The sequence below is a fragment of the Roseburia amylophila genome, assembly GCF_025567465.1.
In the GTDB taxonomy this organism is placed as follows: domain Bacteria; phylum Bacillota; class Clostridia; order Lachnospirales; family Lachnospiraceae; genus Roseburia_C; species Roseburia_C amylophila.
In genome coordinates, this window is the sequence record NZ_JAOQKI010000006.1 from 57,672 (window position 1) to 115,342 (window position 57,671).

Annotated in this window: 54 protein-coding genes (2 of these 54 cut by a window edge); 1 reads left to right on the top strand and 53 read right to left on the bottom strand. The window is 41.2% G+C overall.

Annotated features, from left to right (window positions below; all coding sequences use genetic code 11):
* From OCV43_RS05085 to nifJ, 41 genes are all read right to left on the bottom strand, one after another.
* Positions 1–2,067 carry the beginning of an alpha-amylase family glycosyl hydrolase gene (locus OCV43_RS05085; protein WP_262623572.1) on the bottom strand. Its footprint begins 2,508 nt before the window's first position, so 2,067 of the gene's 4,575 nt are visible here — the first part of the coding sequence; its start codon is at positions 2,065–2,067; its stop codon lies beyond the left edge, outside the window.
* A gap of 307 nt (positions 2,068–2,374) precedes the next feature.
* Positions 2,375–3,445, bottom strand: coding sequence for a PucR family transcriptional regulator (locus OCV43_RS05090; protein WP_022242473.1), 1,071 nt, complete (start codon positions 3,443–3,445; stop codon positions 2,375–2,377).
* Positions 3,446–3,683: 238 nt separating this feature from the next.
* A complete protein-coding gene (locus OCV43_RS05095; protein ID WP_022242472.1) occupies positions 3,684–4,796 on the bottom strand; it encodes an ABC transporter ATP-binding protein in 1,113 nt (370 codons plus the stop codon).
* 229 nt (positions 4,797–5,025) lie between these two features.
* On the bottom strand, positions 5,026–5,667 hold the full coding sequence (locus OCV43_RS05100) for a phosphoribosyltransferase (protein WP_262623573.1): 642 nt from the start codon (positions 5,665–5,667) through the stop codon (positions 5,026–5,028).
* 24 nt (positions 5,668–5,691) lie between these two features.
* On the bottom strand, positions 5,692–6,126 hold the full coding sequence (locus tag OCV43_RS05105; protein WP_022242470.1) for a dUTP diphosphatase: 435 nt from the start codon (positions 6,124–6,126) through the stop codon (positions 5,692–5,694).
* 22 nt (positions 6,127–6,148) lie between these two features.
* Complete coding sequence (locus tag OCV43_RS05110; RefSeq protein ID WP_022242469.1) at positions 6,149–7,159, bottom strand: NAD(P)H-dependent glycerol-3-phosphate dehydrogenase; 1,011 nt, start codon at positions 7,157–7,159, stop codon at positions 6,149–6,151.
* A 15-nt stretch (positions 7,160–7,174) separates the two neighbouring features.
* The gene (plsY, locus tag OCV43_RS05115; protein ID WP_022242468.1) at positions 7,175–7,831 is read right to left on the bottom strand and encodes a glycerol-3-phosphate 1-O-acyltransferase PlsY; all 657 of its coding nucleotides are present in this window, start codon (positions 7,829–7,831) and stop codon (positions 7,175–7,177) included.
* A 4-nt stretch (positions 7,832–7,835) separates the two neighbouring features.
* Positions 7,836–9,158: a ribosome biogenesis GTPase Der gene (gene der / locus OCV43_RS05120; RefSeq protein ID WP_227701187.1), complete on the bottom strand. Its 1,323-nt coding sequence runs from the start codon at positions 9,156–9,158 to the stop codon at positions 7,836–7,838.
* Complete coding sequence (locus tag OCV43_RS05125; protein WP_022242466.1) at positions 9,151–10,479, bottom strand: DUF512 domain-containing protein; 1,329 nt, start codon at positions 10,477–10,479, stop codon at positions 9,151–9,153. The genes der and OCV43_RS05125 overlap by 8 nt, the downstream gene beginning before the upstream one ends.
* An 89-nt stretch (positions 10,480–10,568) precedes the next feature.
* Positions 10,569–12,482, bottom strand: coding sequence for an ABC transporter permease (locus tag OCV43_RS05130; protein WP_262623574.1), 1,914 nt, complete (start codon positions 12,480–12,482; stop codon positions 10,569–10,571).
* A complete protein-coding gene (locus tag OCV43_RS05135; protein WP_022242464.1) occupies positions 12,457–13,356 on the bottom strand; it encodes an ABC transporter ATP-binding protein in 900 nt (299 codons plus the stop codon). Before OCV43_RS05135 ends, OCV43_RS05130 begins: the two co-directional genes overlap by 26 nt.
* Positions 13,340–13,726, bottom strand: coding sequence for a GntR family transcriptional regulator (locus tag OCV43_RS05140; protein ID WP_022242463.1), 387 nt, complete (start codon positions 13,724–13,726; stop codon positions 13,340–13,342). Before OCV43_RS05140 ends, OCV43_RS05135 begins: the two co-directional genes overlap by 17 nt.
* 210 nt (positions 13,727–13,936) lie before the next feature.
* The gene (locus tag OCV43_RS05145) at positions 13,937–14,518 is read right to left on the bottom strand and encodes a methyl-accepting chemotaxis protein (protein ID WP_255667076.1); all 582 of its coding nucleotides are present in this window, start codon (positions 14,516–14,518) and stop codon (positions 13,937–13,939) included.
* An 85-nt stretch (positions 14,519–14,603) separates the two neighbouring features.
* On the bottom strand, positions 14,604–15,464 hold the full coding sequence (pgeF, locus tag OCV43_RS05150) for a peptidoglycan editing factor PgeF (protein ID WP_117840825.1): 861 nt from the start codon (positions 15,462–15,464) through the stop codon (positions 14,604–14,606).
* Between the two features lie 114 nt (positions 15,465–15,578).
* On the bottom strand, positions 15,579–15,938 hold the full coding sequence (locus OCV43_RS05155; protein ID WP_022242460.1) for a YraN family protein: 360 nt from the start codon (positions 15,936–15,938) through the stop codon (positions 15,579–15,581).
* A gap of 113 nt (positions 15,939–16,051) precedes the next feature.
* Positions 16,052–16,378 carry an EscU/YscU/HrcU family type III secretion system export apparatus switch protein gene (locus OCV43_RS05160; protein ID WP_117946678.1) on the bottom strand — a complete coding sequence of 109 codons (327 nt, stop codon included), beginning with the start codon at positions 16,376–16,378 and terminating at the stop codon, positions 16,052–16,054.
* 3 nt (positions 16,379–16,381) lie between these two features.
* Positions 16,382–18,094 carry a flagellar hook-length control protein FliK gene (gene fliK, locus OCV43_RS05165; protein WP_227701185.1) on the bottom strand — a complete coding sequence of 571 codons (1,713 nt, stop codon included), beginning with the start codon at positions 18,092–18,094 and terminating at the stop codon, positions 16,382–16,384.
* Between the two features lie 38 nt (positions 18,095–18,132).
* Positions 18,133–18,903: a ribonuclease HII gene (locus tag OCV43_RS05170; protein WP_262623575.1), complete on the bottom strand. Its 771-nt coding sequence runs from the start codon at positions 18,901–18,903 to the stop codon at positions 18,133–18,135.
* A 35-nt stretch (positions 18,904–18,938) separates the two neighbouring features.
* A complete protein-coding gene (lepB, locus tag OCV43_RS05175; RefSeq protein WP_022242456.1) occupies positions 18,939–19,502 on the bottom strand; it encodes a signal peptidase I in 564 nt (187 codons plus the stop codon).
* A gap of 48 nt (positions 19,503–19,550) precedes the next feature.
* Complete coding sequence (gene ylqF, locus OCV43_RS05180; RefSeq protein WP_117840819.1) at positions 19,551–20,402, bottom strand: ribosome biogenesis GTPase YlqF; 852 nt, start codon at positions 20,400–20,402, stop codon at positions 19,551–19,553.
* Positions 20,403–20,432: 30 nt separating this feature from the next.
* The gene (gene lepB, locus OCV43_RS05185) at positions 20,433–21,020 is read right to left on the bottom strand and encodes a signal peptidase I (RefSeq protein ID WP_227709342.1); all 588 of its coding nucleotides are present in this window, start codon (positions 21,018–21,020) and stop codon (positions 20,433–20,435) included.
* Between the two features lie 225 nt (positions 21,021–21,245).
* The gene (gene rplS, locus OCV43_RS05190) at positions 21,246–21,599 is read right to left on the bottom strand and encodes a 50S ribosomal protein L19 (protein WP_022242453.1); all 354 of its coding nucleotides are present in this window, start codon (positions 21,597–21,599) and stop codon (positions 21,246–21,248) included.
* A gap of 115 nt (positions 21,600–21,714) precedes the next feature.
* Positions 21,715–22,770: a type IV pilus twitching motility protein PilT gene (locus OCV43_RS05195; protein WP_022242452.1), complete on the bottom strand. Its 1,056-nt coding sequence runs from the start codon at positions 22,768–22,770 to the stop codon at positions 21,715–21,717.
* Positions 22,771–22,789: 19 nt separating this feature from the next.
* Positions 22,790–23,281 carry a hypothetical protein gene (locus tag OCV43_RS05200; RefSeq protein WP_262623576.1) on the bottom strand — a complete coding sequence of 164 codons (492 nt, stop codon included), beginning with the start codon at positions 23,279–23,281 and terminating at the stop codon, positions 22,790–22,792.
* On the bottom strand, positions 23,274–23,729 hold the full coding sequence (locus OCV43_RS05205; RefSeq protein WP_117698197.1) for a hypothetical protein: 456 nt from the start codon (positions 23,727–23,729) through the stop codon (positions 23,274–23,276). The genes OCV43_RS05200 and OCV43_RS05205 overlap by 8 nt, the downstream gene beginning before the upstream one ends.
* A gap of 10 nt (positions 23,730–23,739) precedes the next feature.
* The gene (locus tag OCV43_RS05210) at positions 23,740–24,228 is read right to left on the bottom strand and encodes a DUF4860 domain-containing protein (RefSeq protein WP_227709338.1); all 489 of its coding nucleotides are present in this window, start codon (positions 24,226–24,228) and stop codon (positions 23,740–23,742) included.
* A gap of 17 nt (positions 24,229–24,245) precedes the next feature.
* On the bottom strand, positions 24,246–24,593 hold the full coding sequence (locus OCV43_RS05215) for a hypothetical protein (RefSeq protein ID WP_262623577.1): 348 nt from the start codon (positions 24,591–24,593) through the stop codon (positions 24,246–24,248).
* Positions 24,594–24,606: 13 nt separating this feature from the next.
* Positions 24,607–25,659 carry a type II secretion system F family protein gene (locus OCV43_RS05220; RefSeq protein ID WP_262623578.1) on the bottom strand — a complete coding sequence of 351 codons (1,053 nt, stop codon included), beginning with the start codon at positions 25,657–25,659 and terminating at the stop codon, positions 24,607–24,609.
* A 15-nt stretch (positions 25,660–25,674) separates the two neighbouring features.
* Positions 25,675–26,646: a transglutaminase-like domain-containing protein gene (locus tag OCV43_RS05225; protein WP_022242446.1), complete on the bottom strand. Its 972-nt coding sequence runs from the start codon at positions 26,644–26,646 to the stop codon at positions 25,675–25,677.
* A 10-nt stretch (positions 26,647–26,656) separates the two neighbouring features.
* Positions 26,657–27,133, bottom strand: coding sequence for a signal peptidase I (locus tag OCV43_RS05230; protein WP_262623579.1), 477 nt, complete (start codon positions 27,131–27,133; stop codon positions 26,657–26,659).
* Position 27,134: 1 nt separating this feature from the next.
* Positions 27,135–28,214 (bottom strand): MucBP domain-containing protein, encoded by a 1,080-nt coding sequence (locus OCV43_RS05235; protein WP_262623580.1) that lies wholly within the window; start codon positions 28,212–28,214, stop codon positions 27,135–27,137.
* Between the two features lie 3 nt (positions 28,215–28,217).
* Positions 28,218–28,976: a hypothetical protein gene (locus OCV43_RS05240; RefSeq protein ID WP_022242443.1), complete on the bottom strand. Its 759-nt coding sequence runs from the start codon at positions 28,974–28,976 to the stop codon at positions 28,218–28,220.
* 13 nt (positions 28,977–28,989) lie between these two features.
* Complete coding sequence (locus OCV43_RS05245) at positions 28,990–29,769, bottom strand: hypothetical protein (protein WP_118087287.1); 780 nt, start codon at positions 29,767–29,769, stop codon at positions 28,990–28,992.
* Entirely contained in the window at positions 29,766–30,290 is a 525-nt protein-coding gene (locus OCV43_RS05250) for a hypothetical protein (protein ID WP_118087286.1), read from the bottom strand. The genes OCV43_RS05245 and OCV43_RS05250 overlap by 4 nt, the downstream gene beginning before the upstream one ends.
* Positions 30,291–30,308: 18 nt before the next feature.
* On the bottom strand, positions 30,309–31,283 hold the full coding sequence (locus OCV43_RS05255) for a DUF5979 domain-containing protein (RefSeq protein ID WP_118087285.1): 975 nt from the start codon (positions 31,281–31,283) through the stop codon (positions 30,309–30,311).
* Positions 31,280–32,176: a class C sortase gene (locus OCV43_RS05260; RefSeq protein ID WP_227701176.1), complete on the bottom strand. Its 897-nt coding sequence runs from the start codon at positions 32,174–32,176 to the stop codon at positions 31,280–31,282. The genes OCV43_RS05255 and OCV43_RS05260 overlap by 4 nt, the downstream gene beginning before the upstream one ends.
* 3 nt (positions 32,177–32,179) lie before the next feature.
* Positions 32,180–33,028 carry a class C sortase gene (locus tag OCV43_RS05265; RefSeq protein ID WP_118087283.1) on the bottom strand — a complete coding sequence of 283 codons (849 nt, stop codon included), beginning with the start codon at positions 33,026–33,028 and terminating at the stop codon, positions 32,180–32,182.
* Between the two features lie 121 nt (positions 33,029–33,149).
* The gene (locus OCV43_RS05270) at positions 33,150–34,616 is read right to left on the bottom strand and encodes an isopeptide-forming domain-containing fimbrial protein (RefSeq protein ID WP_022242437.1); all 1,467 of its coding nucleotides are present in this window, start codon (positions 34,614–34,616) and stop codon (positions 33,150–33,152) included.
* 67 nt (positions 34,617–34,683) lie between these two features.
* Complete coding sequence (locus OCV43_RS05275; RefSeq protein WP_227701175.1) at positions 34,684–39,702, bottom strand: LPXTG cell wall anchor domain-containing protein; 5,019 nt, start codon at positions 39,700–39,702, stop codon at positions 34,684–34,686.
* Between the two features lie 14 nt (positions 39,703–39,716).
* Complete coding sequence (gene lepB, locus OCV43_RS05280; protein ID WP_262623581.1) at positions 39,717–40,391, bottom strand: signal peptidase I; 675 nt, start codon at positions 40,389–40,391, stop codon at positions 39,717–39,719.
* Positions 40,392–40,785: 394 nt separating this feature from the next.
* Positions 40,786–44,331, bottom strand: a complete 3,546-nt coding sequence (gene nifJ / locus OCV43_RS05285; RefSeq protein WP_118056889.1) for a pyruvate:ferredoxin (flavodoxin) oxidoreductase — start codon at positions 44,329–44,331, stop codon at positions 40,786–40,788.
* 228 nt (positions 44,332–44,559) lie between these two features.
* On the opposite strand from nifJ, the gene OCV43_RS05290 reads away from it, so the two are divergent.
* On the top strand, positions 44,560–46,200 hold the full coding sequence (locus OCV43_RS05290) for an ABC-F family ATP-binding cassette domain-containing protein (protein WP_022242433.1): 1,641 nt from the start codon (positions 44,560–44,562) through the stop codon (positions 46,198–46,200).
* A 164-nt stretch (positions 46,201–46,364) separates the two neighbouring features.
* Here OCV43_RS05290 and OCV43_RS05295 read toward each other — a convergent pair whose 3' ends face one another.
* From OCV43_RS05295 to nrdG, 12 genes are all read right to left on the bottom strand, one after another.
* On the bottom strand, positions 46,365–47,135 hold the full coding sequence (locus tag OCV43_RS05295) for a flagellar filament capping protein FliD (RefSeq protein WP_022242432.1): 771 nt from the start codon (positions 47,133–47,135) through the stop codon (positions 46,365–46,367).
* Positions 47,136–47,721: 586 nt separating this feature from the next.
* Positions 47,722–48,399 (bottom strand): uracil-DNA glycosylase, encoded by a 678-nt coding sequence (locus OCV43_RS05300; protein ID WP_022242431.1) that lies wholly within the window; start codon positions 48,397–48,399, stop codon positions 47,722–47,724.
* Positions 48,400–48,403: 4 nt separating this feature from the next.
* Positions 48,404–49,165, bottom strand: coding sequence for an imidazole glycerol phosphate synthase subunit HisF (gene hisF / locus OCV43_RS05305; protein ID WP_022242430.1), 762 nt, complete (start codon positions 49,163–49,165; stop codon positions 48,404–48,406).
* On the bottom strand, positions 49,165–49,785 hold the full coding sequence (gene hisH / locus OCV43_RS05310) for an imidazole glycerol phosphate synthase subunit HisH (RefSeq protein WP_022242429.1): 621 nt from the start codon (positions 49,783–49,785) through the stop codon (positions 49,165–49,167). The genes hisF and hisH overlap by 1 nt, the downstream gene beginning before the upstream one ends.
* Before the next feature lie 9 nt (positions 49,786–49,794).
* Positions 49,795–51,366: a putative sodium/potassium/calcium exchanger gene (locus tag OCV43_RS05315; RefSeq protein WP_022242428.1), complete on the bottom strand. Its 1,572-nt coding sequence runs from the start codon at positions 51,364–51,366 to the stop codon at positions 49,795–49,797.
* 135 nt (positions 51,367–51,501) lie between these two features.
* Complete coding sequence (locus tag OCV43_RS05320) at positions 51,502–52,407, bottom strand: chemotaxis protein (protein ID WP_022242427.1); 906 nt, start codon at positions 52,405–52,407, stop codon at positions 51,502–51,504.
* A 111-nt stretch (positions 52,408–52,518) separates the two neighbouring features.
* Complete coding sequence (locus OCV43_RS05325; RefSeq protein WP_022242426.1) at positions 52,519–53,232, bottom strand: DUF4352 domain-containing protein; 714 nt, start codon at positions 53,230–53,232, stop codon at positions 52,519–52,521.
* A 51-nt stretch (positions 53,233–53,283) separates the two neighbouring features.
* Positions 53,284–54,822, bottom strand: coding sequence for a sensor histidine kinase (locus OCV43_RS05330; protein WP_022242425.1), 1,539 nt, complete (start codon positions 54,820–54,822; stop codon positions 53,284–53,286).
* Positions 54,823–54,844: 22 nt separating this feature from the next.
* A complete protein-coding gene (locus OCV43_RS05335) occupies positions 54,845–55,531 on the bottom strand; it encodes a response regulator transcription factor (RefSeq protein WP_022242424.1) in 687 nt (228 codons plus the stop codon).
* A 68-nt stretch (positions 55,532–55,599) separates the two neighbouring features.
* Entirely contained in the window at positions 55,600–56,187 is a 588-nt protein-coding gene (locus OCV43_RS05340) for a hypothetical protein (protein ID WP_262623582.1), read from the bottom strand.
* Between the two features lie 15 nt (positions 56,188–56,202).
* The gene (locus OCV43_RS05345; RefSeq protein WP_117946718.1) at positions 56,203–57,528 is read right to left on the bottom strand and encodes an enhanced serine sensitivity protein SseB; all 1,326 of its coding nucleotides are present in this window, start codon (positions 57,526–57,528) and stop codon (positions 56,203–56,205) included.
* Between the two features lie 111 nt (positions 57,529–57,639).
* Positions 57,640–57,671, bottom strand: the end of a protein-coding gene (gene nrdG / locus OCV43_RS05350) for an anaerobic ribonucleoside-triphosphate reductase activating protein (protein WP_117698216.1). The gene runs 487 nt beyond the window's last position; only the last 32 of its 519 coding nucleotides appear in the window; its start codon lies beyond the right edge, outside the window — the gene reads right to left on this strand; it ends in the stop codon at positions 57,640–57,642.

A 57,671-nucleotide genomic window follows, 5' to 3' on the forward strand; every position in this document is an offset into this window, starting at 1 on the left:
AGTTCCATTTGCTTTGTAACGATAATGTGTTTTACCATCTGTCAAGCCGCTCTTTACATACTCAAAACGCTTTGTTGTATCATTGTATGTCATTGGATACTCTGTTCCGTCTACATCAACAGATACTGTCATATCCTTTAAGGTGCCATCTACAAATGCAGCATCATCACGATAGTAATATGATACCTGTTGATTTTCTGCATCTACTTCATAGCCAGTATTATATGGCATAGCAATTTCCGGCTCACTGCCGGCTTTCATGCTGGCATAGATAACCTTCTGGTCAGAAGGGAATGTAACGGAATGGTCTCCACCATCTTTAATCCACGGATCAACTGTTGAATCTAATGCGATACAAAAATCAACCTTTGTACAAGATGGTTTTGCTGGAATTGTTATTGTCCATTTATCTCCACCTACGTATGTAAAATCGGTTAATGCTGAAGCATATCCTGATGACCATGTATAGAACTGTGGTGTAATTCCTTTTTCTTTTAATCCTGGATTCTCATAATCCAATACAAGGTATCTCTTTTCCGTTGGTACGATTGTCGGTTTCTCATGAACCGGATCTGAACCATCCACATAATATAATACCTCATTCTCATCACCGCTTATTGTAAAAGAACGGTCTGCGGTATCAGAGCCGCCATCCCATCCCTGTGTTATGTCATAACGTGCCTTTAATCCTACTGTTTTTCCCACATTACTGCCGGCAACTGTAATGGTCTTTTTAAACCATGTCACATTATTTGCAGCATCATATTCTGTTTCATCAAAAACATATGATCCATTTAATCCGGCATTCCACATCCACATATCAACTTTTCCCATGTCTGTGTCTGTTGATAAATCTTCATTGTAATAATACATTGTAAATGTGTGGTCTGGAACCGGTGCCTCCCAGCTGTCCGGTGCTGTTTTATATACGGTTGTATCACCACCACCTTTGGTTCCGGTAACCCAGAGTTCAGTACTTGTTGATGTTACAGAAACATCAATATTATCCGTCTGTGCTCCATTGTTATTATTAAAAATACAGCTGAAATTCTGTTTTACATCCTGTGTATATACTACATCATACCATCCGGAATGGTCAGCATTTTCTGAAATCTGTCCACCTGGCCATTCTTTTCCAACACCTGCTCCTGTTGCAGAGGCATCTGCTCCCCACATATGATTGTAAATAGTGCTTCCCATTCCTGAAGCAAGATAATGAATGGTTGTTACATATTTCCAATCAGCAGGTTTTGTCTCTGACAAAGAACCATCGAACCAGTACTCTGCTTCTGCCTTTCCTTTTGTAGAAAGTGTTACTCCGTCTAACTGGTTTCCATGTCCATCATCATTTAAAATGAGATCATAATCTGTGCTGTTATCTAATGTCAGATGCATTGTATACCAGCCTTCATGACCTTCTGCTGCAGTCATGGTTTTTCCCGGCCATTCACCTGCCGGCTTATTGGTCTCATGATATATATATGCAGCAACATCATTGCCTAATGTGCTCTTATAATTAATAGTCAGATCACATTCTGTTGGTACAGACTCCGGAATCAATGTTTCATTCTTTGAAGCATCCTTATACCACTGATATTTTCCATTATCATCCAATAAACAATAAATGCTTGTATCAGAAGTAAAAGTCTTAATCTGCTCAATTGCAGCTCCTTCTGTCTTTATCTCTGGTGCAGCCTTCTCAGTAGAACCTGCATCAACAAACTGAAAACCTGTCCACTCACTGCTCTGTACATCTACATAATAGAGTCCAGAACTTTCCTCATATGCAAGCTTTGGTTTTTCCTGATCCCCCCATTGTGAAATGGCGGCATTTCCTGCGTCATGGTTATCTACCGTAGCACCGGCAGCCCAGACATTGACAACCGGTGTATTCCATGTACTTGGTTTGTCCAGGTACAACCGGATTGTCGGGCTCGCAGCATATGCAGTGGTTGCACCACCGATTGCCGGAACCATGGTCACAATCATAGCAAGTGCAAGTACCATACTAAAGATACGGCTTACAATGCCATGTTTCCTGTGAAAGCGTTCTTTTAACTTTCTCATCTTTCCCTCTCCTTTTCATCGTTTTATTTTATATTTCCCTGCGATTACGTTTTCCCTCCGATTACGTTTTCGCAGTTTTTCGATAATTAATTATATTCTAATTTTTTTACTTTCGCTATCCGCAAATAAACTAAAAAAGAAATTCTTTTTTGTGCATTTTAACTAATTTCTGTCTTGAAGCTCATTTTTACAATTCATTTTACACAATTTCCGCATGATAATTTTTTCGAAAAAAGGACAGCACCGATTGGTACTGTCCCATATAATTTACATAATTAAATTTTCATAGTTCCGCAAAACCTGGCAGCTAATTCTGGTAATCCATATGTGCAATGACCATCATGGCAATCTTAAAAGTCATGGCATCCTCGAATTTGCGGATATCAAGTCCAATCATCTTTTCCAGACGTTCTAAACGGTATACCAGCGTATTCCGGTGGATGTATAGCTGCCTTGCTGTTTCTGAAATATTCAGGCTGTTCTCAAAAAATTTCTGGATTGTCACCATCGTTTCATCATCTAAATCAATATTCCGCTCACCAAAAATCTCTTTGATAAACATTTCGCAAAGGCTCATCGGAAGCTGGTAAATCAGTCTGCCGATGCCAAGCTTTCCGTAGGAAATGGTTTCCTCTTCTACATTAAAGATTCTTCCTACTTCCAGTGCCATCTTGGCTTCCTGATAAGATTTGGCAATATCCTGCAGGGTATTTACCGTATTACCATAACCCACACGGACACGCACCATTGCTTCTGCATGCAGATTGTCTACAATTGTTTTCGCCAGATGCAATGCATCCTCTTCTGTTTTCAAATCTGTTGCATCCTTAATCAGGATAATGTTCTGCTCGTCTAACTCTGTTACAAAATCCCGGTTGCGGTCTGCAAAAAGATTCTTCACCATTTCTACAATAACAGAATCTTTTCTGCCATCCACTTCTATGACATAAACCAGACGCTTTGCCTGCTCAATATGCAGCTTCTTTGCCTTATTATACATATCTACAACCAGCATATTTCCAAGAAGGATATTCTGCATAAAGTTATTCTTATCCGACTGTTCCCGGTTGGAGGCAATCAGATTCCGAATCTGGCATACGGCAAGTCTTCCCACCATATATGCTTCATCATTAGTGGAACGCGCCAGAAGAATATATTCTACTTCCTGTTCTGCAATTACTTTAAAGAAATGAAAGCCCGACAACATCTGGCTTTCTGCCATGGATGCTGCAAAATTCACAACCTCTGCATGCATATCTGTTTCAATCTGAAATGTTGCTGCAACCTGCTTTCCGTTTTCGTCATAAAGGGCAAGTCCGATTTTGGATATATCACTGATTTCTTCTAATGTTGTCTGTAGCTTATGATTTGAAAGCATTCTGCGTACTCCTTACTTATATATAATATGAGAAAAGACTTTTACTGAGAACAAAGAATGTGCCTTGGCACATTCTCGCGCCTGCGGCGGTCGCTTGCGACATCTACCTTATACGCCGCAGTGCGCATCCTCGCGGAGCGTGTTTTACTTTACAGGAAATTACTTTCCTGTAAAGTAAAACACCCGGATGCATATAGCACCCGGGTTATTGCACTATATTCAGTTCGATTGTACCGAATTAGTTAGTAATTGTCAATTCAGTCTCTTTGTCGAATACATGAACCTTCTCAGGATCGATAGCAAGTTTGATATGGTCGCCTAAACGAGCCGGTGTTCTGGAATCAACCTTAGCTGTCATCTGAACTCCTGCAGCTTCGAAGTATAATAATACTTCAGAACCAAGTAACTCATATCCGGTTACATCTGTCTCAATGATGCTGTCTTTGAAGGTTTCGATTGTAATCTGGGAATCATCGATATCTTCTGGTCTGACACCCATAACAACTGTCTTTCCGTTGTAGTTGCCTTCAATTAATTTCTTAGCTTTTGCTGGTGGTAATACAACAGTTGTATTGTCAAATGTAAGGGAAACCTTCTCACCTTCAATATTACATTTAGCATCTACGAAGTTCATCTGTGGTGATCCGATGAATCCAGCTACGAATAAGTTATCTGGCTCATTGTATAATTTCTGTGGAGAATCAACCTGCATGATAACACCATCTTTTAATACAACGATTCTGGTTCCTAATGTCATAGCCTCTGTCTGGTCATGTGTTACATAGATGATTGTAGCACCTAATCTATGATGCAGAGCGGAAATTTCAGAACGCATCTGTACTCTTAATTTTGCATCCAGGTTTGATAAAGGCTCATCCATAAGGAATACCTTAGGATTACGAACGATTGCACGACCCATAGCAACACGCTGTCTCTGTCCACCGGAAAGAGCCTTTGGTTTACGGTCTAATAATTTCTCAAGGTCAAGGATCTTAGCTGCTTCTTCAACTTTTCTCTTGATTTCATCCTTCGGAACTTTTCTTAATTTTAATCCGAATGCCATATTGTCAAATACAGTCATATGTGGATACAGAGCGTAGTTCTGGAATACCATTGCGATATCTCTGTCTTTTGGCTCTACATCGTTAACGAGTTTTCCGTCGATGTATAATTCTCCGGAAGAAATCTCCTCAAGACCTGCAATCATACGAAGTGTAGTAGATTTACCACATCCAGATGGTCCTACGAAGATGATGAATTCCTTATCTTCTACTTCAAGGCTGAAATCCTTAACAGCTTCAAAGCCGTTTGGATATACTTTACAAATGTTTTTTAATGATAAACTTGCCATTGGTTTAACCTCCTAATGTTTTGTTCGTTTTTAACTGTCCTTATCATACAGGATATTGCGCACTTTGGCTATGCGAGGATTCCACAAAGATTTTTCTTTTTTTTGTATGTTCTGACTGATATTCTGTGCATTTTTTTATCTCTTCGTCAGAGTGACGAAAACCCATCTCTTTCTTGTACAATCCGACGAAAGAAATGGGTTTTCACTTTAGAAAATGTTTATCTTTTCTTTATAATTTAGAGTATCCGTAACCATTTACCATGGCCTCTAACTTCATGCCTTTTGCACAATACGGACAGTCATGCTGCTCATATGCCTGATAGCCCGGTACATCTTTCTCGGTAAAGAGACTTTCTACTCTGTGACCGTCTACTTCCTTAACAGTGGAGAAAATTGCTACTACATCTTCAATAATTCCACCGTAATACCGGATGCACTCTAAGCATCTTCTGATTGTCTCACCGGTTGTTGTTGTATCCAGCAAAAGCACGATATGTTTTCCGGTAATCATATTTTTGGTATTATCACGGAAAATCATCTGACCGCTGCTGTTCATCTCCGGAGAAATAACATAAATAGTCTCATGCAGATTGGTTGACATAAAATCTCCCTGTTCAAAACGCTCTGCTAAAAATCCGCCAATCATTTCTGTTCTGTCCATACATACAATGGTATCTACATAGGATGGATTACCGGTCTTCTGGTAAAGCACTTTTGCAGCTTCTTTTGCCTCTTTCACGCGGGCTTTTATACTGGTTACATCAATATAGTAATTGATGTGCGAATGACTGGTGGCAAAATGCCCCGGTATTGCATGTAATGCAAGATTGTTGTTTTCCTGTGAATAAAATTTGACCATACGTTCTTCCATTTGATTTACCCCCTGTTTGATAATTTACTGGATTCCGGTACTTCCGAAACCACCTCTGTCCTGGTTGCCCAGGCTTTCTACTTCTTCAAAATGAATCTGCGGCTGATTCTCTACAATACGGAACTGTGCGATACGGTCATTAACATGAATCACGGTATCACGCATTGCAATTGCAGGCAGTCTCCACATATCATTGTCTCCACAGTAGGAACCGTCTACGATTCCGCAGCTGTTTGCCTGAATAATTCCGAAATTCTTATAAGAAGAACTTCTTGGCATAATGTGTGCTTCATATCCCTTTGGCAGCTCCATTGCCACACCAAGAGGAATCAGTTTAAATTCTCCTGCTTTCATTTCGACTTCTTCGGATGCACGAAGATCAATCCAGTCGGATTTGCCATCGATATATGTAAGCTTTTCGATTTTATCTGTAAAATATTTGATACGAATCTTTTCCATTCTGCTAAAAACTCCTTTTCTCCTACTGCCATTCCAGGTCGTCATGCTCTACCTTTTTATCTCTGAGCATCAGTTCTTTTACTGCATCTTTCGCAGGTTTATTTTCAAATAATACTTCATTGACCTGTTCAATAATCGGCATATCTACATGATATTTCTTCGCTAAAGCAATTGCTGCTTTGGCAGAATAGACACCCTCAACTACCATCTTTACTTCATCCATTGCCTGCTGCATGGTATATCCCTGCCCCATCAGATATCCGGCACGACGGTTTCTGCTGTGCTTACTGGCACAGGTTACGATTAAATCACCCATTCCGGTCAGTCCGCTTAAGGTCTCATATTTCGCTCCCATGGCAAGGGCAAGTCTTCCCATCTCTGAAATTCCACGGGTAATCAGTGCTGCCTTGGTATTATCTCCATAACCAAGTCCGTCTGCCATACCTGCTGCCAGTGCAATGACATTCTTTAAGGATGCTCCGATTTCCATTCCCAGTACATCCGGGCTGGTATAAACACGTAATACTTCACTCATAAAGGTGTTCTGGACCAGTTCTGCTGTGGCACGCTTCTTTGCTCCTGCTACCAGACTGGTCGGAATTTCTTTTCCTACTTCTTCCGCATGGCTTGGTCCACATAAAACCGCCACCTCACATTGTGGAATCTCTTCCATAATGATTTCAGATAAAGTCATTAACGTATTCTCTTCAATTCCCTTTGCCACGCTGACAATAAGCTGTCCCTCTGCTACGAACGGGCTCATTGCTTTTGCTGTGCTTCTGGTAAATGGAGAAGGCACTGCTAAGACGAGCATGTCTTTTCCCTCGATTGCTTCTTTTAAATCTGTTGTGAACATAATATCATCCGGTAAAATAACGCCCGGAAGTTTTTCTGCCTGCTCATGCTTTTCCTTTAACATTTCAATTTCCGGTGCAAGTGCAGACCAGATTGTAATCTTATGACCGTTTTTATGTAATACCACCGATAAAGCAGTTCCCCAGCTTCCGGCTCCAATGATACTGATATCAGACATTTGTTTTTTCCTTTCCTATGCTTCCTGTTTCTTTGAATGGAAACTGAATTTGTTCTCGGTTCCCTTAAGAAGTCTTCCGATGTTGGCATGATGTAAAATGATTGCCAGTCCCGCCACAAAACCGAATACAATATACACCTCCGTCAGATACTGCTCCGGTACGGAAAGCAGTCCCATCTGGCCAAATACGATAATCTGTATTTCAAGACTGATTACACCAAGTATGGAACCCAAGGAAACATACCGTGTGATTGCTACCACAAGAATAAAAATTCCAAGGCTTATTGGCACTGCCAGCGGACAGAAGCCAATCAGAAGACCACCAGTACAGGCAATTCCCTTTCCGCCTTTAAATTTCATATAAGCCGGAAAATCGTGACCTAAAATGCAGCCCACACCAGCATAAAGCTCTAAGACCTTCACACTGTCCGGATAACGGTTCCGGAAAATGAGCCATACAATGACCATTGCCATAAATACCTTGCACACATCACCGATCAAGGTAAGAATGCCTGCCTTCACGCCGAGGTTACGCATGGTGTTGGTAGTTCCTACATTTCCACTGCCCACCTTACGTAAATCCACATTTTCTTTCTTTCCATATAAGAAGCCGGATAAAAACATACCGCATAAATATCCGATTCCTACTGATATTACACGTCCGAATAACATTTTATTAATCTTCCTTTCTTTCCCTTATAATGAATTTCAGGGAAGTACCCTTAAAGCCAAATGCTTCCCGAATCTTATTTTCCAGATATCTTGTATAAGAAAAATGCATCAGGTTCTTGTCATTTACAAAGATAACAAAAGTTGGCGGTTTTACCGCTGCCTGTGTAATATAATATAATTTTAAGCGTTTTCCCTTATCCGTTGGTGGCTGCTGCATGGCAACTGCCTCTGCCATAATCTCATTTAATACACCGGTTGCCACACGCATGCTGTTATTTTCAAGCACTACATCAATGGTCTCAAAAATCCTGCCGGTACGCTGTCCGGTCTTGGCTGAAATAAATAAAATCTCTGCATATGGCATGAAGCTTAAAATCTGACGGATTTTCTCTGTATGCTTGTAAATGGTCTTATCATCCTTTTCAATGGCATCCCATTTATTCACTGCAATGATAATTCCTTTGCCTCTTTCATGGGCAATTCCAGCAATCTTGGCATCCTGCTCCGTTACGCCTTCTGTAGCATCAATTACAATAATGACCACATCTGCACGTTCCACTGCTGTTACTGCCCGGATGATACTGTAACGCTCTAATTCTTCTTTAATCTTATTCTTTCTCCGGAGTCCTGCCGTATCAATAAATACATATTCTCTGCCATTATATTTTATATCGGTATCAATGGCATCTCTTGTAGTTCCGGCAATATCAGAAACAATCACACGGTTTTCACCTGTCAGCTTGTTAATCAGTGATGACTTACCTACGTTCGGCTTACCTACAATGGCAATACGCGGTCTGTCATCTTCTGCTTCTTCTAACATTTCCTGGGTAAAATGCTTTGCCACTTCATCTAACAAATCACCGATTCCAAGTCTGGATGCTGCAGATACCGGAACCGGGTCACCAATTCCAAGATTATAAAATTCATAAACATCCGGCATATATTTTTTAAAATCATCTACTTTATTTACTGCAAGAATAATTGGCTTCTTGGAACGGCGCAGCATGTCAGCTACTTTCTGGTCTGCATCTACAAGCCCCTGTCTTACATCCGTAATAAAAATAATGACATCTGCGGTATCAATGGCTATCTGTGCCTGCTCCCGCATCTGGGATAAAATAATATCTCCGCTGTCCGGCTCAATACCGCCGGTATCAATTAAGGTAAAGTTATAGTCAAGCCAGGATACTTCGGCATATATACGGTCACGGGTTACACCCGGAGTATCCTGTACGATAGAAATTCTTTCACCTGCCAACACGTTAAAAAGTGTTGATTTTCCTACGTTTGGTCTGCCTACAATAGCTACTACTGGTTTACTCATTCTGTCTCCTTCCAAGGACTGCATTCAGCAAATCCTGCCCGCTTGATTTTACAATATCTGCCTGTACTTGTAAAGTTCTTTTCAGCTCCGTCAATGTGATGTCATCTAAGAAAACATCCTCTCCCATACGCAATACATTGCATGGCAGCAGTATCTCATCTCCCAAATCTTCGTCCTTAAGCTGTGCGATAATATCCTGTCCGGTCAGAAGTCCTGCAACGGTAATCCGTTCTCCGAAGAAATCGTTTCGGATCACGCGGACCCGTATCTTTACATTTGGAAACTTCTCCTTCATTTCTCCTGTCAGTTCCTCCAAAATCGGTCCTGCCAGCTTTCCGGTTACCAGCGTAACTGTCCTTTTCAGATTGGCATCACCTTTTTCTGCTGCAAGTGCCTCCCGGAATTCATCCCGCAGCAGTGTAATCATTCCCACGCCATTTTCCAGCTGGATATACCCATCATAGTTTTCTGCAGACGGAAGAGGCTGCTCTGCCAGAAGATACCACTCGTCTCCTCCATGCACAAAGTGTGTACCGAAATGCTCCATGCAATAATCCTGCCAGCGGTGAATCTGCTCTAAGACTTTTCCTGCATCCTCTTTTTCAAAAGCTTCCAAAGGATATAAGCCCTCCCGGTATTTTGTCAGGCCGACCGGTACAATAGAAAGGCTCTGCATATTTGGAATGTATTCTGTCAGATCACGGATGGTCCGCTCTAACTCTTCGCCATCATTGACGCCCTTGCAGAGTACAACCTGTCCATTCATTTCAATTCCGGCATCTGATAAGCGTTTGATTTTCTTTAAGGCTTCTCCAGCGAAACGGTTGTGCAACATGGTACAGCGAAGCTTCGGATTCGTGGTATGCACCGACACATTAATCGGTCCAAGATTGTAGTATATGATACGTTCAATATCCTTATCCTTCATATTGGTCAGCGTTACATAATTCCCCTGTAAGAAGGAAAGTCTGGAGTCATCATCTTTAAAATAAAGTGTCTCACGCATGCCCGGCGGCATCTGGTCAATAAAACAGAACATACACTTATTGGAACAGGATTTGTAATCGTCCATCAGTCCGTTTTCAAATTCGATTCCAAGGTCTTCATCATAATCTTTTTCAATTTCCAGTTCCCACTCTTCGCCATTATTCTTTCTTACTACCACCAGAAGATACTCGTCCTCTGTCAGGAACTGATAGTCAAATACATCTTCTATTTCTTTGCCATTAATGGAAATCAGCTCATCTCCCGGCTCCAGCTCAAGCTCCATGGCAATGCTGTCCGGTTTAACTCCACTGATGACATGTTTCTTTGTATGCATAAATTATTTTCTCAATCTTTCTATATTATAATACCTCTTTAGTTTACAATAAAAAGGGCAGAATAACAACAGTTATTCCACCCTTCCATTTATTCCTGCTCCATACTCATGCTTCTGTCTTCCATTTCCTGTAACGTCATCAGTTCATCCTCCGACTCAATGATATGTAACTCCAGCAGTTTGTTAATCGTGTATACACAACGATCATTCAAATTCAAATCGAAATAATAATCTTTACTGTTTTCCATTCCCCACATCCGTTGTTCCCCTCTGGTAAGCCGGATTCCCTGGCTGTTATAGACATGCAGATACAGTCCATTGATATACGTATGTTTATAGTAGTTATCATTTACTGTATTCAGATAAATATGACCTGCCCGGATGTCCTTAAGATAAGCATCATATATTTCCTGCGCCCGCTCATCAGGTATATTAATGCTGCCATATTCTAAATTCTGGTCATAGGTATCAAACTCCATTGAAATAATATGATTATTCGGGTCATCATAATTCACCATCAGATTCCCCTTGAGATAATTCTCCGGATCCATAGACATAGCATAGATTCTTGAAACAACCGAATCTGCATTTTCATAATAATTTTTAGCAGCCGGTACATCATAGCTTCTCACCATAATGCTTCCATCTGCAAGCTGATAATCAATCTCTACCCACTGCAATGCCTTATCTAAATCAGACGAGCCCTGATATGCCTGAAATTCCTTCTTCGAATCAATAATCTGCTGATGAATACTCATAATTTCATCAATTCCGCTTTCTGAATTTTCTTCTATTTCAAAATAGCAGTTAATATTTGCTGCGACAATTTCCTTCTTATCCGGGATTTTATTTTCCAGTCCGAACGCATTCCATTTGATACAAAGAAGAAATACGACGGAAATTCCTAACATGACGCCACATTCTAACAATCTCTTTTTGGTCACTACACGCAGTTTCTTCGTCAAAATCATTTCCGCAACGAAAAATGCCAGAAAGCCTGCAATCAATGTGGTAAATAAAACCATCAGGAAATTGCCCAGTGATGTATGTACCAGCACGCCAAACAGTCCGTTCAGCAGAATTGCAGTAAGAAAAGCCACACAAAAAGCCATTCCCCAGCGGAACACCGGGCGGGTTGCCGGAATTGTAAGCACATCTCCCGTGGCTTCCAGTTTACGTTTCTGATAAAGCAGACAGGATATCACTATCAGCACCACACCCACCAGCACATAGATCCCTACAACCGAAAGGCCAAACATATGGTATTCTATCCTGTCCTCTAAATAGTCATACTCTACTCCCACCTTATTTGAAAGATATATCACCGGTGATAAAATACTATTCATACGGTCAGCATAAGAATTCGCCATACCATAGCCAATTGTACTAATCATACATGTAATCACATAGCGGCATCCTATATATAATACGTTCAGAATAATCGTGAATACCGGCATTGCCAATAACTGACCGCTAAACATGCCAACGAAAATTGCCATACTGTAGAAGAAAAAGCTCTCTCCCGTCAGCATCAGTGCCCACGCCAGCAGATACTGCAGACTTGTAATTCCCTGCATAATGCAGCATACTGTTCCAAGAATAAACGCCAATAGTACAGGAACCACCAGCATGCAAATTCCTGACAGGAAATTACTGATAAAAAGTTCCGTTCTTTTCAACGGCAGTGAATGAAACAGATGTGAGCTTCTGTTATTATAAAGATAATAAAATACTGCCATTGCTACAATAATTCCAATTGCCAGACTAAGGAGTGCTATAAGCGCACCACTTCCATCCGAAAACAGGATCTGCATAAAATTATTCATTTTTATTTCTTTAATTTCCTGTGCTGAATAACCTTCATAAGAAATCCCGGAATTCACTAACAGCCGCAGAGGAAGCATACATAGCAGCAATATCGTATAAATCAGCCAGACAGGCCAGAAATGCGTAATATTTTTCCAAAATACCGTCTCATTAAAGTAAGATGTCTTTGACCGCATAATCCGCACCTCCTAATTCGTAAATAAAAATTTCTTCCAATGTCAGAGGCAGCACATCAATCAGCATCGGCGAAGTCTGTTCTAACCGCAGCTTTGCCTCTTTGGGATTGCCTTTTACAATCATGGTATATACCCTTCCGGTACTGGACATATGTAACACTTCAAAATCAGCCGGAAGCTTCGGCATTCTTTCCTGATATGCCACCTGAATCTTACAGACACTTCCCTGTAGTTCGCTTAAGGAACGTTCTAACATTACTTTTCCATGATGCATAATGCCCACATGGTCGCAGACATCCTCCAGCTCTCTTAAGTTATGGGAAGATACTAACACCGTAGTTCCATGTTCTGCCACATCAGACATGATGATGCTCCAGATCTGCCTTCTCATTACCGGGTCTAGTCCATCTACCGGCTCATCTAAAATCATAAGCTCCGGTCTGCAGCTGATTGCCAGCCAGAAAGCCGCCTGCTTCTGCATTCCCTTTGACATTCTCCGAATGGTCATCTTCGGATCAATGTTGGAAAATGCATCCCGGATCCGGAAAAACAAATCTTCATCAAAAGTCTTATAGATTCCCTTATAAAAGCGTTTCATTTCCATGACATCTGCCTGCTGGAAATAGAAAAGATCATCCGGAATATATGCAAATCTGGCCTTTGCCTGAGGATTCTCATACACCGGCATCCCGGCTATTTCTATGTTGCCGGCATCCGGCTTATAGATTCCGGTAATATGTCTTATTATCGTAGATTTCCCGGCTCCGTTCGGTCCTACCAGTCCATAAATTGCTCCATCCCTTACATGCAGGTTTACACCGTCTAACGCCCGGAAATCCCCAAATGTTTTCACTACATTATTTACCCGTATCATGAATATCTTCTTCTCCTTCCAGTTCCGTTATCCGATGTTTCAACTGCTCCGGCTCTACTGCCAGATACAGCAATTCTGATACAATTTCATCAAAATGTCCTTTTAATTCCACTGTTCTTGCATCCTTTACATGCTTCTGGGCAGCCACGAATGTTCCTTTCCCGGAAATGGTATAGACATATCCTTCTTTCTCCAGATCACGGTACGCCCGCTGGATGGTATTCGGATTAATTGCCAGTGTTGCTGCCAGTTCACGCACAGATGGCAGTTTTTCATCCGCTGTCAATGCATTGGAAATCACAAGATGACGCATTCCATCTTTAATCTGTTCGTAAATAGGCTTTGCATCCCTGTAATTAAGCTGTATCACTTCGCTTCCTCCTTTTGGAATATCGTAGGTGTATTATCCGTATTACTTCAATTGATACGCACACTATAACATCCCAGCAGATGAGACACAAGAAAAATATCTGTATGATTTTATTAATAATTCCTTAATGCTGCTCGCGTAAAAAAGCGGAACCAGTTTACACTGATTCCGTCTCTTTACACTACTCTATCTTCCTTTCATCAGGAAATATTATTCACATTTTTCAATTGCTGCAATTACTTCATTTAACTTCTGTAATTCATCTTTGATTTCGCGGTTGTTATTACCAAAGTCTGTTGCCAGTGCAGATACATTGGTTGCAACAATTGCGAATCCTTTTCCAGCCTCTCCTGCACGAGCAGCCTCAATAGAAGCGTTTAATGCAAGAATCTTCTGGTTCTTTTCAATCTTGTCCAGCTGTTTGGTAATATCATTAATCTTCTGGATGTATTCTGAGGTCTTCTGTACATTCTCATGAATATCAGAATTCTTCTTCTCTTCATCCATTCTCTTCTCTTCAGATGCTGCAAGCTGTGTCAGAACGATAGTCAGCGCTGCTATCTTAGCTTTAGCTTCGTTTTCATCCTCTGCGTCTTCCTTCTTCGCATAAGAAAGATATCCAACAATTTCAATTCCGGCTTTGATCACATCTCTGTATTCAGATGCTTCACCTTCCCCGATTGCTACACTTCCATCAGAATCCAGAAGTAATGGTTTTACTCCTGTTACGTTTTCCCATTGTGCAAAAAGTACCTCTATATCTTCTGCATTAAATATCTTATTCAACTGCATATTTCTGCCCTCCTAAATTATTTATCCTAATTATATCACATGTTTGCTTTGTGAACAAAAAAATTTTTCATTTTTTGACATTTTTCTATTTAATGCACAAAAATGCCCCAAGATTTCCTCTTCTTCCATGACTTGCTCTGTGCGAAAACAACAGTTCACTGTTACAGCAGGTACACACATTCGGCAAGATTAGTTTTTCCGGCAGGATTCCCGCATCTAAAAGCACTCTTTCATTGGCTTTCCAGAGATTTAACTGATACTTTCCATTTTCTTTCCGGTACATAATTTCACTGCCATGACCGGAAAACTCCTGTTCAAATTCCAGTGCCACATCTTCACTTACTTCATAACAGTCCTGGCAGATAGATGGGCCTATCGCACACCATACATCCTCCGGTACTGTTCCATATGCTTCTGCCATTGCTTTCAGCGTGGCTCTTCCCATTCTGTTAACCGTGCCCCTCCAGCCGGAATGGCTCAGTCCGATTGCCCTATGCTTTGTATCCACAAAGTAAAGCGGCACACAGTCTGCATAAAAGGTTGCAAGCATCAGCCCCGGCACATCGGTAATCAATCCATCCACATCATGATACGGCCGTTCCTTTGTCAGTCCGCTTCCTGCATCCTCTGCTGTTACTTTTCTTACATTGGTGGTATGGGTCTGGTCAGAGCAGACAATCTGCCCTGCCGGAACTTCCATTGCCTCAGCTACCCTGCGGAAATTTTCCTTTACTGCCTCTATGTCATCTCCACGGTTAAAGCTTAAATCCAGCGAAGAAAATTCATTCTTACTTACTCCACCCATTCTTGTGGTAAAGCAGTGTTTTACCATATCAAGTGCCTGCAACTGTGGATACTGCAGTAACACTAATTCTTTTTTCCCCGCATGGGAAAATACGGACGGTATCATGGTTCGTCCATCCTCTTTTATCTGAAATTCTGTCATTTTTCTTTTCCTGTTCTTATTTTTCCAGTTCCAACTCCATGCTGTAACGGATTCCATGCTGTAACTGGTTCAATTCTCCAGCATTCTTTTTCCTGTATCAAGTCTCATCTGTCACTAATAAGGCTCTATATAGGGGAAAGCATCCTTCAGCCACTGTATGTCCTCTCCTAATATTGCAATCACATCAAACCTGCAGGGCAGTCCCATCATATGTTTACACATCAGGTAATAATCTGCCACTCTTGATATTTTCCTTTGTTTACGGTAATCTACCGCTTCCTGTGGAAGTCCCTTTCCGGTATCACTGCGGTATTTTACTTCTGCAAAAACAAGATATTTTCCATCTCTTGCAATCATATCAATTTCTCCGAACCTGCAGCGGTAATTCATCTCACAGATACTGCAGCCGGATGCCTTTAAATACTCTGCCGCCTTTTTTTCATACTCACTGCCCATGCTGCGTTTATTTTCCATCCCTGCTCCCCTTTCTGTTATTCCTGCTATTTGGATTTCCACTATTTGGATTCCTGCTATTTGGATTCCTGCTATTTGGATTTCCACTATCCCGTTTGCCGTTACAGCTATTTTTATTCCAATTTACTGCGCAGCTTATCCATATCATCGACAAAGACAAGTATCTCTGCCACTACTTCATATAATTCCGGCGGAATCATATCTCCAATTTCAAGCCTGGATAAGGTATTTGCCAGCTGATTATCCTGATACAGCGGAACATCTTCCTCTTTGGCTTTCTCAATAATTTTATCCGCAAGATACCCCTTGCCGGTTGCCAGTATCTTTGGTGCCCTCTCTCCCGGCTCATATGCGATGGCAACTGCTGTTTTTTCTTTTGTTTTCTCTTCTCCGGCATTTTTCCCATCAAAGTCTGCCGGATGCCAGATTCCATTTTTCATAAATTACGCCCTCATATCAAAGGAATACCGATGCAGGATTCCGACTGACGGATGCTCCTGCTGCATAAAATCTTCAACCAGATTTTTCTTTCTGGACTGGTTCTCCACCTGTACCGTACAGGAATATCCTTTCTCCTGCAGCCGCTGCATCAGCTCAGCCATATGTTCTTCGATTAAATCATAGGATTTCTCATCCTCCAGATAAAAATTCGTATGCACCTTTCTATCCTTCATCCGCACAGACACATCCGTTGCACCAAGGTTATCCATATCAAGATGTAAAAAAGCACTCAGTTCGCCATCCGGTCTGTCCACACCACTCTTATTAGTATAGACAAATAAATCTCCGTGGGCATTCTGATTTGACATCCGAAGGGGAATCTGCACATAATGATAGGCATTATTAATCTGATTCATAAATTCAATATTCCCCTGCAGATTACTTACTGCTTTCGCAAGGGAAGTATTGCTCTGACCGGATTCTTGCACCAGCTCCTGCATCTTCTGCATCTGATTTTCCATCTTCTCATAAAGATGCTTAACAGCATCCCCTTTGATTTCTTCCGGTTTTAGTGTCCACTGCTGTTTTACCTCATATTCCAGCACTTTCTGATACTCTTTACCGGAAAACAGTTTCTTTGCAGAACCTCCGGTTAAACCCATTATCTCATCCAGTGCCTGATGCAGTTCTTTTAGAAATGCACCTGTAGAAAGATTTCCGTTTAAAGTCCCCTCTGCGGTAAATAATTTACTGCCTGCAAGCTGTGGAAATTCTTTCAGAAGATTTGAAAAATCCTTCATCTGCCCCTCTGTAAACAATGCGCCGACACTGCCCCTGGCATAATACTGCACGCCATCTAATGTTTCTTCTATGGATCCTGCTATCGTTTCAGTTTCTGCTAATTCCGTTCCTGTGATTTCTGTGGCAGCAAATTCTGACGCTCCTTCCAGTATGGCTCCTTCCTGAAGTTCCACCGGACTCCAGCTTCCTTTCTGTACTCCCTCTTTTACAATTACAGACATATCCAAAGAACCATCCTGCTTCAACACCTGATAGATTCGGCTTCCCAGTTCCAATGCCTCTGTCTCGGAAAGGTTTTCGTTCTGATATAATTTTCCGATGCTTTCCAAGACATCATCAAACTGTGAAGTGATTGCCGCCTGATCAGATTTATAATTTTCAAACTGCCGGATAAATTCTTCTGACATCGGAATATCAAGCTTATGCATCAATACCAGTGACTTAATATCCGCATCCGGATATGCAGAAATACTGCGTGCCATATCCATAAGGCTTTCCCTGCCAATGGACATCTGCTCTTCCATCATGGAATTGACCATATCTATCATTCTTGGTTCTGCCGGAATGCCTGCTGCATCCAGTGCCTTTAACAACGTCGGATTATTGAGATTTCCATTGGTATAAGGTCGAATTTCAACGGTAGTTCCATCATTGGATTTCACCTGGAAAAACATCGCCTGACCAACGGCTAACTGTACGCCTGCTGCTATTCTCGCCTGAACAGTCTGGCCATTTGCCAGTCCAAGCGTAACCGTTCCGTTTTTGATATCATTTACGGTTCCTTCAAATACATTTCCTACCGTCATTTCCCGTACGGCTGATACCAGCTGCTGAACCCCTTGCTGCGGGGCTGTTGCTGTAGCTCCGGTAGCCGAACTTCTGTTGTATTGTGCTAACATGTCTGAAATCTGCATATCAATCACTCCACTCTGCATCGCCAATTTCTTTGGAATTATTCACTGTAAAAATTCTTAATAAAGGTTCTCCGGTGAATTGGTGTTGGTCCATATTCTTTGATTGCTGCAATATGGGCTGCGGAGCCATAACCCTTGTTATCCGCAAATCCATATTCCGGCATAATTTTCGCATATTCAACCATCATGCGATCCCTTGTTACCTTTGCAATGATACTGGCTGCTCCAATGGAAATGCTCTTTGCATCTCCTTTGATAATCGGAACCTGACGGATATCTACTCCCGGTATTGTCACCGCATCATTTAATAATATATCGGGTTTTACTTTCAAATTCGTTATAGCCTGTCGCATAGCTTCATAAGTAGCCTGCAAAATATTAATTTCATCAATCCGCCCCGGACCTGCCATTCCAATTCCTGTTGCCACTGCCTTCTCCATAATTTCATCATAGAGTTTTTCACGCATGGATGCACTGAGTTTCTTGGAATCATTGATATATAAAATGTCACAATCCTTTGGCAGAATCACAGCTCCTGCCACAACCGGCCCCGCCAGCGGACCTCTTCCCACTTCATCTATACCGCAGATATAACCGGCATCCGCATATTCTTTTTCATACTTTTTCAGATTTTCAATCCGGACATACTCTGCCTCAAGCCTCTGTATCCGCTTTCCTGCTTTTTCCACAAGGCTCTTTACGCCGCTTCGTTCATCTTTTTCATATCTTGCTATAAAATCAGGCAGCATACTGTCTTCTGCTGCCTGTAACTCTTCTTTGATTGCTCCGATTTTCTTTTCTTCTGCCATAATTACTTTACCCTCTAACTGCTCTTCCGATTTTATTACTGGTGCCGGATAAATCCAATTTTATCAAATGGATAGATTCTAAGCCATGCTTTTCCTATGATATCCGCCCGCTTGATATTTCCAACATCCGGAAACCTGCTGTCCTTGCTGTAATTACGGTTATCTCCCATCACAAAATATTCATCCTCACCTAATGTAATCGGGTCAGATGCAAGTCCCGGGTCTTTAATAACCTCTCTTCCATAAGATTCCACCAGTTCTTCTCCGTTAATCAATATCTCTCCCTTATCGGTAATCTGTACCGTTTCTCCCGGCATTCCGATAATCCGTTTGATAAAATAAGTGTCTTCCTTATACTGATACGGAAATACAATAATATCAAAACGTTCCGGTTCATGAAACCGATAGGATATCTTATCTACAATCAGATTATCTCCATTGGTAAGGGTATTTTCCATGGACGAACCATCCACTCTGGTCCGCTGTCCAACATAACGTATCATCAAAAATGTCAGTACCACAATCACAATGAGATATAGTATGAAACTGACACTTTCCCTTACCGCCTTTCCTCTTTTGCCGCGTTCTTCTTCCTTCATATCTCCGTCTTGCTCCAACTCTTTTTGATTCCTATTCTTATTTTTATCTTATGCTTCCACTTCCGGTTTTTCAAGTGAAATTTTACCGAGCTTTCCAGTACGGAATTCATCCAGCACCAGTGCAGCGGCTTTGGCATAATCTACTTCATTTCCTTTTTTGATACAGCCACGGTTTAAGGCAATTTTCTCCAACATCTCTGCCGGTGTTCCCTCTTCTTCCATTCCATATCTTTCCTTTAATACACCCGGATACTCTTCCCGCAGAATCTGAATCAGTTCCAGTGAAAGTTCATCAATATTTAAAATATCATCTTTGATAGAACCTATCAGTGCCAGTCTTAACCCAACGCTCTGGTCTTCAAACTTTGGCCATAAAATACCCGGTGTATCCAAAAGTTCTACATTCTTATTCAGGCGAATCCACTGCTTGCCCTTGGTTACACCCGGCTTATTTCCGGTCTTGGCGCAGGCTTTTCCTGCAAAAGTATTGATAAAGGTGGATTTTCCCACATTCGGGATTCCCACTACCATAGCCCGCACCGGACGGTTCTTGATTCCTCTTCGTAAATCACGCTCCGTCTTTTCCTTGCAGGCTTCTGCTATAATTGCAGACACCTGCTTCATGCTTCCTTTATTTCTGGCATCCATGCGTACTACATAATAGCCCTTTTTCTTAAAAAACTCTGTCCAGCCTTCATTTTTTCTTTCATCTGCAAGGTCAGATTTGTTCAACAAAATCAGACGGGCTTTTCCTTTTCCCAGGGTATCTATATCCGGATTTCTGCTGCTCACCGGAATTCTTGCATCCACCAGCTCTATTACTAAATCTACCAGTTTTATATCTTCCTGCATCTGACGTTTTGCTTTCGTCATATGTCCCGGATACCATTGAAACTGCATCTTATTTTCCTCTCTTCCCTTACTGTCCTTCTATTTGATAAAACCGATTTTCCGGAGCGGAGAAATCCGGAACCATGCTTTTCCTATAATATATTCCCGTTTTACATTTCCAATATTGGCATAACGGCTGTCCTCACTGCTGTTGCGATTGTCTCCCAATACAAAATACTCATCTTCCCCTACCGTAATCTCTTCGGATGCCAGTCCTGCATCTTCAATGGCAGCTGTATCTGCTTTTTCATCAAACAGTTCTCCATTTACATAGACTGCTCCATTCTTTATCTGTATCTTATCTCCCGGCACCCCAATGACACGCTTTACATAATAATGCGACTTTTCATTTCCATTTGGAAGAAATACAATAACATCATTTGCTTTTGGTTTCTTCAGTTTATAAACAAAACGATTAACCAGAATCTCTTCTCCGTTCTCTATCGTAGGGTTCATGGACTGTCCTACCACAGTGGTCCGAAGTCCGATAAAATATACAAATACAAATGAAATCACCAGGACAATTGCAATCTCAATGACCCAGGTGCCGATTTCCTTCAGCAGTGGTACATTTATTTTCTTTCTACGTCTGCCAAAATTCAGACCACGAACGCTGCCTCTACGCATAATCTTATGTTCTCCTTCTTACCTGAATATCATTCGATATATCTGCAGAAACTGCCACCGGCAGCTTCTTATGAATACGTGGTAACTACGAGAAACACGCTTTGCGAGTTTCTCGAGTTATCGCGGTGCTCTCCAAATCTGCATGCAAGCATGCGATTTCTCTCGCTACTCGCGTAAATACAACAAGAGGGACGATACACATTGGCACGTCCCTCTGACAGATTCTTATTTTACTAACTCTTTTACTTTTGCTTTCTTACCGATACGACCTCTTAAGTAATTCAGCTTAGCTCTTCTTACTTTACCAGCTCTTACTACTTCAACCTTCTCTACGTTAGGAGAATGTAATGGCCAGGTCTTCTCTACGCCAACACCATTAGAAAATTTACGAACGGTAAATGTCTCACGGTTGCTTCCGCCCTGTTTCTTTAATACAACACCTTCGAAAACCTGAATTCTTTCACGGTTTCCCTCTTTAATTTTCGCATAAACCTTAACGGTATCTCCTACACGAAACTCTGGTGCATCTGCCTTTAACTGCTCTGCTTCAATGTTCTTAATAATTTCACTTGCGTTCATTTTGTGACCTCCTGTATATTTTGATGTTCTTAATGCATTCATTTGCAACAGAGGACCATCGCCTATTCACAACTGTTGTATTGTATCATGTTCTCTATGCCTCGTCAAGCTATTTTTATAAGCGTTTCTGTAACATTTCCGGATTAGATGCATAAACCAGTGCTGTCTCTTTTGTAATCTTTCCTTCCTGATACAATTTCAAAAGACTGCTGTCCATGGATATCATATCTTCCCGGTTCGAGGAATATACAACGCCGTCAATCTGTGGCACTTTATTCTCACGAATCATATTGCGGATTGCCGGTGTCACAGTCATAATTTCAAATGCCGGGATCACATTGCCATTCACATCCGGCACAAGCTGCTGGGAAACAATCGCCTGCAGCACCATAGAAAGCTGTACTGCAATCTGCCGCTGCTGATTTGCCGGGAACACATCAATGATACGGTCAATGGTATTAGCTGCTCCTATGGTATGTAAGGTGGATATAATAAGATGACCTGTCTCTGCTGCCGTCATGGCAACACCAATCGTCTCGTAATCACGCATTTCTCCAAGAAGAATCACATCCGGACTCTGCCGCAGGGATGCACGTAATGCCGTTACATAATTTTCAGTATCTACATTTATCTCACGCTGGCTGATAATTCCATGCTGATGGCTGTGCAGATATTCAATCGGATCCTCTAACGTAATAATATGCTTGGCACACCGGCGGTTCAGTGCATCTACCATGCAGGCTAACGTGGTAGACTTACCACTTCCTGCCGGTCCTGTTACTAATACCATTCCCTTTGGCTGCAGACCAAGGTCAATGATATTCTGTGGAATTCCAATGTCCTCCGGCTTTGGCAAATCAAAGGTAATCACACGAACCACTGCTGATAATGCGCCTCTTTGCTTATAAGCACTGACACGGAATCTTGACAGTCCCTGCACCGCAAAGGAGAAATCATCATCCCCATGCTTTAATAACCGGTCAATATCACGATGGTCCGCCAGTTCATATATCTGCTCTAAATAATTTTCTGTCTCAGGAGGCATCAACCGCTCTCCCTCTTCTTTTATAATTACATTATTCGAACGATATGATATCGGAAGTCCGGCTATAATAAATATATCTGATGCGTGTTCCTCTACTGCTTTTCGTAATACTTCTTTTACATCCATAATTTTCCCACCAATCTCTTTATTTCTGCCGCTCCATCAACGGAAGCCTTGTTTCCTCCTGTCTTACATCAGTAGCAGTTTCTTTCCATTCTAATATGCTCCATTCCAGCATTTTTCCTGTCTCTCCATCCGTCTCTTCCGTAATAGAAAGCTTTACACGTAACTCCTGTGTGTCCGTCTCCGGCACACAAAAGCTTATGGTATCAGCTGCGTCCTTCACCTCCGGAAATCCTGAAATTTCCTGCAGCGCCATTTCTTTATTTTCGGATTCTTCCAGAATAGCATCTATCTCTGCTAAGACATCATTTGCCTTGTTACATGCTTCATAATAGGCACTCATCTTATCTGCCGCCCGTTTACTGTATTTATAATCCCGCAGGGACGAAGATAATGACAACACTGCGAATAATAAAAAAGTCAGAATCAATACTACCACTAACAAAAAAGAGTATCCAAAAGGACTGGCTATACGCGGTCTGCGTTTTTCTTCGTATAATGCACTCTTACTCATCTTCTGCCGCCTCTCTCTGACTGATTACTCTCTTTAGTTCCACTTCATAAATAATCTTATCTTTCTCCCCATCCTTCTGCTTTACTGCAAAATGACCGACCATCCGCTGCTTCGCTTCACCCAGTGTAATCCACAGGGTATATTCCGCATCTTTCGTCTTACAATTCTCCCAGTCAGCAGCAAAGGATACCAAAAATGTATTATCCTCTTTCTCATAATAAGAATACTCTTCTTTCAGATAATCTTCCATATCTGTTCCGGAGCGGAATACTTCTGCTGCCGCTGCAGCCTTATGTACTGCCATATTCATATTTCCTGCATCTTCACTGATGCAATGGGATTTTACAAATAGCTGCAATCCCACCGCTGCAGCAATACAGAAAAATAAAATCGATATCATAAGTTCCAGTAAAAATACCCCGGAACGTCTTGCCTGCCCTTCTATCATATGCCTTCCTCTATTCCTGCCCACTGCCGACAACAGCCACCACAGTATCCATTTTTCTCCCATCTTCCGACATACAGGAAAAATGCAATAATCCATTTTCCAAAGCTTCCATCTTAAAATCTTCAACCGGAATGACTGCCTTTCCATCCGCTGTACTTACAGCAGTTCCGGACCGGACAAAAAGCTCTTTCAACATGCCATCCTCTTCAAAAATATAGGTGCAATATTCTTCTCCATCATAATCCTGACGGATGATAAGACTGTCTGTTCCATCCACCGAACCAATAGTAACTGTCCCATTATCATTCTGATGAATCTTCTCCGTAAGATAAGACAATACTGTTCTGCTTTCATAATTTTCATCTGCCATAGTCGTCGTATCCTGATAAATATCTGCTGCCAGGATAAGCACCAGAAGTCCGCAGATTGCCAGCAGCCCAAACAATGCCCATGGAAATAATATATCAATTGTATGTTTTCTGGCGGTACTCTCTGCCATATTCATCCCTCTTCACTCTAATTCTTGCGCTCAATTACTGTCACATCCGGCATAATGTTTGCTCCAAGCAGCTGGTAGTCCACAAAAAAATGCTCCTTATCATAGGAAAAACCATACTGTTCTTCCAGATACGAAAGACAGTCCGGGTAATGTCCTTCCAGCACATAACACTGCACGATTTCTCTCTGCAAAGCCTCTTCTAAAGAACGTTTTTCCTCCTCTTTACTATCCGCCATCAATCGGTTCAATCCATGGCAGGTCAATAAAATAATACAACTGGAAATGGCCACCGTAAATAATATCTTTGCCCAGACAGAATGCCTTTTTTCATGAAAAAAAAGCCTCTTTCGACGAAATCCTTCCATATGCATCTCCTTCTTACAGTCCTGCCATAATTCCCATCAACGGAAGAATCACGGATAACAGTATCATTCCGACAATAACAGACAAAATAATTACAAGTGTCGGTTCTAATATTGCAATATAAGAAGACATTCTCTGATCAATTTCTCTTTCATACTGTCTTGCTATCGTCTCTAATGTTTCATCGGTCTCTCCGGTTTTCCCGGAAATCACCAGCATCCTCTCATACAAGCCCTCAAATATTCCAGCACCGCCTACTGCTGCTGCAAAATCCTCGCCCTCTTCCATTTTCTGGCTGCATTTCTTAATCTTCTTTGAAAAATTCTTATCTGCAATCAATTCGTCTGCAAATTCCAGTCCTTTTTGCGGATTTTGTCCACTCTTTAAAGTCAGATACAGGCTGTCTGCGAAACGACATGCTGCGATTTTATCATATAAGCCATGAAACAAGTGCATTTTTCTGCTAAAACCAGCAAACGCTCTTCGTCCTCTTCTGCTCTTTACAAAATAAACAAATACTCCAACGATTACCGCCGCTATTGCAATGAATACAATTGCATAATTCGAAATTGTTTTTCCCAATACCAGCATGCCACCGGAAAATCCGGTCATCTGTCTGCCTAACTGGCGAAATACCTGTTCAAATACCGGCATTACTTTTGTTAAAAGTATCACAATTACAGCTATCATCATAGCAACCATAATCAAAGGATATGTAAGTGCACTTTTAATACTCTTCTCGATCTCATCCTCACGCTCGTAATGGTGAGTCAGCCCATTCATAACATCATCCAGTGTACCTGTTTCTTCTCCTATCTTAACCATCTGAAGAAGATAATCCGGAAATACACTGGTCTTTTCCAGTGCCGGATATAACAGTCCTGTATTTATCATTTCATCATACATTACCTGAAGTATTGCCTTTTCCTGCACATCCTTTGCATCTTCCAGTAATAATGACACCCCCTCAACTGCCGGAAAGCCTGCATGCAGAACCATTGTCATCTGGCTGCAAAAAGATGCACATTCAAGATTTGACAGCTTTTGCTGCTTTTTACTTTTTCCCATACTTTTCTTCCTCTCTTAATATGTGTACTTTATAATATAACGGCTTCCGTCGCCAATATAATCTTTTACGGTATCATCATCATTATTGGCTGCCAGGGTCGGGTCCATAAGAGACCAGTCCTTTCCGTCAAAAGATATCATATTATCTACCCAGCCTATCTCATCCACATAACAGCTGATCCACGCATGATAAGCCTCACCCGCATATCCTACCTGAAGTTTGGTTGGAATTCTCTGCGAACGAAGCATCGCTGCCATCAATGCTGCATAATCAAAACAGATTCCTTTTCCGGACGAAAGTGTTTCATCTACATCCGGCACATATCCATATGCAACATTCTCTGCTTTTTCTTCATCATATGTAATATTTTCAATTACATAATGATAAATGTTGGTTACTACATCAAGGTCACTGCCGCAGCCTGCTGCCAGTTCTTCCCCTTTCTTTACCGCCTTGGAATTCTCATCAAAATCCACATAGCAGTTAGGTGCCAGAAATGGGACAAATTCATCCGTAATGGTAACATCAATACTCTGGGTAAATGCTGTTGCATACAAATTTTCTTCTACTGATGCAGCTTCATATAAGGTCAACTGGTAAGTACCGCTTCCCTGTGTCAGCGGATATACAATATACGTTCCATTCTTTGTCACCAGATAGGTATATGCTTCCCCTTCCGGTGTCTCTATCTGGAATTTCACTTTTTCATTAGTTCCGGTATAATTAAGCATCACATAACCATCGGATGCATGCGATGCATCAATGGCAATCTGATCTGTCCCATAAGCCACTTCTCCGGAAGCCTCCGGATGTAATACTTCTGCTGTCGCATCTCGATTTCCCTTTGCGGTATCATTGCTGCTTTGCTCCGGAGAATTCTTCTCTCCGCCACAGCCTCCCAATGCACCGCTCATCAGCAATATCCCTGCGGTCATCCATATTATCAGGTAATATTTCTTACTGTGCCGGCTCTTCTGCCTCTGCATGACAACACACCTATTCCTTTTCCTGTATATTCCTGCTATCCGTACCTATATATAATAAAATTGCCGCCAGTAATACAACTGAGACGATTACAATTTTACCGTAAAAGGTTACCATAGCTGCAAATATCCCTCCTAATACCGGAATGGTCAGGGTTACTTTTCCAATTACCTGTGCATAGGAAACCGGGGAAATATCCTCCGCTTCATTTGCATCTCCTTTGGTAATCAGCTGACCGGACACCACCTGATTCTTCACCACACGATGGGTAATGATAATTCCCGCATCTGTATTGCTCCGATATGCCACAACTTCACCTTCCATAAGTTCTGCCGGTGCTTCTTCCCTGACATAAATAAGACTTCCTACCGGAATCGCCGGTTCCATGCTTCCGGTTACAACTGTATAAATATCAAACCCTGTAAGCCTTGGTAATGTCAATGGTATGCAAATCAGAATCACCAATATCAGAAGAGATACTCCTATCATACTACAGATTCTGGCTATTGTCCTCTTTTTTCTTTTTGTTTTTCCCATTCGTTAATGCCTCTGCTCTGACATTCATTTTCTTTCTTCGTAATGCAAAAGCAGTAAGAGCCACAAGTCCTGCAACTGCTGCTGATGCTACACCAATCAGCAATGGCATATTTCCTGCCGGTCTTTTGGTCTTCTCATCCTTTTGCTGCATATCTGCTAACGGAGTTTCCTCATCATCAAGATTTACCAGTTCCTGCGGAGTCTCTTCATCCGGAATATTTGCATTTCCATCTGCCCCTTGATTATTATCTGCATTGGCATCATCTGCTGCATTCGCATTGTTTGCTGCATTTGCATTGTTTGCTGCATTCGCATTGTCTGCTGCATTTGCATTGTTTGCCGCATTTGCATCACTTCCGGCATTTGCACTGTTTGCCGCACTCTGTGTATCCGTCGTGTATACAAACGTAAAAATGTTTTCCGCTTCATTGCTGTTTAAGGTTTTCGTCAGATTATATGCCTGCGGACGATAATTTTCAAAATATTTAAACGCCACCACCGGCTGGTCACCCACTGCACCATAGAAGGTCTCACTGTCTGAAAGTGCATTTCCATTGGCATCCTGATAATTCACAGTATATGCTACCATATTTCCTGCAATTGCATATGCTGCTACATACTCCTGATCAGATTCTACCACAAAGGCAGATTTTCCAACAGTATTATTATCCCTTCCGCTCTCCCGGATTCCACCAATATAATATTTTCCATCTTCCTTTAACTGAATACAGGACTGTGCCCGAACCATAACCCGGTCACCATATTTCAATCCACTGATTTTTATTTTTTCTCCCTGGCTTTCCTTTTCAATCTGATAAGAAGAACCTGTTATATGATTGTCTACTGTAATTCCATTCGTATCTGAAAAATATCCCTGATTTCCAGCGCATAACGTTACTGTATAGGTATATTCTGTTTCATTTCCACCAACTTTTGCCCATGCCTGTACCGGAAATGCCAGTGTAAGTAATGTTGTAAATAAAATACTTCCGTGAAGAATACGTTCCATTCTTTCTTTTATTTTATTCTTCATCCCTTACTCCTCCTTTTCCAACCGATTTTCAGCTGCCTCATCTTCTTTTCGTGTCCTCTTCACTCTCACAACAAAAAGGACGACTAAAACAAGTCCTGCCGCCAGAGCAAGTGCCGAAAAAAGAAGCACCTGATTATTATCACCCGTTTTAATAACGACATGATTCGACAATGGTGTTGAACCACTGGATAATAATTCTACCGCAAAATTCATCTGCAATTTTGCCAGGGTATCCTGATAGGTATTTCCCTGTGTCTCACCTTCCAGCTTTACGGTTAGTGCAATCTCTGCTTTTTCACCTTTCGCAAGCTCATCCAGATAGAAATAATCTTTCATTGCATTGGTTGCCTGGTGAAGACCTTCACCACTTTCTCCTACCGTATCTCCACCTACATTTTCACTGCTGTATAAAATACGGTTACTTCCATCCGGAGCCGTAAAAGAAAGTATGTACGAATACGCTCCTCCGGAAGCCACACTCTGTGAATCCTCAAGGCTCTGTAATACCTGATTTGTCATATACCACTGCGTATCCCCATCATAGGTATTCTTTAACTCCAGTCTGATATTTACCGTATCTCCCGGCTGAAGCTGATATATCGCATCATCAATATCTGCATTTTTAAATGTGCTGTTTAATTTTTCTCCATCAAACGTTACGTTCCAGTCATCACCGCCGGAAAACTCTTCTGCCTGTACCTGAACAGGGGCTGCTGCAACCAGAGCCAGAGCTGCCATGATACCAATCCATTTTCTCTTCATCTCAGTCTCCTCCTTACTGCAGTAATGTCAGATTTCCATTGGAATCAACAGAAACATCAACTCCCCAGGCACTCTTAATCGCATCCTGCGCATTGTGTGTCTGTACGGCATCCACTTCTGCCTCTACATGAAAGGAAACCCCATCATAATTAAATGTTGTAGTAGTGGTCTTAAGTCCATTTTCCTCCGTTGTATGCTCCGTTACCTTTGACGTAATAGAATTATCAATCTTTAAAGTATCAGAAAATGCCGGTGTACTCTCACCCACCTTCAATACCGATGGCCAGTAAAGAACAGTTCTCTCCTCCGTAGATGCATTTTCATCCACAATCCAGCCATTCTGGGTCAGGTTTAATTCAATCAAACTCGGAGCAAGTGTTGTTTCCTTGCTTCCATCCTCATTCTTCCAGCTCTTATAAATTCTCACACGGACATATTCATCAATATTGCCACTGTTTTTTACGGAAAGTGCTTCCTTATAATTTCTTCCGGCTACCAGCTTTCCATCGGTCTCATCCAGCATATCTGTAAGAAGTGCTCCCTGATTTTGCTTCCAGGCATCATCACTTCCTGCATAATCACGGCTGCTGATATCCTTAGAACCCTTGGCAGATTCTTCCACCAGAGTCACTCCGATATCATACATTTCCATCTGTGCGGTATAATTCTCACTATAGTAAGTAAGTGCTGCTCTCGCACTTCCAACCGCACTTCCTGCCAGAAGAAGTACTGCTGCACCCAATAATAAAAAGGTTCCTTTTCTTCCCTTCATTACTTTTTTCAATCGGCTCATTCTTCACCAGCCTCCCTTGCATCTGCAGTTCCTATATCTGTCCTGGTATCTGCAATCCGGTTCCAGTCTGCATATGGTGTTCCATCCTCTTCATAGAGAACCGGTGTACACTCCTGAACGACCACTACATTAAAACTCTCTTTATATTCCTCCGGTATTGCTATTTGGGCTAAAAGTTCTTCTGTATTGCCACTTACCGGAACAATATCACTATAATACCAATAGCCATCTTCGCCCTGATTCCATGACGAGCCGGACATAGTTAATGTAATCTGACTTCCTGCGAATACCTTTACTCTGACAAAGCAATCACTTTCTCCTGTATTTGTAAGTACGATATGCTTCTCCATATTTTCAACTTTTTCTTCTATTGTAGTTTCATTACCAAGTGTAATCGAATATCCTCCTTCCGCTTCCACATAAGTTGTAAAATACGCCATTGCCGGTGGCACTGCTGCCCCTGTAAGGAATACCAATGCTGCTGCAGTCAGCCAGAACACTTTTGTTTTTTTCTTCATCATCTTATATTCCAGCCTCCTTTAGTCTTTCTTTACACTATTATCCGGTAATTGTGTCCACTGCCATCCCTCATCTTCATCATAATCGAAATGATTGGTCACTCCGTAGCCCGGATTCAATCCGTGGTCATATGTATTATCAAACTCCACTGTTACGATTTCATCCGCACTGATTTCTGCTGTCTGCTGTGGCTCACTTACCAGTCTATAACCAGCCCCACTATATACCTCTGTCACAGTAACTTTTGCACCTGCCGGAATATGATCTGCAATTGCCGCTTTCGTTCCTGCCGATGAATGTGTGGTCGATACTACATTACTGTATACCGTATTACCATTTTCATCTACTGCTTCTATCGAAAATACAAAAGTTACCTCTTTCATTGTCTCATTATAGTTATCAAGATTTTTCTGTATAAGAAGACTTCCATACCGTGGAGAACGTTCCGGTTTTAGATTTGCTGTAACCTCGTAAATCCATTTGTTTTCTGCGCCTGCAGAATGAAATGCCTGATTATCCGGCAACGCAATCAGACCTGGATTAAAATTATACTCATAAAAACCGGTTGATGCAGTTTCAACCACAACAAGATATATCCCAGAATTCAGTTCTTTCTCTCCTGTTCCATCCGTAATCGTGCATTCTGTATCCGGGGTTTTATCCGAAGCGAGCTCCGCTGCCTTCGCTGTCATCTCTTCCCATGTAACATCTCCATTTACCGCATCTTTTAAAGAGAGGGATTTAAATTCTGATGTTTCGCTGTACTCTCCTGCTGCATCCACAGTCGCTACCTGATATATTTTAGCATGCAGTTCCATCCCATTCAGTTCTTCCGTATATTCTTCGCCCTTCGGCACAGATAAAGTCAAAGTACAAGGTTCTGCCGGATCTATTACATTGGTGGCATATGCAGATGCCACATGTAATCCTGCTGCTGCCAAAAACAACGTCAGTAATCCCGCAATATACCCTTTCTTTATTTTTAACTTTTTCATTTTCCACCCTCCTTAGAACCTCTTGAAACTTTTCTATCTCGAATAATCTTTATCAAAACTGTAATCAGAATTGCTGCTGCAACTGCCAGTATTGCATATAACATATAATAATCTTTCACCGTCTGAAGCATAGATTCATTGGCTATTGCCTTCTCATCATCCTCTCCATTATACGGGACACTGTGACCACGCACCAGCAGTCTATGGCTGTTTACACCATATGGGGTGCAGGTGAAAAGTGTTACATAATCTTCCCCTTCGACATTCTTCATTGCCTCTGTCAAAGTATCCGTATCATCCTTTTCTACCATCGGCAGAATCTGATCCACTTCATATGCAAGCACCTTATCCAGTACATGCACATAGAATTTATCACCTTCTACAAGCTGGTCAATATCGGTAAAAAGTTTCGCACTTGGCAGTCCGCGGTGTGCTGCCAGTACACTATGTTTTCCCTTACCACCAACCGGAAGACTGGTTCCGGACATATGACCTGCGCCAATCTGTAATACTGCCTCCGAAGTTCCATGATAAATCGGAAGTCTCTGTTCTATTTTCGGGATGGAAATATATCCCATAATCCCATTATCTCCCGGATTTAATACGGACCAGTATTTACTTTCTCTCATATTCTGTTCTTCCTGTGAAAATGCATCCCCATCGAAGGTATTATTACCTATCTGGGAATTATATTCCTCTGCCATCTCCCAGAGCTTCTGATAGTCTACTTCATCCATATCTGCAACAGTTTCTTCATAACTGGCAATTGCCCTGCTCTGATGGTATTTATTCCATTGATCTGCCACAGTCGGATATGCAAAGATTCCCAGTCCGACCAGGAAAACCAGTCCAAGCAGAATTCCAGGTAATTTCTGCTTCCATTTCTGTTTCATTCCCTACTCCTTTTTCCTCTTCCAGCTAAACCGCTGCCAAATCAAAAGTCCCAGTAAAATCCAGAACAGTAATATAATCGCAACTACAATTGCAACTGCAGAAGTATTGACAAGATATCCATCTGCCGTCACAAAGTTACCGCTTTCCTCCTGTGAAATCCGCTCACCCCTTACCAGCAGCCGATGAGAATTGATTCCATATGGAGTGCAGGTCATTAATGTACAATAATCTTTTCCCTCTTCAATTGTAAGATCATTAATTTCCTGTGGTTCTACAATTTTAATCTGATCCACCTGATAAGTCAGTTTGCGATCCAATACGGTAACGGTAAAGGTATCTCCTGCTTCCATTTTATCCAGATTTGTAAAAAGTCTTGCAGACGGAAGTCCTCTGTGTGCAGAAAGAACACTATGTGTGCCTTCTCCTCCAACCGGCAAACTACTGCCCTCTAAATGGCCTGCTGCAACCTGTAATACTCCTTCCGAAGTTCCATGATAAATCGGGAGTTCCACACCTAACTTTTCAATTGTAACATAACCCATGATGCCGGTGCCAGAAATATCAAGAATGCTGTTATAATCGCCTGCCTCTGCATAATTCAGAAATGGCCGGTTCACATCCTTTAATTTTTCATTGTAGGTATCAGCTTTTTTTAACATTGTGTCTTTTTCTTCTTCTGTCAGTGATTTTACGGCATTACTATAAGACGCAACGGCTCTTGACTGGACTTTTGAATTCCAGTAAGAACTAATTGGCGGATACAGCATCACGGAGAGACCTATGATAAAAACAAACACTAACATTACATTCAGTTTATCTTTCTTAAATAATTTCTTTAATGTCCTCTTCATAGATTTCTCCCTAATGCTGTCAAAGTCCCAGCGAGCGGGAATTTTCTTCCAGTCTCGTTCGTGTATAAATCGGCGGTTCACCGGGAATTCCCGGTGAATTACCGCCGTTCATCTTAAAATTCTAGTTTTTTGCAGTACGTTTTCTTGTGATTAACAATACAGCTGCTACAATCATGATAATTGCACCTACGGTATAGAAAATCTTAGTACCGATACCACCGGTTGCAGGAAGTTCAGTTCCACTTAAGTTCTGTACATCCGTGGATACAGCACCTGTTCTTAAAGTTGCTGTAAAGATTGCTTCTGTTCCTTCTGAAACAACCTTTCCAGAAGCATCTTTTACTACTAATGTCTTTAATTCCGGATTATCTGATGTTGTATCATAGGTTGCTTCTACTGAAAATACAAGATCATCTGCTTTATTATATCCTGCCGGAACAGTTGTCTCAACCAATTTATACCGGCCTGCATCTACACCTTTGAAATAGAAGGTTGTTACTCCTGTAATCTCATTTCCAACTGCAACATAATCACCTGTAGTGCTGTCTAATTTGTAAAGGGTAAATCCTGCACCCTCAAGAGGAGCATTGTTACCGTCTACCTTATTTGCAATTAAATTATATGTAAATACAATAACTTTATCTTCTGGAGTTACACCTGTGCCATCCCCATAAGGATTGTTGCTGTATTCCAGTTTGGATACGTTGGTGTTTCCACCTTCACCGATTACTGCATTTTCATTCAGTTTTGCGGTGTAATTTACAACTACTTTACTTCCAGCTTTTACTGCTTTGATATTCTTTAAATCTGCAAAACGAACTTCAAAAGTGCAGCCATCATCTAAATCTTCTGTAACTACTTCATAGCCGGTTGTTACTGCTGTTCCGTCCACTGTTACAGTTACAGAATCTGCATTGAAAGTAAGTCCGTCAGACATGGTATCATGGAATGCATAATAATAACTTCCATATTTATCATATTTTGCATCTACCGTACCGGTTAACTGGAATGGTACGTTATCTCCGATATCATAATCTGCTGCATCCTGCCAGTCACTCTCTGCACCGGTAGAGTCATTTTTCTCTTTTACTTTCTTTTCAAGTTCCGGTCTGTCTTCCTTTGTTGTTACAGTTACGCTGTCATTTCCAGCTGTGTCTAACATAACAAGGGAATAGGTATCACCTTCATCACCTGTTTTTGTTTCTGCAATCAGGTAATAACCCTGATCAACACCGCTAAATTTATCATCGGATGTTTTTGCTTCCGGCTCTAATGTCTTGATTTTTGCAAATACTGCATCTGCAAATGCACGAATACCATCTGCATCTAATCCTGAAATGTAATTAATTACATCCTTATCTTCTGTTTTTCCTGTTACTTCTTTCAATGCTGCTGCATACTTATCATTTAATGTGTATGCAAATTTTCCTTCACCACCATCTGTAGCATTCAGTAATCTGTATGCCGCATATTCAGAACCTGCTGCGCCATTTGTAATTGTAATGTCTGCTGCATAAACAGTAACACCCATTGCGAATGCCATAACCATTGCAACCATTGCTGCAAAAAGTTTTTTCAATTTTTTCATCTTCTTTCTCCTTCTTTGACCTTTTAATATATTTGATACCTGAAACGGATTTCCTCAAAAGGGGGCTTTATATGCCTGCACCCCTTTCTCTTTTCCGTCTCATCCGGTATCCATACAACAGGGATGACATAAGCATAATTGCTGCACCACCTATAGTATAAACAGTAGTACCTGTTCCTCCCGTTGCCGGAAGTTCATAACCGTATTCCTGATTCTTAACCTGAATCGAAATACTATCAAGATTATCATAATAGGTAAAGGTATATTTATTTTCTTTGCTTAATTCTGTACCCTTCTGACCTATTCCAACTAACTCATAACCATTTACCAGTTTTTCTTTCACCGTGTAGACCTGACCATCTTCCAACGCTTTATTACCATTCTGGTCTGTAATGGTCTTCAATGCAACCGATCCACCCTGGCATACGGCAAATTCTGTAATATAATCAGCTTCATCCGTTGAGTCACCTTTATATAATACAAAAGTAAAGGTTTTCATCTGATCATATGGAAGTTCATTTCCATATGCATCCAGAACGTCTTTCTCAATTACCGGTTTCTTATAAATCTTTACTCCGACCTTCGGAGGCTCTGCCCGCAGTGTTTTTTCATTTCCGTTTACTTCTGCCGTATACTGGTATGCGAAGCTGTTCCATGCAGTCTCACCCGGGTTTGCATTCTCTCCTACTACTCCATTATATTTCACGGTAAGAATACAGCCCTTCTTTAATGCAAAGGTATCTGCCATCTTTATACGGAAGGACACATCATCTGACTGCCAGAAGGAATGCCACTGTTCTGTTGAAGTACCCGACATATCAGCTTCAGTAAAGCTTACCAGATTTGAAAATTCCACAAAATAATCCACGCCTTCTTCCAGCTGCCGTTTTGTGCCGCTCTCCTCAGTTACCCAGAGTTCCAGTCCTTCGGCATATGCAACAGAGAATTCACTTCCTCGTTTTTCTTTCTGGTTCAGTACTCCGGTATCATTTATATGTGGCATACTGTCTACAATAACCATCTGTGTAAAGGAGTTATTGCTGACATTTTCAATATTGTTGGTGTAAATCACATCTTTTCCATCTTCATCCAGATAAATGTAATTCTTTCCTTCCAGTCCAAGATAGCCGCTTCCCCGGTTATCTGAATTACCGGTTTCCTCTACCGTTTTCCATGAGAATGAACCATAATCACCCAATGCATAAACGCAATCAGAAGCTTTTACTCCAATATATTTTCCACTGTCATCCGTCACCAGTTCTCCCGTTTTTACACTGTTATCATCAAACGGATCATCCGGCAGGAGATATGCAGTATTTTCATAAATCTTGTTCTCATATACTGTATTTCTGGTATATACCGTAAACTCCGCTTTTCCACCTGCAGGAATCTGATATTCTTTTCCCTCCAGATACAGTGAAAACTCGTGGGTCGCATTATCCGGTATCAGCTTCCATACTTCTTCAGACAAATCATACTTATGAAGTACATTATCATCCTCATCATAAATGGTCAGTACAAAAGCATTTTTGTCAAGTCCCAGGTGAAGGGTTTTATTAGTTGCCTCTTCTTTCGACAATATATGGAACGGAGACTGAACAGAATCTTTCATTGTATAATCGCAAATTGGAATGGTTCCATCGTTGCGTAACTCCAACAGCCACTTTGTCGTTACATTCGGCTGTATATTGTCCTTCTCTTCCAATTCAACAGCATCTTCCACATTTTTACCAGATGGTATATAGGACACTGCTTTCTTGGTAATTCCCGGAACAATTACATCCTTTGGTGTTATCATTACAGATGACGAAATAACACGCTTTTCTCCTACAATTCCTTTATCTTCCGATGTGCCGTTATTCTGTCTGGAATCATCCCTGGTTCCTCTCATTGTAATGTCATTCGGATTCTCACGATATTCCACATCCTTATCTACCAATAAATCCACGGTATTGGTAATTGGAACATCTAATTCCACGTCTTTACTTACCTTGCACATCACAAAGAATGAAAGATTCTTTCCTGCCGGCAAATCATAACCTTTGCCCTCGGCTCCAATCGTAAAGGTAACCATATGATTTTCCTTATCATCATTGGTCATTGCAATGGTAACATCCCTTACCAGACTTCTGCCATCGATATTGGTTACCTGCGCCATGTTCCAGTCGTTTGACTTAATTGGTTCACTATAACTCTTTTCAATCTGAACCGGAAGCGTATATCCCAGGCTCGGACGTATTCCAACATATTCCAGACCATCCGCCATATGATCTTCCAATGTATCAATATGAACCGGATCTTCTCCTGTATTTGTTACTGTAATATTGTAAATCACATAATTTCCGAGATAATTTCCTTCATTTACACTCTTAGAGAATATGGACTTATCTTTTAACTGGCTGGTCTTCCACTGATGGAACTGATCCAGAATTGCCCACACACTCTTCTGCACATCCACTGCCTGATCCAGTTTCTTTTTTCCTTCCGGCTCCCCTTTTACCGTTACTGTATCCTTCATTCCGTTTACGGTTGCACTATTGGTATAAGTAAAGGTTCCCGTCTGTTCATTCTCTTTATCATCCATATAAATGTAAGCATTGAATTCTTTTTCAATCACTTCACCCGGTGACATGGTGCCAATCTTCCAGATTAAACGGATTCCTTTATGTGCACTGATATTTATTCCATTGCTCTTGCCAATCCAGTATCTCTTTATCTGCACATATTCACCATTTATCTTTGTATAATAAGTTCCCCAGTCAGATGTATTTTCTACATACTCTTTCCAGCTGATACCAGCCTCTACCAGTTCCTCATCATTCTTTGGATATCTGGAATTTAACGTTCCTGCCTGCTTTGCCTTATAAATCTTGTATTCATCCGAAGGAAAGACATGATATGGCATATCATCTGTCAATGACAGTCCGCCTTTCTTATATGCGGCATCTCCATCAGCATTTGTAATCGTTATGCTGTATTTAAATAATTCCTCTGCTTTAAAGGTTTCTCCACCTTCCCCGCCATTAACCTTCTTATCTACGGTAATTGGATTTTCCACTTCAATGGTTTCTCCGGTGCTTTCGCCGGATGAGTTGCTGGTGATATGATTTACAAGGTCATAATCCGCTGCTTCCGGCAATTCATTCAGGTCTACCTTACATACATATTTAATCGTTACTTTCTCTTTGGCATTCAGTCTGCCCAAAGAAAATGTCAGCTTCTTGCCATCCACCTGAAGTCCTACATAGCGGCTGCCGCCTACTGCATTGGATGACTCTGCCACGAAGTCCGTTGCACTTTCGGTTACCTGATTTCCATTCTTATCTATGATATATTGGAACACCAGTCCCTTTGGCAGCGTATCCTCTAAAATCTGTTCAATGGTTTGATAGTCTTCTTTATTTTCGATAGTTACAGTATAAGTAACCAAATCGCCATTTTTTACATTTTTCTTATCACTGCTCTTGTCAATGGTAAGCTCCGGTTTCTTATAAATAACGGTAATGGTTGAATCTTTGCCTTTATAGGACGCTTTGTTGTGAATGGAGGTATTGTTTGGATATTTTGCCAGTTCCTCCTGGCTCTTCACATTAACCGCAAATGTAAATTCTGCTTTCTCACCGGCTTTCAATGTACCCGGTGCCCAGCTTATTGTGCGGGTTTCTTCGTCATATTCCGCGCCCTGATTCCGGATTGCCTGTATCTGCTCCGCAGTCAGCACCAGATGCTCCGGCAGTTTATCTGTCACCTTATAAACGCTTCCATCTGAAGCTTCTCCTTTAATCGGATTGTTTCCAGTATTTTCTACCGTAATCGTATAATTAATGGTATCACCGGCAATTACTTCTTTCTTATCTGCCGTCTTAACAATTTTAAAGTCCTCTTTTATTTCCGGTCTTGACTTTACATCTGCGGATAATTTTGTGTGATCATATTCTTTATAAGGAACAGATTCAAAATCAACATGATTTGTAATTACATCCTCTTTTACTTTTTCTGCGGCTACTGTAATGTAATTATCTGTTAATACTAATTTTGATACATCCAGACTTGCGCTTACATTCAGATGCTCCTGTTCTCTTGTTGGCACACCATCTGTCATATACTGGTTCGGCACACTAATCTTATATGTAACGGTTTTTCCATCCAATGTCAGGCTTGTAACGGTTCCTCCCTGAAGATCAGTAAACTGGAAAATCACATTTCCATTGCTATCCACAACGGAAACACCATCTTCACTGACCTTGGTTCCTTCCGGAAAGCTGATTCCATCCGGTAATGTCAATACATCGCTCAACTCTACATGGTCTGTCCAGATTGCTCCCGTATCACCAACGCCACATGGATTCATACTGTTTGCAGTGATTCTATAATCTAATGTTCCTTCCAGCTTATTGATCTTTCCATTCACCGGAATAATTTCCTTACTGACAGTTTTTTTCAAATCCTGCCAGAGATTCGTTCCATGCCAGATCAATTCTGCCGGTTCAGAAATCACATCATTGTCTTTCTGATCCGGAATCTCCGGTGTCAATGTTACCTTGGAATCTTTTTCCATAATTCCATTTAAGGAATTAAACTGCAAGTCGAAGGAAACGGTTGAACCTGCAGGCGGTTCAAACTCTATGTAAGTCTCATCATCCTCTTCTACCAGTTTTACTTCCAGTGTTTCTTCTGTTGTTTCACTGACCGCTTTATAGGTAACCTGCATAACATCACTTTCTTCAAAACCGGTCAATGTAACTCCTTCCGGTAAATCACTAATCCGGATACGAACCGGTACCAGCTCTGTATCTGTCGGATTTGAGTTGGTTGCACTCACGGTTGCATACAGAATCTGTCCATTTTTCCCATCATCCGGACTCTTCTGTGAAACGCTCAAGTTAATACGCTCACTAATCGTGCCTCCGGCTGACGTCTGCTCTGTTTCCTTATTTCCTGTTGCTGCAAGTCCCGGAAGAATCAGTCCCCAGACTACACCCACTGCCACAAGAACGCAGCATATCCCCAGTAAAATTTTTGTTCTTCTGCGGATTTTTCTCTTTTCTTCTGCTTTCTTTACATGTTTTCTTACATTTTCCTGCATATCCCTATCTCTCCCTATTTAAGGAATCCCATTTTACTCAATGGCCAGAATCGAAAAGCCACCTTTCCAATTATCTGTTCTTCTGCCACACACCCAATGGCTGAACTCCGGCTGTCAACCGATACTGAACGATGGTCTCCCATCACAAAATATTTGCCTTCCGGCACCTGATAAGGAAAATCAATATCACATTCCCCTAAATCTTTCTTTATTGCATATGGTTCATCTAATTTTTCACCATTTACATATACATTGCCGTCTTCGTCTATATCTATGTAATCACCTGCAGTTCCTATGACCCTTTTTACAAGAATCTTACTCTGATAGTAAAAGCCGATGATATCTCCCTGTTTGATTTTTGTGGTTTTCTTTATTACTACCAGTTCACCATTCTCTAATGCCGGTTCCATGCTCTTGCCCGAAACCTGCAATACCGGTACTAATCTTGTTGCAATCAATACTGAAATTGCTGCCACCACAAGCAGTATTCCGAGTGCACTGAAAAGATGCTGCTTCTTCTCTCTGTGAGCCTGTTCCGCCCGTATACTTTGAAGTGCCACATCTAATTCTATTTTCTTGTCCTTATTCCCGTCATTTTCTTCTGTAGTTTCCTGCAAATCCTTCTGGAGTCCCTCTATAATTTCAATCAACTCCCAGCGTTTCAGCTTGCGGAAATCCTTATCTGCCACAAACTGCACCCCCTGTTATTCTTTTGCTGCCCTTATTATGACCTTCCCCTGTCTTTTCATGCATGTGATTTTTCTTTTGTGTTGAATGTAAGTATATATATTTTTTGTATAGAATTATGTCATATTCTGGCATATAGATTTGATTTTTTCAAATGAAATAATCAGACTAATTTTCGTCTTGAAGATTATATTTTCTTTTTTTCAATGAGTCAATACTTTCTATCAAAAATGAACCAAAAGTACCACAAAATCTCTCAAAAATTGTGTCGTTTTCAGGATTTTTAATTTGATATCGTTCTTATAAAGTAAAAAAAGAGACGTAACTTACACTTCTGTAAATTACATCTCTTTTATTTTACCTAATCGTCAGATTCTTCTGTCCAATCAGCTAATCTTATTTGTAAAGTTCAACTAATCTTAACAGATGTTCATAACGAGCCTTTGCAGCTTCCTCAGATGCTTTGAACAGTTTTTCTGCTCTGTCTGGGAAGGAACGTGTTAATCTGCTGTAACGTGTCTCGTTATTTAAGAAATCCTGGTAAGATCCATCACCTGGCTTAGAAGTCAATGTGAATGGGTTCTTTCCTTCTGCTTTCAATGCCGGGTTGTATGAGAATAAGTTCCAGTAACCTGCTGCTACTGCTTTCTTCATCTCATCCTGGCAGTGGTTCATTCCACCCTTAACACCGTGTAACTCACATGGAGCATATCCGATGATAAGTGAAGGTCCGTTGTATGCTTCTGCTTCAGCAATTACCTTAACAGCATTTGCCATATTTGCACCAAGAGCGATCTGTGCTACATATACATAGCCGTAGCTCATAGCGATTTCTGCAAGGCTCTTCTTGCCAACTTCTTTACCAGAAGCAGCGAACTGACAAACCTCACCGATGTTAGAAGCTTTAGAAGCCTGTCCACCTGTATTAGAGTACATCTCTGTATCGAATACCATTACGTTTACGTTCTCACCGGAAGCAAGTACATGGTCTAATCCGCCGAAGCCGATATCGTAAGCCCATCCATCACCACCGAAGATCCATACAGACTTCTTAGCAAGGTAATTCTTCTTATCTAATGCATCCTTAGCATCCGGGCATCCTGCTGCTGCAGCTTTCTCTAACTCAGCAACTAACGCTTCTGTTGCAGGTGTATTAGCTTTTGTATCATTCTTAGTCTCTTCGAACTTGTCAAATGCAGCCTTTAATTCTGCGCTTGCTTTATCAGACTCAGCACATTTCTTAGCGCTTGCAATTGCCTGCTCACGAAGAACTTTCTGTCCGATTTCCATACCAAAACCATGCTCAGCGTTATCCTCGAATAAGGAGTTTGCCCAAGCCGGACCTTTCTTGGAATCTTTGTTTACTGTATATGGTGATGTTGCTGCAGGACCGCCCCAGATAGAAGAACATCCTGTTGCATTGGAAATATACATATGCTCACCAAATAACTGAGTAATCAAACGAGCGTAAGATGTCTCTGCACAACCTGCACAAGAGCCTGAGAACTCAAGCAATGGCTGATTGAACTGGGAACCTTTAACGGTATTGTCTGCCGGCATACCAGGTTTCTTTCCAACGTTTGCTACTAAGTAATCGAATACTGGCTGCTGATCTGCCTGTGATTCCTGAGGAACCATTTCGATTGCGCCTACTGGACATACCGTAATACATTCGCCACATCCCATACAGTCTAATGGGGATACGCTCATTGTATATTTGTACTCGCCAGCCTTTGGCTTTGTATCAGCAAGTTTTGTCTGCTCTGGAGCAGCTTTTACTTCTGCTTCGTCTAACATGAATGGACGAATGGTTGCATGTGAACATACGAATGCACACTGGTTACACTGAATACATTTCTCAGCATCCCATGTAGGAACGGTTACGGCTGTACCACGTTTCTCATATGCTGCTGCACCATGTTCGAACTGTCCATCCGGATTCTTTGCAAATGCAGATACCGGAAGGCTGTCTCCGTCCATCTTGGAGATTGGCTCCATTAAGTCTCTTACCATCTTAACAGTCTCAGGACGTCCGGTTAATTCCTTCGGAGTTGGATCTGCTTCTGGGTTAGACCAGGATGCTGGAACTTCAACCTTATGTACTGCGTCTACACCAGCGTCGATAGCTTTGTAGTTCATTTCTACGACAGCGTCACCCTTCTTACCGTAGGATTTCTTAGCTGCTGCTTTCATGAATTCTACTGCATCGTCGATAGGCATAACGTTTGCAAGTTTGAAGAATGCAGACTGTAAAATTGTGTTGGTACGTTTACCCATACCAATTTCAATTGCTTTGTCAATTGCATTGATTGTATATAACTGAATGTTGTTATCAGCAATGTATTTCTTTGCTTCAGCATTCAGATGATGAGCTAACTCTTCGTCTGACCACTGGCAGTTAATCATGAATACTCCGCCTGGTTTAACATCCTGGGCCATCTTGAATCCTTTGGTTACATAAGATGGGTTGTGGCATGCTACGAAGTCAGCCTGGTTGATGTAATATGGGCTCTTGATTGGCTTGTCACCGAATCTTAAGTGGGAAATTGTTACACCACCGGTCTTCTTAGAGTCATACTGGAAGTATGCCTGGATGTATTTATCTGTGTGGTCACCGATAATCTTAGTAGAGTTCTTGTTAGCACCTACAGTACCGTCTCCACCAAGACCCCAGAACTTACACTCTACAGTTCCTTCTGCAGATGTGATAGGTGCTGGCTTAACCTCTGGTAAGCTTAAGTTTGTAACGTCATCTACGATACCTACTGTAAATCTGCTCTTTGGAGCATCTTTTTCCAGTTCTTTGTAGATAGCGAATACAGATGAAGGAGGAGTATCCTTAGATCCTAATCCGTAACGGCCGCCGCATAATACAACGTCGTTTAATCCTGCTTCACGTAATGTTGTAGCTACGTCTAAGTATAATGGGTCTCCTAATGCTCCTGGCTCTTTTGTTCTGTCAAGAACAGCAACTTTCTTTGCAGTCTTTGGAAGAACTTTTAATAAGGAAGCCGATACCCAAGGACGATACAGACGAACTTTGATTAATCCGACTTTCTCTCCTGCTGCTGTTAAGTAGTCGATTACTTCTTCTGCTACGTCACAGATAGATCCCATTGCTACGATAACACGGTCTGCATCTGCTGCTCCATAGTAGTTGAATAAGTCATAATCTGTACCAAGTTTTTCATTGATTTTGCCCATGTATTTCTCAACGATAGCCGGTAACTCATTGTAAGCTGTATTACAAGCTTCACGATGCTGGAAGAAAACGTCTCCATTTTCATGAGAACCACGCATAGCTGGATGCTCTGGGTTTAATGCATGCTCACGGAATGCTTTTACAGCGTCCATGTTGCACATTTCTTTCAAATCTGCGTAATCCCATTTCTCGATTTTCTGAATCTCATGAGATGTACGGAATCCATCGAAGAAGTTGATGAATGGAACTTTTCCTTCAATTGTTGCAAGATGAGCAACTGGGCTTAAGTCCATAACTTCCTGTGGGTTTGTCTCACATAACATAGCAAAACCTGTCTGACGACAAGCATATACGTCACTGTGATCACCGAAAATATTTAAGGACTGGGTTGCAACGGTACGTGCTGACACATCAAATACACATGGAAGCTGCTCTCCAGCGATTTTGTACATATTAGGGATCATTAATAAAAGACCCTGGGATGCAGTAAATGTAGTGGTTAAAGCACCTGCTGCAAGAGAACCATGTACGGCACCTGCTGCTCCTGCCTCTGATTCCATTTCTACGACTTTAACCTGATTTCCAAAGATATTCTCCTGACCTGCTGCGGACCACTGGTCTACGGAGTCAGCCATTGGACTGGACGGGGTAATAGGATAAATAGCTGCAACGTCTGTGTATGCATAAGCTACATGAGCTGCTGCTGTATTACCGTCCATTGATTGTTTTGCTCTGGACATTATTTATTCCTCCTTATTTAAATAAAAAACTTATGTCTTATCGACCTAAATCACATTTTAGCATTTTATTTGTCGATTATCAAGATTATGGACTGTACGAAATGAAGAACAATCATGAATTTCTTCTATAAGAAGTTTTAGTTGCTTTTCCACTGTTTTTCTAGTATGATACGAATTGGTGCATAAGCATGAAAGCACCGTAAATTCAAAGAGTCAGGAGATTTGATTATGATAAGTGCAAACAATGTAACTTTACGAATCGGGAAGAAAGCCTTGTTTGAAGATGTAAATATTAAATTCACGGAAGGCAACTGCTACGGTCTGATTGGTGCCAATGGTGCCGGTAAATCTACTTTCTTAAAGATTTTATCCGGACAATTAGACTCCACCAGCGGCGATGTGGTTATTACACCGGGACAACGTCTTTCCTTCCTGCAGCAGGACCACTTCAAATATGATGAGTACTCCGTTTTAGATACCGTTATCATGGGAAACAAACGTCTCTATGATATCATGAAGGAGAAGGATGCTATCTATGCAAAAGAGGATTTTTCCGATGAAGATGGTATCCGTGCCAGTGAACTGGAAGGCGAATTTGCTGAAATGGACGGCTGGAATGCAGAATCCGATGCTGCCATGTTATTAAATGGTCTTGGCATCCCGACAGAAGACCACTACACCACTATGCGTGACCTTCCGGGTGCTACCAAGGTTAAGGTGCTCTTAGCCCAGGCATTATTCGGTAATCCGGACATTCTGCTCTTAGACGAGCCGACCAACCACTTAGACTTAGATGCCATTGCATGGCTGGAAGAATTCTTAATCAACTTTAACAACACTGTAATCGTCGTATCCCACGACCGTTACTTCTTAAATAAGGTATGTACTCATATTGCCGATATCGATTATGGCAAGATTCAGTTATATGCCGGTAACTACGATTTCTGGTATGAGTCCAGCCAGCTTCTTGTTAAGCAGATGAAAGAAGCCAATAAAAAGAAGGAAGAAAAGATTAAAGAGTTACAGGAGTTCATTTCCCGTTTCTCTGCGAATGCTTCCAAATCCAAACAGGCAACTTCCAGAAAACGTGCCCTTGAGAAAATCGAGCTGGATGAAATCAAACCTTCCAGCCGTAAATATCCTTACATTGATTTCCGACCACAGCGTGAAATCGGTAATGAGGTTCTTACCGTAGAGGGGCTAAGCAAAACTATCGATGGCGTAAAAGTATTAGACAATGTATCCTTTATCTTAGGACATGATGATAAAGTAGCTTTTGTCGGAAGCAACGAGCTTGCCAAGACTACCCTCTTTAAGATTCTTGCCGGTGAAATGGAGCCGGACGAAGGAACTTACAAATGGGGTGTTACGACTTCCCAGTCCTATTTTCCGAAGGACAATACCGAAATCTTTGATACTGACCTTGTTATCACAGACTGGCTGACCCAGTATTCCGAGATCAAAGATGCTACTTATGTACGTGGTTTCTTAGGAAGAATGCTTTTCGCCGGTGAAGATGGCATGAAGAAAATGAGAGTCCTTTCCGGAGGAGAAAAAGTGCGTGTACTGCTCTCCCGTATGATGATTCAGGCTTCCAATGTCTTAATCTTAGATGAGCCTACCGACCACTTAGACATGGAGTCCATTACCGCATTAAACAACGGTCTGATTAAATTTCCGGGTGTTGTACTCTTCGCTTCCCGTGACCACCAGTTCACACAGACCACTGCCAACCGCATTATGGAGCTTCTTCCAAATGGCGGACTCATTGATAAGATTACCACTTACGATGAATACTTAGAAAGTGATGAAATGGCAAGAAAACGTCAGGTTTACTCCATGAGTGAAGAAGACGAGAATGATAACTAAAAATAGCTTTTAAGATAGAAAGCAGGTGTTCCAATCGGAACACCTGCTTTTTTGCTTTACCGAAAATTGCTTTCCTGTAACACACGTTTCTTGCTATTTGCATATATTATTTATACCTGACATTTACACCGTCATTATGCGAATCATAATTATTAACCGGTCACTTAGGTTGTCGTATTATAAATCTCTCCGGTATTATAATTGTAGGTATATGTACCTGTATTACCATATGTATTGCCCTTGGATGCTTCCCGTTCTGCATAATAATCTGCTAAAGATGCTTTTGCAGATACCTGATATCCATAGGAACCATTTCCATTGAACAAAGATTTTACCAAAGACATATCTGCCTTCTTAAAGGTATCCTCATCAATACTGAGTTTGTTATCTGTACCAACGGTAATTCCAACCTTAGAAAGTAACTTTTCATTGGAATCTGTAGTCCGAACCATGGAAGAAACTGCATTGAGAATTCCATTAGTATTGGAATCTTCTGATTTCTTCAGCAGGTTATTGTAGCTGTCTACGAAAGCACTTACTTTCTTATAAATTGCGTCTTTATCATAATCTGTTGTGGTATTACCCTTTGCATCGGTTGTTGTTACTTTGTTAAATACAGACTTCTTGGTCTTATCCAGTAAAGCATCGGATGCACCCTTCAACTCTTCCGCAGCATCTTCAATTTTTGCTAATGTCTTAGTATCATCCTTTGCAGTAGACGTTGAAGTCTTCTTGTTTGTCTCTACAATCTTGCTGGCAGAATCATTTCCACCATAATATGCCTTCATCAGTTTAAAATAGGAACCGGTACGAATTGCAGAATAATCAACAATATTAATCCCTAACAAACCGCTGTTTGAAGTTCTGTTTCCATTTGATAATCCGGAAAACAATGTGTGAATTGAATTCGAATCATAATTTGAAATGCCTATCATATAATCACTCCTTTGATATCTGATGTGTAACATCCTTGTCCCACGTCTGCCTATTGTTAATGCTATTATAGCATTTTAGGCACAGGATTGCAATATTGTGTAAAATTCACAACTTTTTATGTGATTTTTTTCATCTATTGTAACTTTTCACAAAGTATTTATGGTTTGTTCATAGTTTTGTCATATTTATAGCGTACTATAAAACCATCAAAAGAAACTCATGTTTTTAGATATATTTTTTCATAATAGCCTCGGCATCCGAAAGATGTCGGGGCACTCCTCATTTTAGGAATAATTTTTTATGTTGGCTGGATACCAATATATTTGATAACATAAATTACAGGATTTAGCAGGTTTCTATGTCAGGCATAAAATACCGCAGTTCTAGAACACATATTTTTCTTTTTACAATATAAAGTGTCTTTCCGTTGCTTTGACGGACAGTGCTGATAGTCAGTCAAAGCAACGGAAAGACATTTTGTAATCAAGAAAAAATATGTGCTAAGAACTGCAGATATTCCATGCCAATTAACATAGAAATCTGTTAAATCCTGCAATTCTTTGTTATTCAACATTAAAATCCATCCTACAAATTCTCAATCTGCCAGTCTATCGGTGCTACTCCATGCTCTTCTAAAAATGCATTCGCCTGTGAGAAATGTTTGCATCCGAAAAAACCACGGTATGCCGAAAGCGGGCTTGGATGAGGTGCTTTTAATATCAGATGCTTCGGATTGGTAAGCATCGGAATTTTGCTCTGTGCCGGTCTGCCCCACAGCATATAGACAACTGGTCGATCCTGGGCATTGACTGCCTGGATAATGGCATCCGTAAAATGCTCCCATCCTTTGCCCTGATGGGAGTTCGCCTGATGTGCACGGACGGTCAGAACCGTGTTCAATAATAATACACCCTGCTTTGCCCATTTTTCCAGATAACCATTGTCAGGGATATAGCAGCCAAGGTCATCCTGTAGTTCTTTATAGATGTTCTGTAAAGATGGTGGAATCTCTTTCTGATCCGGCAGTACGGAAAAACTAAGACCATGTGCCTGATGTTCATTATGGTATGGATCCTGTCCCAAAATCAGCACCTTTACTTCTGAAAGCGGTGTCAAGTGCAAGGCATTAAAGATATCATCTGCCGGTGGATATACCACATGGGTGCTGTATTCTTTTTTTACAAAATCATATAAATCTCTGTAATATGGCTTTTTAAACTCGGCAGATACACTGTCCAGCCAGTCATTGGTAATCATTGCCATAGTTTTATCTCCTTACTGATACCCCGCGACCTGCAAGATAATTCTTAAGGTCCATAATTTCAAGTTCTTTATAATGGAATAATGATGCTGCCAGTGCTGCATCTGCTTTACCTTCTGTCAAAGCTTCATAGAAATGCTCTTTCGTTCCGGCTCCACCGGAAGCAATGACCGGAATAGATACATTTTCTGCAATCTGTCTGGTCAGTTCCAAATCGTAACCGGCTTTCGTGCCATCACAATCCATACTGGTCAAAAGAATTTCTCCGGCTCCAAGCTTCTCGACTTTCATTGCCCATTCTACCGCATCAATACCTACATCAATTCTTCCGCCATTTTTATAAATGTTCCAGCCGCTGCCATCTTCTCTTCTTCTCGCATCAATAGCAACAACCACACACTGACTTCCGAATTTGTCTGCCGCATCACTGATTAACTGTGGTGTATTAATTGCAGAAGAATTAATGGAAATCTTGTCTGCACCTTCCCTAAGCAGCACTTTAAAATCTTCTACACAGCGGATTCCTCCGCCTACGGTAAATGGAATAAATACATTTTCCGCTACACGTCTTACCATATCTACTACTGTATTACGGTTATCCGAAGATGCTGTAATATCTAGAAATACCACTTCATCTGCTCCGGCTTTATCATATGCTGCCGCAATTTCCACTGGGTCACCGGCATCTCTTAAATTCACAAAGTTCACACCTTTTACAACTCTTCCATCATTGACATCCAGACATGGAATAATTCTCTTGGTAAACATTATTTCACACCTCCCTGTAATGACGCAAAGTTCTTAAGTATCTTCAGTCCAACGGAGCTGCTCTTCTCCGGGTGGAACTGGCAGGCAAAGATGTTGTCCTGCTCCACAGATGCATGAATAGTGACTCCATATTCCGTAGTTGCTTTTACAATTTCTTCATGCTTTGCCTGTAAATAATAAGAATGCACGAAATATACATAGGCATCCATCGGCACATTCTGAAACAGTCTTCCATTATTCTGTAAATGCAGGGAATTCCAACCGATATGCGGAATTTTCAGCCCATAAGTATCCGGGATTCGCACAATTTTTCCCTCTAAAAGCCCAAGTCCCTCTACTCCTTCTGACTCTTCGCTTCCTTCAAACATTAACTGAAGTCCGAGGCAGATTCCAAGGAATGGCACTTTTCTTTCACAGACTTCATGGATGACCTTGTCCAGTTCATAGCGTTTCAGATTATCCATTGCCACACCAAAAGAACCAACGCCCGGTAAAATCACCTTATCTGCCTGTTCAATGGTATGAAAATCTCTTGTAATTACGCTTTCCTCACCCAGATATGCTAATGCTTTTTCCACACTCTTTAAGTTTCCTGCATCATAGTCAATAATTGCTATCATAATGTTCTCCTATTCCAGTCCTGCTGCTGCAAGTATCCCCTGAATTGCCTTTGTATAATCTGTTCTCTTTGTCATCGCATGCAATTCTGCTGCCTTTTCCTCCGATACACCAAAATGGTCTGATAACTGCTGCAAAATCTGATTCTTCAGTCCTGCCATTTCGTCTGTTATCTCATATTCCTGAGCCAGGTCTGCGCCATCTACGCATCTGCCATATCCACGAATCAGTGCGTCTAAAGCCATCTCGTTTTCATTGATTCCGCTTAAGCTCTCATAAGACTGATATTCTCTCTGTATGGAAGCCAGCACCTGTGCCTTCTTATAGAAATTCTCGTCTTTTCCCTTTACAGAAGAACCAGCTATGGTCTGGAATGCTGTTACATAGGAGCCGCTTGCAAAATCATCCTTTGCCTGCTGCATGTCCTGTCCATACTGCAAATTGGAGCTTCCCAGCAAAATCAAAATAAGAATGGAAAGTGCCATAATAAAAATCAGAATAACCGGCTTCTTTGGAAGAGGCGGCGTACGGTCTATTTCTTTTGGAGGCTTCTCTTTCTTTACCTTTGGTGCCTTCTCCTTCTTCGCCTTTTCCTTCTTTTCTTTTTTCTCTTTCTTGCCCTTCTTACCGGCTCCCTCGTCTGCATCCATCTCTTTTAAGATTTCTCTATTTTCGAATGAAATGCTGCCAAGGCTGTCATCTTCTGCAATCTTTGTATCATCCTCTTCTTCATCCGGTCCAAATAAAGCGGACATAATTTTACTGAAGAATCCCTGTTTTTTTCTCTTTTCCTTTGCTTCCTTTAAATCCTTTAATTCTTCGATACTTCCAAGGCGTTCAAATTCATCCTGGACCTCACTGTCCTCATCTTCTGAATGCTCTAATTCTTCTCCATTTTCATCTGCTTTCAGCAAATCGCCGATATCGGATAAGTCAGCATCTCCGGATAACATATCCATAAGATTAATGGCATCATCATCTTCTGAAAGAAGCGGTTCCTCTTCCTCAGATTCTGTCTTTGATGCTTCCGGTATCTCCGCCGCCGAATCTTCATCCAGCGTATCAAAGAAGCCCAGCGTCTCTTCTTCCCCGGAAGCATCATCTTCCGGTGTTTTCGACGTATCCGGGTGTTCTTCCTCTCCGGAATCTCCAACCTTCTTCCGGACCGCATCCATGATATCATTCACATCTTCCATCATATCTGATGCTGCAGACCCATCTGTTGCCATATCTGTGGTTCCTGATGAGATTGACTCCGAAGCTTTCTCGACATCGGATGTCTTGTCTTCATTGACATCAATATCTGCCTGATTTGATGCCTCTTCGTCTAATTCCATTTCGAATTCCTGCAGGAAATCATCTGCTGCTCCTGTTGCCAGCTCCTGTTCAAATTCACGCTGGAATCCTGTGCCGGAGTAGTCCTCGTGCTTCTTTTCCACCGGCTTTTTCTCCCGTTCTCTTGGCTTTGCAGCTTCTTCATTCATTGATTGAATCAGATTCTCGATATCCTTCTTATTATTTCTTCTGTTAGCATCTGAAACTGAATTCAGCAAATCGTCCAGATAATCTTCACTCTTACTCAAATTTATACCTCCATGTATCCAAGTTGCCTGTATATCTGCTTACAGGGTCTGCCACAACATCTCCCAGCAGATGCCGGACAGCGTAAAGGAAAGGGATGTGATGTAACATCACACCCCTTTGTCTGCGTTCTTTCCTTACTTTCCAGTCTGGTCAATCAGTCTGTCGATAGCCTGTACCAGACTTCCAATCTCCGGTTTAGTCAATTGGGCGTCTGCTCCGAGTGATTCACCTTTTCTTCTCATTTCATCATTTACCAGGGAAGAGAAAATGATTACCGGAATATCATGCATGTTATCGTTCTCTTTTACCAGTTTTGTTAACCGGTGTCCGTCCATCAATGGCATCTCGATATCTGTAATAATACAATGTACTTTATCTTTTACATTGCCGGCTTTCTCATAAGCACAAAGCTTGTCCCATGCTTCCTGTCCGTTCGTATTGACATTCAGGTTGGTATAACCTGCTTTCTTCAGACAATCTGTAATCAATTTACTTAATAATGGGGAATCCTCTGCGATCATAATCGGGGAATCATTACGGTTACGATTTTCCAGATGCTCTACATCAGATACCTTAAGTCCTGTTTCCGGGCTGATATCAGAAATAATTTTTTCAAAGTCAAGAATAACAATCAACTGTCCATCCAGTTTAATGACTCCGGTTGATACACCCTTGTCCTGGACATTAATTGTTGCATCCGGTTTGATAATCTCTGACCAGGAGACACGATGAATTCCAATAACCTGATCTACATGGAATGCAATATTTAATTTATTAAAGTTTGTGATAATAAACAAACCTTTTCCTTCTTCATCCTGCATACCAAGGCATCTTCTCAGGCTGATTACCGTCAGCATGGTATCTCGTGGCATAAAGATTCCTTCCACACTCGGATGTGCATTTGGTACCGGGGTTACCGGCTGATAGGATAAAATCTCACGAATCTTCGCTACGTTAATTCCGTAATGATTATCCCCTAAAGTAAACTCCAGCACTTCCAGTTCGTTCGTACCATTTTCTAACAGAATATTTGTCTCCATTTATGTTTTCCTCCCAAGGTCATTTCTTAGAATATTTCTATTTCGAATTATAACATAATATCACATAAAAATGCACCGTTTTTTTACAATTCTCTAGATATTTTTACCATTTTATAGATTACAGGTCTTATGTACCGTGTTTTCGACTACTTCCAGAGAGATTTTACTCAAATCTTCCGGTGTACTTTCCGGCACCTCAAAGAGTAAAACCGTATCTGTACCACTTCCTGCTTCAATAGTTCCCTGATATGTTCCAAAGTCATTTAACAGAATTGTGACCTGTGCAACAGCTTCCACGCTGTCATTTAACGTCACGCGGAATGACACCTTGCGGCTTAACATATCACAAGCTACTGCTTCCGTTCCAGCATTCTCTAAATGAAAATGTAAAACCAGGTATTTATTTCCGGCATCCGGCTCTACCATATAGGATGAATTCTGCTGATAAACTGTTGCAAATTCCGCACCGGTGTACTGCGTATCAATACCCGGTATTGCTACTGCATCGTTTAAGGACACACTGTTGTCCGATGCCGCATTCTCCGGAGTTCCTGTTGCATCTCCACCTTCTGATGACATCTGCTCAGTGGAATCCGGCTGTTCCACAGCCTCGGTATCTGCAGTCTCTGTTGTCTCTTCACTCTTCGATAGTCTTACAATTCCATCCTGCTGCTTTATATTATACTTTGATACTACATGTGCTGCATAATCTACAATTGTCTGTTCTTCCTGCTCCGTTAATTCAATCGGCTGCTCTCCGCATCCACCTAATAATAACGCAGCCAACAGCACACATGCCGTTGTTTTTATCTTTCTGTCCCTCATAGGCACTCCTTAACTTATCAATCTATTCCTATGTTAGCATTTTTCCGGCTTTCAGGCAATAGTTATTTCACATTCTTCCTCGTTATCATCGCGATTGCTGGTGTCTAATTCTATCCAGAATTCCACACCATCCTCATGGTTAATGACTCCGCACTGCTGATGCATGGAATCCATAATTGCTTTTACAATGGACAGACCAATTCCGCTGCCTCCATAAGCTCTGGTTCTTGCTTTATCTACCTTATAGAATTTAATCCAGATATTATCAATGTCTTCTTCCGGAATCGGCTTTCCTGTATTAAACACGCTGACTCTTACTACATCCTGCTTACATTTATAAGAAATTTTAATCCGGTTTTCACCTTCCAAATGGTTGATTGCATTGCTCAGATAATTGGTTATAACTTCTTCTATCTTAAATTCATCCGCCCATACAAAAAGCGGCTGCTCGTCAAATTCCAGAATAGCTTCCTTCTGTTCTAAGATAATGGCATTACTGGCAGTTACTCCACGTATCAGTTCGGTGATATCAAACCGTTCCATCACAATAGCATCATTCCCAAATTCCAGCTGATTCAAAGTAAGAAGTTTCTTTACCATGCGGTTCATCTTCTCTGCTTCATCTGTAATGACCTCACAATAGAAATTTCTGCTCTCCGGATCGTCCTGCACACATTCCTGTAAGCCTTCTGCATAACCCTGAATCAGTGCCAGCGGTGTCTTTAACTCATGGGAAACATTTGACAGGAAATCTTTTCTCATCTCGTCAATCTGTTCCTTCTTTTCGATATCTATCTTCAATTCATTATTAGCACTCTTTAATTCCGATATGGTCCGCTCTAAGATTTCCGATAGCTGGTTCATATGCTCGCCCAACTGTTCAATCTCATTATCTCCCTTGACCTCATACTTCGCATCAAAGTCGAATTCTGCCATTTTCTTGGATATATCTGTAAGCTGCAGAATTGGGTTAGTAATACGACGTGTAACAAAAAAAATGATAATACCACTCACTATTACCGCAACAACTCCTACATCCATCAGCAGACGATTAGACACCTGCGCACTTTCCTTGATACTTTCCAATGGAGTTCTCGCCAGCAAAAGATTACCATCTGCCAGGGTTCCCCAGAGAATCAGATAATCCGATTCCAGCCTGGTATCCTCTTTTTCTCCCATGACATAATTGTCGTTTGCTTTCAGTACTTTCATATTAAGATGCATATCATCATTCTGCACACTTGCCATGATAATTTCCATAAACTGCATCCTGAGATTTTCCACACCATTGGTAGAAGAACGCACTACTGTACCATCAGATGTAATGATTAAAATCGTCAGGTTACCATTGGAACAGATTTTTTCAAAATCTATATCATAATCTGATGTATTTAAGATTCCCTGTTCACTGGCCGCATTAATCTGCTGAAACCCATTTTCCAGCACTTCCTGTTTATAGCGGGTATAATAGCCTTCCAGCAGGGTAACATTAAGAAGCCAGCACAGTAATACCGTGCCGGCCACTAATCCAACGATAGTCAATGTAATCTGCGTTGTAATGGAATGCTGCTTTTTCTTATTCTTTGCCATATATCTTCCACCTTATCACATTCTATTGCGGTGCATCAATGTCCAGCTTATAGCCCATACCCCAGATTGTCTTGATATAATCCCCTTTTTCGCCCATCTTGCTACGCAGCTTTTTCACATGGGTATCGATGGTTCTGGCATCACCGAAATAATCATAATTCCATACATGATTCAGAATTTTCTCACGGGATAAAGCAATTCCCTTATTCTCCATGAAATATGCCAGAAGCTCAAATTCTTTATAGCTCAAATCAATATTTTTGCCGTCAATTGTTACCATGTGGGCAGCCTTGTCCATTACAATGCCACCTACTTCCAGCACATCATCTTCCGTATAATTGCCGGTTCTCCGCAAAATTGCCTCTACCCTTGCCACCAGGATCTTCGGGCTGAATGGTTTACTGATATATTCATCCACACCAAGTTCAAATCCCAAAAGCTCATCACTTTCTTCACTCTTGGCTGTCAGCATGATAATCGGTGTCTTGGAACTTTCCCTGATTTCCCGGCATACATCCCAGCCGTTCATCTTCGGCATCATAACATCCAGAATAATCAATGCAATATCTTTATTTTTATAAAATACGTCTAAGGCTTCTTCTCCGTCTCCTGCCTCTAACACTTCAAAGTTCTGTTTTACCAGGAAATCCCTCACCAGCTTACGCATACGGCTTTCATCGTCTACCACCAGAATTTTACGTTTTTCCATATTTGCTTCCCTCTTCTTTTTTCTATAGTTTAACGGATAAATATGTCAAATTTGTGTTCTTCTGCGATTTAATTCTGTTTTTCCAAAGCATCCAGTGCCGCTTCTCTTTCATCCAGTTCCTGTTCCCACTCTTCATATTTATTAATGATTTTCGTCTCATAATTTAAGATTGTGGTACTGCCACTGGTAAGGCTGATGGCAAACATGGCAATAACAATGATAATCAGCACAATATTCACAGAAAGTAAGATGCGGCAGCGCTTCTGTAATTTCGTTTCCTGTTGTTCCTCTGAATTTTTATCAGCATTTTCGTTTGGGTGCTCACCAGATTTTTCTTTGCCAGCTACATGGTCAAGGTCTAAGCCCATATCTTTCACCGGAATACCTGGTATTTCGGATGCATCCACCCCGGGCAGCCCTTTCAGATAATCCTGCAATTCTTTTAGATAGGCATATCCTATCGGTGTATGGAACAATTCCTGAGCCATGATTCTCTGGTAGATTTCCTGTACCATCTGTGGATTATCCATATTCATATTATCATGTATGTACTGGATTCCTTCCACTTCCTTTTTTGCCAATTTTGCCTGATCTTCATTTTCAAATACGAATCCACTTACTTCCCAGACTTTGCCATCTAATTCTTTTTGTTCCATATTTCCTCCTGCAATTTACAATCCCAGAAAAGTCTTTTTATAAAATGGTGCAACCTCACCAATCAGCTCCATTGCCTTTTCATCTGCTTCATGCATATCAAGACGCATATAGCCAAGGGACGGCTTTACAGCTTCAGCAATTCCTTCAAAGACGCTCTTTCTCTCACCCTTAAACTCTACAACCAGCAAATAACTAATGTCATCCTTACGTTCAATCTTCGTTACCAGATATGCTTTCTTGATATTCTTCTGTTTCTTCATATATTCACTGAGTATCTGTTTCAGTTCATCCGCCTCCGCAATTGGCTCACCAACAAACACACCCGTTTTCTTTTCAACAAGATTGCCAGATGCCATCTCAGCTTCCTGCCTCTTATAGCGTTTGAAATAACCTATAATAATTTTCTTCCGGTTCTCTTCTACCCGAAGTTCCATACTGCCCGGATTGATTACAAAATCTCGCTCTCCTGCAATCTTCATCAGCTGATCAAAACTGACTTTCTGTCCCTTCCATTCCTTTACATTATAAATCTTCTGGAAACTCTGCCAGTCTGTATACACCGGCATCCACTGTGCTCCATTGCTATCCTGTAACAATGCAAACTGAAGGGCTGTTCCCTTTTTTCCGTCTGCATCCTTTTCTTCCTTCGGGTCCTCTACCACTTTTACCGGACATAAGAATTCCCCGCGGACTACCTCTTTTAACATACGGTCACATAAGAACTGCTCCGCACGTTTCCACTGTTCATCTTTCTTTTCTTCAAATAAAATCTGTCTGTGTCTTGCCATTGCAAGAATCAGAGCCGGATTTACAACCGGAATCTGTGCTTTGGAAAGCTCGGAAAAATCCGGTGGTGGAAGCAAGTCATCTCTTTTTAATCTGCAGGAATAGCTTCCCACATCCAGTATCAGATCTTCCATACCCCACCAGTGGAGGTTTGCCCAGAAGAACATCTGCTTGTCTCCTCTGATTCCTTTTAATTCCAGTTCTACATTCTGCTCTTTATAATGTTCTATTGCCTTTTGGGCAAATTCTTTCGTTGAAAAGATTAATACACTTCCGTCCCCCATAACACGCGGGTAACCGGTATGCTTGTCCCATGCGCAGTAAAGCTCTTTGCATCCCTTTATTTTATCTGCCAGAATCTTGTTAAACACTTCTATCTTCTTTAAAAAGTTATCTGCCACAAAGGTTTTCTTCTTATGATGTACTTCTGCAGAACGAATCAGAAATTCCAGTTCCTCTAAAGTAAGCTTTGCAAGCTCCTGTTCATCCGGCATTTCATAATTCAAAAGATGGGTCTCTAATAATTCTTCTTTACGCTCTTTACTAATTTCCATGTTCTTCTCCTATATCTTTCCTTAAAACAATCACGTTATTTCTATTTTAATATAAAAATGCTATAAAGTAAAATAGAATCCTTCCGGATTCTACTTTATCTTTCACGCAGTTTACATCAGTTCTTCAATGACTCCTGTTTCAT

Excerpts from the sequence above, each read along its gene's own strand:
- OCV43_RS05090 (WP_022242473.1), bottom strand. The coding sequence starts at position 3,445 with ATGCTTTCAAATCATAAGCTACAGACAACATTAGAAGAAATCAGTGAT.
- OCV43_RS05095 (WP_022242472.1), bottom strand. The coding sequence starts at position 4,796 with ATGGCAAGTTTATCATTAAAAAACATTTGTAAAGTATATCCAAACGGC.
- OCV43_RS05100 (WP_262623573.1), bottom strand. The coding sequence starts at position 5,667 with ATGGAAGAACGTATGGTCAAATTTTATTCACAGGAAAACAACAATCTT.
- OCV43_RS05105 (WP_022242470.1), bottom strand. The coding sequence starts at position 6,126 with ATGGAAAAGATTCGTATCAAATATTTTACAGATAAAATCGAAAAGCTT.
- OCV43_RS05110 (WP_022242469.1), bottom strand. The coding sequence starts at position 7,159 with ATGTCTGATATCAGTATCATTGGAGCCGGAAGCTGGGGAACTGCTTTA.
- plsY (WP_022242468.1), bottom strand. The coding sequence starts at position 7,831 with ATGTTATTCGGACGTGTAATATCAGTAGGAATCGGATATTTATGCGGT.
- der (WP_227701187.1), bottom strand. The coding sequence starts at position 9,158 with ATGAGTAAACCAGTAGTAGCTATTGTAGGCAGACCAAACGTAGGAAAA.
- OCV43_RS05125 (WP_022242466.1), bottom strand. The coding sequence starts at position 10,479 with ATGCATACAAAGAAACATGTCATCAGTGGAGTTAAACCGGACAGCATT.
- OCV43_RS05130 (WP_262623574.1), bottom strand. The coding sequence starts at position 12,482 with ATGCGGTCAAAGACATCTTACTTTAATGAGACGGTATTTTGGAAAAAT.
- OCV43_RS05135 (WP_022242464.1), bottom strand. The coding sequence starts at position 13,356 with ATGATACGGGTAAATAATGTAGTGAAAACATTTGGGGATTTCCGGGCG.
- OCV43_RS05145 (WP_255667076.1), bottom strand. The coding sequence starts at position 14,518 with ATGCAGTTGAATAAGATATTTAATGCAGAAGATATAGAGGTACTTTTT.
- pgeF (WP_117840825.1), bottom strand. The coding sequence starts at position 15,464 with ATGACAGAATTTCAGATAAAAGAGGATGGACGAACCATGATACCGTCC.
- OCV43_RS05155 (WP_022242460.1), bottom strand. The coding sequence starts at position 15,938 with ATGGAAAATAAACGCAGCATGGGCAGTGAGTATGAAAAAAAGGCGGCA.
- OCV43_RS05160 (WP_117946678.1), bottom strand. The coding sequence starts at position 16,378 with ATGAAAAATGGAATCTGGCATCCGGCAGACTTTGATGGGAAAAATGCC.
- fliK (WP_227701185.1), bottom strand. The coding sequence starts at position 18,094 with ATGCAGATTTCAGACATGTTAGCACAATACAACAGAAGTTCGGCTACC.
- OCV43_RS05170 (WP_262623575.1), bottom strand. The coding sequence starts at position 18,903 with ATGGCAGAAGAAAAGAAAATCGGAGCAATCAAAGAAGAGTTACAGGCA.
- lepB (WP_022242456.1), bottom strand. The coding sequence starts at position 19,502 with ATGAAGGAAGAAGAACGCGGCAAAAGAGGAAAGGCGGTAAGGGAAAGT.
- ylqF (WP_117840819.1), bottom strand. The coding sequence starts at position 20,402 with ATGCAGTTTCAATGGTATCCGGGACATATGACGAAAGCAAAACGTCAG.
- lepB (WP_227709342.1), bottom strand. The coding sequence starts at position 21,020 with ATGCGTAGAGGCAGCGTTCGTGGTCTGAATTTTGGCAGACGTAGAAAG.
- rplS (WP_022242453.1), bottom strand. The coding sequence starts at position 21,599 with ATGAACGCAAGTGAAATTATTAAGAACATTGAAGCAGAGCAGTTAAAG.
- OCV43_RS05195 (WP_022242452.1), bottom strand. The coding sequence starts at position 22,770 with ATGGATGTAAAAGAAGTATTACGAAAAGCAGTAGAGGAACACGCATCA.
- OCV43_RS05200 (WP_262623576.1), bottom strand. The coding sequence starts at position 23,281 with ATGAGTAAGAGTGCATTATACGAAGAAAAACGCAGACCGCGTATAGCC.
- OCV43_RS05205 (WP_117698197.1), bottom strand. The coding sequence starts at position 23,729 with ATGATAGAAGGGCAGGCAAGACGTTCCGGGGTATTTTTACTGGAACTT.
- OCV43_RS05210 (WP_227709338.1), bottom strand. The coding sequence starts at position 24,228 with ATGGCAGAGAGTACCGCCAGAAAACATACAATTGATATATTATTTCCA.
- OCV43_RS05215 (WP_262623577.1), bottom strand. The coding sequence starts at position 24,593 with ATGGAAGGATTTCGTCGAAAGAGGCTTTTTTTTCATGAAAAAAGGCAT.
- OCV43_RS05220 (WP_262623578.1), bottom strand. The coding sequence starts at position 25,659 with ATGGGAAAAAGTAAAAAGCAGCAAAAGCTGTCAAATCTTGAATGTGCA.
- OCV43_RS05225 (WP_022242446.1), bottom strand. The coding sequence starts at position 26,646 with ATGCAGAGGCAGAAGAGCCGGCACAGTAAGAAATATTACCTGATAATA.
- OCV43_RS05230 (WP_262623579.1), bottom strand. The coding sequence starts at position 27,133 with ATGATAGGAGTATCTCTTCTGATATTGGTGATTCTGATTTGCATACCA.
- OCV43_RS05235 (WP_262623580.1), bottom strand. The coding sequence starts at position 28,214 with ATGAAGAATAAAATAAAAGAAAGAATGGAACGTATTCTTCACGGAAGT.
- OCV43_RS05240 (WP_022242443.1), bottom strand. The coding sequence starts at position 28,976 with ATGAAGAGAAAATGGATTGGTATCATGGCAGCTCTGGCTCTGGTTGCA.
- OCV43_RS05245 (WP_118087287.1), bottom strand. The coding sequence starts at position 29,769 with ATGAGCCGATTGAAAAAAGTAATGAAGGGAAGAAAAGGAACCTTTTTA.
- OCV43_RS05250 (WP_118087286.1), bottom strand. The coding sequence starts at position 30,290 with ATGATGAAGAAAAAAACAAAAGTGTTCTGGCTGACTGCAGCAGCATTG.
- OCV43_RS05255 (WP_118087285.1), bottom strand. The coding sequence starts at position 31,283 with ATGAAAAAGTTAAAAATAAAGAAAGGGTATATTGCGGGATTACTGACG.
- OCV43_RS05260 (WP_227701176.1), bottom strand. The coding sequence starts at position 32,176 with ATGAAACAGAAATGGAAGCAGAAATTACCTGGAATTCTGCTTGGACTG.
- OCV43_RS05265 (WP_118087283.1), bottom strand. The coding sequence starts at position 33,028 with ATGAAGAGGACATTAAAGAAATTATTTAAGAAAGATAAACTGAATGTA.
- OCV43_RS05270 (WP_022242437.1), bottom strand. The coding sequence starts at position 34,616 with ATGAAAAAATTGAAAAAACTTTTTGCAGCAATGGTTGCAATGGTTATG.
- OCV43_RS05275 (WP_227701175.1), bottom strand. The coding sequence starts at position 39,702 with ATGCAGGAAAATGTAAGAAAACATGTAAAGAAAGCAGAAGAAAAGAGA.
- nifJ (WP_118056889.1), bottom strand. The coding sequence starts at position 44,331 with ATGTCCAGAGCAAAACAATCAATGGACGGTAATACAGCAGCAGCTCAT.
- OCV43_RS05290 (WP_022242433.1), top strand. The coding sequence starts at position 44,560 with ATGATAAGTGCAAACAATGTAACTTTACGAATCGGGAAGAAAGCCTTG.
- OCV43_RS05295 (WP_022242432.1), bottom strand. The coding sequence starts at position 47,135 with ATGATAGGCATTTCAAATTATGATTCGAATTCAATTCACACATTGTTT.
- OCV43_RS05300 (WP_022242431.1), bottom strand. The coding sequence starts at position 48,399 with ATGGCAATGATTACCAATGACTGGCTGGACAGTGTATCTGCCGAGTTT.
- hisF (WP_022242430.1), bottom strand. The coding sequence starts at position 49,165 with ATGTTTACCAAGAGAATTATTCCATGTCTGGATGTCAATGATGGAAGA.
- hisH (WP_022242429.1), bottom strand. The coding sequence starts at position 49,785 with ATGATAGCAATTATTGACTATGATGCAGGAAACTTAAAGAGTGTGGAA.
- OCV43_RS05320 (WP_022242427.1), bottom strand. The coding sequence starts at position 52,407 with ATGGAGACAAATATTCTGTTAGAAAATGGTACGAACGAACTGGAAGTG.
- OCV43_RS05325 (WP_022242426.1), bottom strand. The coding sequence starts at position 53,232 with ATGAGGGACAGAAAGATAAAAACAACGGCATGTGTGCTGTTGGCTGCG.
- OCV43_RS05330 (WP_022242425.1), bottom strand. The coding sequence starts at position 54,822 with ATGGCAAAGAATAAGAAAAAGCAGCATTCCATTACAACGCAGATTACA.
- OCV43_RS05335 (WP_022242424.1), bottom strand. The coding sequence starts at position 55,531 with ATGGAAAAACGTAAAATTCTGGTGGTAGACGATGAAAGCCGTATGCGT.
- OCV43_RS05340 (WP_262623582.1), bottom strand. The coding sequence starts at position 56,187 with ATGGAACAAAAAGAATTAGATGGCAAAGTCTGGGAAGTAAGTGGATTC.
- OCV43_RS05345 (WP_117946718.1), bottom strand. The coding sequence starts at position 57,528 with ATGGAAATTAGTAAAGAGCGTAAAGAAGAATTATTAGAGACCCATCTT.